Here is a 57,671-nt window from a genome sequence, read left to right as displayed (position 1 = left end):
CGCGCCGTTACGCAGGTTATGTAAACTGGAATGGTTTAGTAAAGGCAAGTGAAGAAATAGCACCACAACATCAGTGGACGACTTATGTTGCAGATGGCAAACGTGTGTCCTTAATGCCTGTTTCCGATGGGCGTTTTTATTTTTTCTTTGATGTACCACTGCCAGTAGGACTAGAAAATAATAAGCAAACGTATCGTTCAGATTTGGAAGACTATTTTGAGGGTTGGTGTCCTCAGGTTCAACGACTTATCCAAAACATTGATGTGGAAAAAACAAATCGCGTAGAAATTCATGATATTGAACCTTTTTTAAAGTTTTATAAGGGGCATGTCGTACTTATTGGAGATGCTGCACACAGTACAACCCCTGATATTGGTCAAGGCGGTTGTCAGGCGATGGAAGATGCAATTTATCTTGCACGTGCATTACAAGTTAACAGCTTAGGGATAGAAGATGCATTGAGTCGATACCAAAGCAAACGTAATGAGCGAGCGAAAGAAATGGTGTTACGTGCTAGAAAACGTTGTGATATTACGCATATGAAAGACAGTGATATAACACAAGCTTGGTACAGCGAGCTGAGAAAGGAGAAAGGAGAAAATATTATGAAAGGAATTTTAAGTAATATTATAGGAAATGTACTCGACTAACAGAATAATTGTAGTTTTATTATGAGTGTGATCTATTTTTCATTATATTTAATTTTAATGATTTATTTATCTAATATTTAAATAAATGATTAAGAATATAGAGGTAAAGTTTGAGTGACTATTGAACAATGAATGATAGTGATTGACTAAATAGAGTATTTTGAAATGAAATCTTTTTTATTGGGTAGTTTAGTTTTTGGTTTAAGTACATTTACCGTTGCATCTGAAACCATACACTGGGGTTACGATCATGAAATTTCACCTGAGCATTGGGGAGAGTTGAATGAAAATTTTAAAGAATGTAGTAGTGGTAAAAATCAAACACCAATCGATATTAGGAACACTTATAAAAGTGTAATTAAGCACAAATTAAATATTCAATATAAAGTGTCGCCTAATGACATTATATTTAACGGTCATACAGTTCAGGTCAATACTAAAAAAGATGATCAAAGCGACTACCTTATATTAGATGGTCAGAAATTCTTTTTAAAACAATTTCATTTTCATACGCCAAGTGAAAACCAAATTGAAGGAAAGAGTTATCCTTTAGAATTACATTTTGTAAATGCAAATGCTCAGGGTGATCTGACAGTATTGGCTGTGATGTTTGTTTTAGGTGAAAAAAATCCAGAATGGGATAAATTATGGATAGATTTATCAAGTAAAGAAAATGACGATCGACATTTATCGCATGAAGTCAATTTGAATAAACTTCTTCCTAAAAATTTAGACTATTATCGTTTCTCAGGGTCTTTAACGACACCTCCTTGTTCTGAAGGTGTGAACTGGGTTGTTCTGAAAAACCCATTAACCATTTCTGAGCAACAATTAAAAACATTGAAAGTTTTACTGAAAAACCAAGATAACCATCGTCCTATTCAACCCACGCATGGCAGAATAATTATAGAAGATTAATATCAGTCTGATTTCTCTTACTACAACAATGTAAGAGAAATCATTTCATGAGGCTGCTTAGTAAAAGATATAAGATAAGCGGTTACTATCTAAGCTATCTACATAATCATAATAAGATTTATTCATACAAGGAATATGAGCCAATTCTTTCCCATTTTTAATAACAGAAATTCCTGAGTCGATATCGAGTTGGCGTGAATATTCAGAATATTTAGAATATATACGGTACGTAGTATCACCATTTGGCATGTCTAGGCTATATACACTGTACTGGTTAGACGGCTTGTTACTTACACCATAGTTTACTTTGGTATTTGGAAGAGTAAATGAAAGCTCAGGATTCGTTAAGGTGTATCCGAATTTGTAAGAGACGCTTGACGAGTTCATCGTGACCAGTAACTCTTTATCATTCGCAGTGGTACATTGAAAAAGCGTGGTATCAGCAAAAAGTGGTGTGCTAATAAAAAGTGCCAGTATGGCTAGATTTACTTTCATGTTTTTCTCTAAAGTTAAGTTAAACGCTAAAATAAAAAATCCCCAAAGCAAAACTGCTTTAGGGATAATTTTACGTGCTTAAAACATAAATGTAATTGACATTTAATAATAAAATATAATGTTTATTTAGAAGTGATAGTCTACACGCACCATTGGTGTATTTGCAGTTGCACCTGCATTTCCATCAGTTGGATTTCCAAATTTGTTGTGCCAGTACTGATATTCAAAACCTGCACGTAAGGTTTTATCTTTTTTGCCCCATAATGTACTTAGATCATACATAACCATTGCATCGATATTGGTTTCTGGTGATGTCTTACCACCGTATTCATTTTTACCTTTGGAGTCGATCCATAGGGCATAACCTTCAAAAGATAAAGGTGTATTTCCAAGAGGGATGCCCCATGTAAGCTGAAATGCAGCATGTGGGTCATATGAATAACGATGACCTAAACCTTTAGGTTGGTTACTTTCAAAGAAAGCGAGTGCACTTAGACTAAGAAAACCAGATACATCGAAATTAATGGTTGGCCCAACAACCCACATACGCTTTTTAGAACCGTATGAATCGTTTTTTGTATTCCAATCTAGCCCTGCAGTTAATGCATAGCCACGAATTCCTTTAGATGAAAAATCTTTCTTAAAAACAGCACCTAGATCGATATTATTTCTATAAACCAAATATGCTTCTTGTGTTCCACGTTCAAATTGGTCAGAACCTTGTCCACCATAGATTTCTTTTGATGACTGTAAAAAGTCTACATTTAAAAAGTTAGTACCATAACGATAACCACTGCTATGTGTGAATGAATAAATCTGTTTTGTAATATCCATTCTCGAACCATCTGCATTGTTTTTATAGGGTTCTGCAAAATCACTTCCATAACGCCAGCCAACTGCATTATCACTCCATGTGAGTGCAAAGGCTGAAGAAGAGAGAAGAGCAATAGAAGAAAAAGCAATTGCTGTAACAGACTTTTTAAAGAAAGACATCATATATGACACCATGTAGAGACCTAATGGTCAGAATAAACGTATAAATTTTTTCTCTTGATTTGAGCCAAAGAGAATGCAGTGAATACGCGTATTCTGCAAAAAATGAGCCATAATGTATAAAATTTGTAATAAAAAATAAATAAAAAAATAGCTTTTTTTAATTATTTTAAATAAATTAAAAGGTTATTTATACTTTTTAACTTCCTCTATAAGTAGAATAAGCATGTGCACTAAGAAGTAATGGCACGTGATAGTGCTCATTGAGCAGATGAATGGTAAATGTAATATCAATTTTTGGAAAAAAAGACACAATATTTTCTAACTGAAAATAGGGACTAACATAATATTCGAGTGTATATACACCCTCTTCAATAGGTGTAGCTATTTGAAAGTCTGCAATACGTCCATTGCTATCAGTTATCCCTTCTCCAAGACAGGCTTGTGTTTTTGTATGAAGTAAACGGACTTTAATACCTTGAGCAGGTTTACCTGTTTGTATATTTAAAATATGTGTACTAATCATAATATTTCCTGTTCTAAGCGCAGAAGCGTAATAAGTATAAGTTGCTCATGGACACATTTTTTTTCTACATCGATGGTGTTATTTAAACGTTGCTTAATTTGTACCAAAACCTGATCAGTCGTCAGTCCTTTGGCTTTAATTAAAAAAATAAAACCAAATTTTTCTTCATAGTTTTGATTTGCTTGTTTGAGCAAGTCTAGATCTGATGCATTTTGAGAAATATCAGCTTGCTCATTGCTTGAATAATTATGGTTGGAATTTTTATCTTTTTCTCCTATTTTAGGATGTGCGTGAAGTGCAGTTAAAATGTCATCCCACGTCCAATCTAACGCAAGTATTTTTGCTGTCGTTAGAAGTTTTTGCCTATTTTCATAAGGGCGATGACATGCAATGTGTTGAGCCCAATGCGGAATATTGACACAACGGATCAATAGGTCTTGTATCTCTGCAGAAGATTTTTCATTAAACTGATGAATATTCACATCTTACCTAAAATGCTTTAAAGTCCTTGTTCTTTACAAGCAAAAAATATGCCTAATTCTTTGTATTTATAGTTTTTTTAGCTCAGAATGAATTAGAAAAACAAAATATGTAATTAAATATAATTGGTTTGTAATGAAATATAGATGTTGTGAGAGTAACACGTTGCTATTGATCTTCTTTTAATCAAATCTATAAAAATATACTTGCATATTTTTATAGATGGCTCATATTAAATTAAAAGGACACAGAATATTTTAAATAAGTTTCAAGTGTATTAAACCTTAAATTTATTTAAAAAAGTGTGAAAAAGAAGGATGTATTAATTCCGCATAGCATGCGCAAGTAGTGAGGATAAACTATGAATATTGAAATCCGTACTGATAAGAATATTAAAAATAGTGAGCGTTTAATTAATTATGTGCGAGAAGAACTTCTAGAAAAATTTCAACGCTATGGCGAAAAAATTACACACTTTTCTGTGCATTTAAGTGATGAAAATGCTGCAAAAGGCGGAGACGATGATTTACGTTGTATGATTGAAGCGCGTCCAGCAGGCCTAAAACCTGTCGCAGTTTCACATAAAGCAGCGAATATTGATGCTGCAATTCACGGAGCACTAGACCGTCTTAAACGTAGCTTAGAACATTTATTTGAGAAAAAAGACCACCCTCGTAGCCATAAAGGCTTAGAAATTATTGAAGAATAAATAAATTTTGAACCTTCATATAAAAAGCGCCATTTGGCGCTTTTTTATCGTTTAAATGAAACTTTCTTGATAAACTGCTAGGGATAGTAGAGATAGATCTAAGCAGATTATAGTGAGCACTGTATGCTAACCACCGAACAACAATCATTTATTCAATCTCTTGAAGCGCTAGACATTGAAACAACACAATCGTTATTACAACAGGGATTAGATCCTAACTTTATTGACCCTGAAAATGGCCCACCTATTTCTATTGTATGTGATGGTATTTTTCAGTGGTGGGAAGTTGTTTGTGAGGCGTATGAAAATGAAAAACCGCTTTCAGATACTGAGAAACAAACACTTCTACAGCCACATCTTACGTTGTTAGATCTATTAATAGATGCCAAAGCAAATCTTCATCTTTGGGATACAGATGAGTTTTATGGACCACTTTGGGATGCAGCAAGTGCAGCATGTGTACCAGCCATTGAGCGTCTGCTTGCACAGCAAGTTGATCCAAATACTAAAGATGATGATGATCTAACCATACTTTCATCGATCAGTCATTTATTCTTTGAATGTGATTATGACGAAATTGATTGGTCTCAAGCATTACCAGAAGAAAAAAACACATTAGACATGTTACGTGAGCATGGCGCAAAAATGTCAAAAGAGCTTATTTAATAAAATTGGATATAAATATGAAACAGCTATTCAAAATAACAATGCTGACCTCTGTCGTGTTTTCAACTGGACATGTATTTGCAGACAGTTTTTCTTTTGATCGTCCTGGTACTGGGTTTGGCACAGGAATTACCCCTGTAGGGCGTTTAGCATGGGAACAAAGTTTGCCTTCAGCAAGCTATACAAAAGCGAGTATTGCAAATGACCAACAGCAATCTGTTTCCTTACAAGAAGACATGGTATTTCGTACAGGTTTAACAAAGGATATGGAGTTACAGCTTGGTTGGGCTGGGCCTACTTGGCTAAAAACAACGCAAAATGGTAAGAAAACTACAGTTAATGGCTCAGGTGACATGAGCGTTGGTTTGAAAAAAGCCGTAGATTTACATGATGACCGAATGACGATGGCTCTTTTAGGGCAAGTTGTTATTGCTACAGGTAATCAAGAGTTTTCTAATCACGACAATATCTATGCAGTTTCATCAAGTGTCCAGTATGCACAAGATGATATTTTAACCACAGGCATTACTATGCGCTATGAAATGCAAAATAGTGACTGGGCGGTAACCGCTGTACCTACGTTAAGTTACAAATTGTCAAAAAAATGGTCTGGCTACTCTGAATTTGTTTATAGAAAACAAGAAAGTGAACATATTCAAACATCTGTAGCTACTGGTGTTATCTATGCACTGAACAATCGTATGCAATTCGATGCAAGTATTGGTGCTGGACTCAGTGGTGATGTACCTGACTATAAGGGTGGATTTGGCGTATCATTCCTGTTCTAGTGTGTTTTAAGCATTTGGACAAAACATGGGTTTTATAAAAAACAAGTTTTTTGCAGCACTGTGGATATTTACGCAGTGCTGTTTACTTTTTAGCATAGTGCATACAAGCCATGCAGAAGAGCCATTACTACCTGCATCACAAGCATTTCAATTTTCTGCAAATGCCTTGGATCATCAGCAGGCATCTTTATCTTGGAGTATTGCTCCACATTATTATCTTTATCAGCAAAAATTTACCATTCAAGAAAATGGCAAGACGGTTCAACTCAATTTTCCTCAGGCGGTTACACAACACGATGCGACCTTTGGAAAGAGTTTAGTTTATTTTAATCAAGTCGGTTTAAATATAAAAACGAGCGCCAATGCAACATACGATGTGAGTTGGCAGGGCTGTGCGAAAGATCGGCTCTGTTACCCTCCACAGCATACCCAGTTCAAAACTGACCGTGATGGTTTGGTGCTAGATCAAAATCAGTCTATTGGAAAATCGACGTTACTTGGCTTATCTGAGAAATCTGAAGAAAATAAAGTCATTACATCCCAGACAAATAGTCAGTCATTTGAAAGCAAAGTGGTGGGGGAAAAGACCAATAAGAATGCTGTTGCCGAAGATGAAATTTTATCTACACGGCTTCACGATCATTCTTTTATATATGGACTCATTTTATTTTTAGGTCTAGGTATATTATTGGCATTTACACCGTGTTCGTTGCCCATGTTGCCCATTCTAAGCTCTTTAATTATACGAGAAAAAACAGGTACAAAGGCATGGGCAATCGCACTTGTCTTTGTGTGCAGTATGGCATGTGTATATGCAATTTTGGGCATGGTTGCCTCATATGCAGGTTTAGGATTTCAGCGTTGGCTACAACAGCCTGCAACACTGATTGCTTTTAGTATTTTATTTATTGTTTTTGCACTTAATCTATTTGGATTATTTGAAATTAAACTGCCTCAGTCATGGACTTCTCGTTTAGATCAAGTACAGTCTACGCAAAAAGGGGGGTCTTTTATTGGCGCAAGTGTCATGGGGGTTATTTCTGCCTTACTTGTTGGCCCTTGTATGACAGCACCACTGGCAGGTGCACTTCTTTTTATTGCACAAACGCAGAATCAGTGGCATGGCGCTATTTTACTCTTTGTTCTTGGTTTTGGAATGGGAGTTCCACTGCTTTTAGTTAGTATTTTAGGTACAAAAATTTTACCGAAAGCTGGTGAATGGATGTCACAGATTAAAGTGGTATTTGCATTTATTATGCTAGGTCTAGCTTTATACTTTTTAAGACCCCTCCTTTCTCCTGTGACCATGCATCTGGTGGCATGGCTACTTTATGTATGCTTTGCTATTTATCTCATATATGGCATTTTAAAATATACGAAAGGGTTAAAAATATTATTTAGTCTTTTGCTTTTAGCTGTTATTGCTGGTGCTGGATATCAACAATATCAATATGCACAAAACTCACAAGTCACGACCGATGCTGAAGTGAAATGGCATGTTGCAAAAAATGCAGAAGAGTTTGAACAGCTATTGAAAAATGCACCTCATGGACAAGCAATTGTTATTGATGTATATGCAAAATGGTGTGTGGCTTGCCAGCCTATTGAGCATCATATTTTAAAGCAAGTAAATGTTCAAAATGCTTTAACACCTTTTTATTTAATCAAACTTGATTTAAGTCAATACGATACTTCTCATCAAGCTTTATTGGCAAAATGGGATATTCTAGGGCCACCAACGTACTTATTTTTAGATGCTACACATCAAGAAAAAAGAGGTTTACGTTTGGTCGGTGAGTTTGAGGCACCACAGCTAATTCAACAACTTAAATTACTTAAAGAATCATAAGTAAAAAGGAGGCATAAAAGCCTCCTTTTTTATAGTTCTTCAATAAAACTTCTAGTATTTACAAGCGCTTGTTTTCCTTCTTCAAACCACTCATTAAACATAAAAAAGTTATGCTACATCCCTGTATATAGTTGGTAGTCCACAGTAATATCTACTGCTTCGGCCATTTCTTTTAATCGTTTTGCATCATCAAGTAATAAAGATTTACTGCCTACTTGAATGAGTAGAGGTGGTAGACCTGTTAGATCACCATACAATGGCGAAATTCTAGGATCATCTGCTTCAAAGTTGGTATTAGCAGTATAGTAATGAATACTCTTTTGTAAGAATTGTAGAGAGGTGAGAGCATCGTGCTTTTGGTTGGAGCGTATAGATCTACTTGTGAGTGTAAGATCTAAAAATGGTGAAAACAACATTAATGCTCGAGGAAGGGGGACACTTTGTTTGCGTATGAATCGTTGTGTTAAAGCAAGTGCAAGGTTAGCACCGCTATCATCTCCAGCGAGAATAATATTTTGGGCATCTACACCAGACTCAAGTAATGCCAAATAAGCATTATAAATTGATTCACTTGATGTTGGGAAAGGTACTTCAGGAGCAAGCGGATACTCTAGATGAATGACCTGTGTTTGGGTCACTTGAGCAAGACGATATAACCATGCGCGGTGACTTTTTAATGAACCTATATGAAATCCACCACCGTGTAAGTATAAAATAACATATTCATTGGTTTGAATGGTGGGTGTAATTTTTTCAATATTTAGTCCTGCAAGCTGACTCTTTTCAACAGTAATATCTTGTTTATGTAATGGAAAAATAGACGTTGCATGATTAATATAAAATCGGTTAATTTGAGGCGAGAAGCGCCCTTGACTTGGGTAACGTATGGTTGTTTTTAATAAAGCTTCTGTAAGCCATTGCTTCCACATTTCTTGCATATTCATTTCCTTTATTTGTTATAAAATAAGTCATCTAAATTTAGAATACATATAATATGTATTATGTCAGGCCAACATTCGTTCGTCACATGACAAAACTGCAATATTGTTTTTAATTTAAGTGTCCGAACGATAGGTTCATGTGATTGAGGATGTATAAATGAAAAAATTATGCTTAATTTTAAGTATGCTTGGTGCAGCGGTGACCGTACATGCTGCAGACCCTTTAAACGGAACGCTGTGGAAAACGATTGATGATGAAACAAATCAGCCAAAAGCTTTAGTTCGTTTTTCCGAGCAAAAAGATGGCATGCTTTTAGGAACCATTGAAAAAATTTTAGTACCTGGTGAAGATGGGCCATGCGAAGGATGTGAAGGACCTTATCATAACAAACCTTTAAAAGGTGTAAGTATCGTACATCATTTAAAAAGTATTGGTGGCGGACAATATGCCAATGGCGAAATTACCGATCCTAAAAATGGTAAGACTTATAGCTTAAAGGGTGAAATTCTAAATCAGGGAAAGACGCTTAAATTGAGAGGTTATTTGGGTATTTCACTGTTGGGTCGTAATCAAATTTGGCAACGTGTTCAATAAATGTAAATCTTTTAAGTCTGCATATACATATGCAGACTTAAAGTCAAAGGCTTAATCTTTTAGGGCTTTGTAGGCATCTTCATTAAATCCAACAATTAATCCATTTGGTGTTTCTAGTACAGGTCTTTTAATCATACTGGTATTGGCTTGAAGAGTTTTAATTAGTTGGGTTTCGCTTTCTAATGCATGTTCTTGTGCCTGAGCATCTAGTTTTCGCCAAGTCGTCCCTTTTTTATTTAAAATAACATCTTGCCCAGCTTCTTCTAGCCACTGCTTTAAATGCTCTTCATCTATTCCTAACTTTTTGTATTCATGAAATTCATATGATATTTCGAGCTGTGCCAATAAATCGAAAGCCTTCTTCATTGAGCTACAATTTTTTATGCCATAAATCTTTAACATAGTTGTGCTATTCCTAGTGATATAAGTACAAGCCTATCTAAGAATAGAGTAGATCTCTAGAGGTGATTTGGAAAAAATATTTTTGTGATATAAAATAGAGAAAACCCGCATTATATCATCCTGATTATGCGGGTCTCATGGTTTAACGTCCAGTGTCACATCCTTGAAAATAAATTAACGAGTTAACTTATTTTTTTCCATCCTACGGCTTCCAATCCTTGTGCTGTCATCCTGACATATCCCTTTGCCGTGCCCTTATATTGCGCTTATTTGAACAGAAAGCATAGACTCAAAAACGACAAAAGTTGTAGGTGATGAACCTATTCTGAGTGAACGAGTGTTCACAAATTAAATGAATTATCGAAATATATAGGTATATCATACAGCTACGATTTTATAAAACGATTATAAATATAAAGATATCTCATAAAATGAAATAGATATTGCTGAATAAAACATCTATTTCATTTTGAAAAAAAAACTAATGATTAGACGTTATGCAATTTTATAATCGATAATGACAGGTGCATGATCGCTATACCACTGTTCTCGATAGACCCAAGCATTTACAGTACGTGCTTTCCAATCTGGTGAACAAGCTTGATAGTCAATTCGCCAACCAACATTTTTTGCTCTGGCTTGCCCGCGGTTTGACCACCAAGAATAAAGTTCTGCCTCAGGGCGTACTTCTCTAAATGTATCAACATAGCCAAGCTCATCGTACATATGATCTAGCCATGCACGCTCATGAGGCAAACAACCTGATGAGTTTTTATTGCCTGACCAGTTTTTAATATCAATGCGTTTATGAACGATATTATAGTCACCACAAATAATGAGCGATTTATCTTCATCTCGCCATTGCTTTAAAATCTTTTGATAGTGTTCTAGAAATACTTCTTTCCTAGCTTGTGCCTCATCACCAGAAGAACCTGATGGAAGGTAAAGCGAGCAGATATAAACATTTTTATCTAAGCCTAGATCAAATTCGGCAGCAGTAAAACGGCCTTGACTGTCTGCAAGTTCGAAACCAAGTCCATCTTTTACAGACACAAAAGGTAAGCGGCTATAAATTGCTGTACCTGCATAACCTGCTTTTTCAGCAGGAAATAGGTGTGTGTGCCATCCTTCAGGCTTAAATTGATCTGTCCATTGCGCATGAGTTATACGACTTTCTTGAATGCAAACAACATCTGCATCTGATTGCTCAAGCCATTCAAGAAGCCCTTTTTTCACAGATGCACGTAGACCATTGACGTTAAGAGAAACAACTCGAAGAATTTTTTCATCACTTGGATAGTGATCCTTTGGTATCATATGCCAGTTTGACCTCAGTATCTAAAAAATGGAGCACCGCATGACAACGCCGAATCAATTTAACCCACAAGCTTTTATTGAACTTGCTCTATCACGTGGTGTGCTTAAGTTTGGTGAGTTTACTTTAAAATCGGGACGTGTGAGCCCTTATTTTTTTAATGCAGGCCTTTTGAATGATGGAGAAGCACTGTCTCTATTGGCGCAAGGTTATGCAGCACAGTTAACTACATGTAACGATGTGGAGGTCATTTTTGGACCTGCATATAAAGGCATCCCTTTTGTTGCAGCAACAGCAGTTGCTTTATCTCAACAATATAACCAAAGTGTACCATGGGGTTTTAACCGTAAGGAAGCCAAAGACCATGGTGAAGGTGGTGTTTTAGTCGGCGCCTCAGTGGCAGGCAAAAAAGTATGGATCATTGATGACGTGATTACAGCAGGTACAGCCATTCGTGAAGTGGTTGAGATTCTGAAAAATGCAGGTGCTAGTATTGCAGGTGTATTGGTTGCATTAGATCGTCAAGAACGTGGTCAAGGGGAACTTTCTGCAATTCAAGAAGTACAAAAAGAATTAGAAATCCCAGTACATGCACTTATTACGATGAAAGATCTAATGGATTATTTAGAACAAAAAGGTGATCTAGAATCACTTGCTGGTATGCAAGCCTATCGTGTCAAATACGGTATTTAAAATATAAGGAGCTGAAAAGCTCCTTTTTTATGATTCGGCTTTGAGTGCTGCAATAATATCGGTATCTTCTTGATAGTCTTTGGTAACTTCTTTACATACTGCTTGTCCAACAATTATATTTTCGCCATTAAATGACATGGTTGGCGATCCATAAAGCTCCCATCCTAAATTCAATGCTTTTGTAACACGTGCACAAAATGCTGAGTCATCTACACCTGTCAGATAACGATATAGTTTCATAGTTGAATACTCAAAAATTAAATTAATTTGCCATCATGACAGATCTATATTTTAAATTTAATCAATCGTTGTAAATATTTTACAGATGAAGACGTTTGTGATGTGTTTTAAGCTCGAAATGCTAGTATCAATACTCATGGAAATAATATTTAAAGGGAATAAAAACGATGAGAATTAACAAGGATACTATTCTATGCATGTCACTTGCTGCTAAGCCAAGTAATTTTGGGACACGATTTCATAATTATTTATATGAAGCGCTTAATTTGAATTTTATGTACAAAGCTTTTGCACCGCATTGTATTGAGCAAGCGATACAAGGAGTACGTGGATTACCCGTTCGTGGCTGTGCTGTTTCCATGCCGTATAAAGAGGTTGTTATTCCTTTAGTCGATGAAATAGATTTATCTGCACAAGAGATTCATTCTGTAAATACCATTGTAAATACAGAGGGCGTATTAAAAGCATATAATACTGACTATATTGCAATACAAAAAATTATTGAAAAACATGCAATCAATCCGAGTAGTTCATTTGTTTTAAAAGGTAGTGGAGGAATGGCCAAGGCCGTAGCTTTTGCATTAAAAAATAAAGGGTTTAAAGAAGGTATCATTCTGGCAAAAAATGAAGTGTCAGGTTCTGCACTTGCTCAAGCAACCGGTTATATCTGGAAAAAAGAGTTGTCAGAGACTGACAAAATAGATCTATTAATTAATGCAACTCCAATTGGTATGCAGGGGGCAGGATATGAACAAATGCTTTCTTTTTCAGAAATGGCAATACAACGTGCCCAGATCATTTTTGACGTTGTTGCCTTGCCTGAGAATACACCTTTAATTCAGGTTGCTCAAAAATATAATAAAAAAATAATTTCTGGTTCAGAAGTGTTCGCTTTACAAGCACTGGAACAATTTTATCTATATACAGGAGTTTATCCTGAAAAAGAATTATTTGATGCAGCAGCAGCCTTTTCTCGTACGGGTGTATAGCAGTATGATGAACTAAATTTTAATTGAATGAGAAGAAAATAATGCGTGTACTTGTAGTGATGGATCCGATTGAGCAAGTCAATGTAAAAAAAGACTCGACAATGGCAATGTTATGGGCAGCCTCTCGCCGTGGTCACGAGCTTGGTTATGTACTACAGCAAGACTTATATATCAATCATGGTAAAGCATTTGGCCTTATTTCACCGCTTCAAGTTTTTGAAAAATCAGAAAAATACTATGAGTTAGGTGAGAAGCAATCGCAATCTTTGGCTGAATATGATGTGATCTTAATGAGGAAAGATCCTCCTTTCGACATGAACTTTGTATATACAACGTATATCTTAGAGCAGGCAGAAAGAGAAGGTGCGTGGGTAATCAATAGACCTCAATCGTTAAGAGATTGTAATGAAAAATTATTCGCAACGCAGTTTCCTCAATTGCAGGTTCCTACACTGGTGACTTCTCAGCAATCGCTCATTCGTGAATTTATTCAAACGCATGAAGATGTGATTGTAAAACCACTCGATGGTATGGGGGGGAGTGGAATATTTCGTTTAAGTGCACAAGGCGCAAATATTGGTTCAACATTAGAAATGCTGACTGAACTAGGTAAACAGCCAATCATGGCGCAACGTTATATTCCCGAAATTACTGCAGGTGATAAACGTATTTTAATGGTAAATGGTGAGCCTATTCCGTATTGCTTGGCACGTATTCCACAAAATGGTGAAGTTCGAGGTAATTTAGCTGCAGGTGGACGAGGGGAGGCAAGACCACTTACAGAGAAAGACAAAGAAATCGCTGCACAAATTGGTCCTTTTTTACGTGAAAAGGGTTTAATTTTTGTTGGACTAGATGTCATCGGTGATTATGTCACTGAAATTAATGTAACAAGTCCAACATGTATTCGTGAAATTGATACTCAATTTGGAACCTCTATTGCCGATACCTTGTTTGATGTCCTTGAAAAAGGTCGAACAGCTTAATCGAAAAAACAAAGATGAGTGTTCTTTAGATGATGCTCATCTTTGTGAGATTGTTTGTGTTTTTAATAAAAAAAGAGAAGCTGGCTTGTAACAAGGCTGTTATGCAGAGTAGACTAGTAAGTACATTATGTGAAAATCATCTTTTGCAAGTATTTGCTTGAAAATAGCTTGGTTTTTACATAAGGCATAAATTACTGAATGTGTGATACACAGTAATTTAGTGAATTTATTATATAGACAATAAAATTTAACTAAATTTGTTTAAACGATGTGAAAATCGTTCACGCAATAAGTAGTTTATGATTACAATAAGACCCGAAAATCTATAGTTTTATAGCTGAAGTATTATACACGTGAGCAATTCTCAAAAGCCCCAATCTAAACATATTCTTATGATGGCCGCAGGAACTGGAGGACATGTCTTTCCAGCGCTCGCCGTCGCTAAATTATTACAACAACAAGGGCATCAAATCTCATGGCTTGCAACGCCAAATGGTATGGAAAATAGGTTACTACAAAATGAAAATATTCCTATTTATCGTATAAATATTCAAGGTGTGAGAGGAAATGGCTTTATTCGAAAAATTGTTGCACCTTTTAAAGTGTTAAAAGCAACATTAGGTGTAATTAAAATTATTCAACAACAAAAAATAGACGTTGTTGCAAGCTTTGGAGGGTATGTTGCAGGGCCAGGTGGTTTAGCTGCACGTGCACTCGGTATTCCTGTATTAGTTCATGAGCAAAATGCGATTGCAGGTTTTACAAATCTTCAATTGGCACGGATGGCAAAGAAAATATGTCAGGCATTTCCAAAAACTTTTCCTGAGAGTGAAAAAGTCGTAACGACGGGTAATCCAGTACGTTGTGAAATTGCACAGACATTGAGTCCTGCTTGGCGTTATGAACAACGTGAAAAGGAAAATGCGCCGCTTAACATTTTAGTTGTTGGTGGATCTTTGGGAGCACAGGCATTAAATGAAACTTTGCCTGAAGCCTTTAAAAGGTTGACTGTGCCTTTGCATATTACACATCAGTGTGGTCAACAAAAACTAGAAGCAACACAAGCACAGTATGAAAATTTACCAAAACATATACAGGTAGATGTTGTTCCTTTTATTGAAGACATGGCTAAAGCATACAGTGATGCGGATCTAATTGTCTGTCGAGCAGGTGCCTTGACGGTTACTGAAGTTGCGACCGCTGGTGTGGCTGCTATTTTTATTCCACTACCAAGTGCTGTAGATGACCATCAGACTGCAAATGCACGCTTCTTATCTGATATAGGTGCGGCAAAGCTTTGTCCTCAAGCAACATTTACGGTGGATCATGCAGTTGAGGTACTTACACCACTCATGAGTCGTGCATCATTATCTGAAATGGCAGTAAAAGCGCGTCAACATGCGCAACCAAATGCGACAGAAAAAGTCGCTCATTTAATTGAAACACTATAGTTAGAGAGTTATATGTCTCCAGCAATCCCTGCTCAACAAGCAAAAAAATTAATTAAAGTTCCTGAAATGCGTCGTATTAAGCATATTCATTTTGTAGGTATTGGTGGTGCTGGTATGTGTGGTATAGCTGAGGTTTTGAAAAACCAAGGTTACCATGTATCAGGTTCTGATATTAAAGCTTCAAAAACCACAGCCCAACTAGAAAAAGATGGCTTAGCAGTATTTATTGGCCATGCTGCTGACAATATAAAAAATGCTGATGTGATTGTGGTTTCAACAGCAATTGATCGTGAAAATCCTGAAGTCAAAGCGGCTATAGAACAACGCATCCCTTTAGTGCGTCGTGCAGAAATGCTAGGCGAGTTAATGCGCTATCGTCATGGTATTGCGGTTGCAGGTACACATGGAAAAACGACAACGACCAGTTTACTGACTACAATGCTTGCGGAAGAGAATTTTGATCCTACATATGTGATTGGTGGACTGCTAAATAGTACTGGTGTAAATGCAGCTTTAGGAGAAAGTCGTTTCATTGTTGCGGAAGCAGATGAATCAGATGCATCTTTTCTGCATTTACAACCTATGGCAGCAATTATTACCAATATAGATGCAGATCATATGGATACCTATGAGGGTAGCTTTGATAAGCTCAAAGACACTTTTGTAGAGTTTACTCGACGTCTTCCATTTTATGGCTTGGCAGTGGTTTGTGGTGATGATGCAAACATTAGAGAAATTATGCCAAGATTGGCAAGACCTATACTGACGTATGGTTTTGGTGAAGATAACGATATTCGTGCGATTGATATATTACAAGATGGGATGCAGTCACACTTTACCGTGTTGCGTAAAGGTCACGAGCCATTACGGTTAACGATTAATCAGCCAGGATTACATAACATCTTAAATGCCTTAGCTGCAATAGGTGTTGCAACAGATGAAGGTGTATCTGATGGTGCAATCAGTCGTGCCTTAGCAGGATTTAGTGGTGTTGGGCGTAGATTCCAAATTCAAGGTGAATATCCGCTTAATGAAGGGACGGTAAAACTTGTAGATGATTATGGTCATCATCCGAAAGAAGTGGATGCAACGATTAAAGCTGCACGCCAAAGCCATCCCGATCGACGTTTAGTGATGGTATTTCAACCCCATCGTTTCTCAAGAACACGAGATTGTTTTGACGATTTTGTAGATGTTCTCTCTGAGGTTGATCAACTTATTTTATTAGAAGTATATCCAGCAGGTGAAAAACCAATTGTTGGTGCGGATAGTCGTGCATTGGCACGCAGTATTCGTCTACGTGGTCAGGTCGAGCCAATACTCATAGATCCAATTGATGAAAAGCACCTTGAAAATGTTATTAAAAGCGTATTACAGTCCAATGACTTGGTGCTCACACAAGGTGCGGGTAACGTAGGTGCTATTTCTGCAGATTTAGCACAGAAAAAATTGTTTCTGTAATTTCAAGCTATCTGGTTTTTATTCATATTGTGTAAGGAAATAAACGTGTCAAATGCTTCTAAATTCGGCAAAGTCGCGGTGTTACTTGGAGGTCGTTCTGCTGAAAGAGACGTCTCTTTAGACAGTGGAAACTCTGTGCTTGCATCTTTATTGCGTTCAGGTGTTGAGGCTGAAGCATTTGATCCTAAAGTGCGTTCTGTCACTGAACTTGTGAACTATGATCGTGCATTTATTGTACTGCATGGCCGAGGTGGTGAAGATGGTCAGATTCAAGGTGTACTTGAATGGCTGAACCTTCCCTATACAGGAACAGGTGTACAGGGCTCTGCCATTGGTATGGATAAAGTTAAAACAAAACAAATTTGGCAGGGAAGTGACTTACCGACAGCACCTTATCGTATTGTAACGAAAGATACTTTAGCTAAAGATGTGATTGATGCGCTTGGATTGCCATTGATTATTAAACCAGTACATGAAGGTTCAAGTATTGGAATGAGCAAAGTTGAAAAAGCAGAAGACTTTGCTTTAGCTATTGAAAAAGCAACGGCACTTGATGATGTTGTTATGGCTGAAAAATGGATTACAGGAAAAGAGTATACTATTGTGGTTTTAAATGGTCAGGCTTTACCTGTTATTCGACTACAGCCACCTGAAGACGTTGCTTTTTATGATTACGATGCAAAATATCAGCGTAATGATGTGCAGTATGGTATTCCAAGTGGTTTGTCTAGTGAAGATGAAGAAGTATTACAATCTTTAACCTTACGTGCTTTTCAGGCAGTCGGTGCAAGTGGGTGGGGACGTATAGACGCAATGCGCGATGAACATGGGAATTTTTGGTTACTTGAAGTGAATACTGTACCAGGAATGACCAGTCACTCTCTTGTTCCTAAAGCTGCGCAAGCTGTTGGCTACAGTTTCGATGCATTATGTTTGGCTATCTTAGAGCAAACACTTAAGGTGGCTGACTAGTTTATGGCTCAACTACCTGCAGCAATGCGCCGTAAACGTACGGCAGCAGTGACATCTATTCACGATAAGCCGCCCTCTAAAAAGGAAAAAATAGCAAATATTGGTGGATGGCTTTTACTTGTATTTGCAACTGTCATCGCATTAGTTGGTGTGTATGGGCTGTATAAGGTGATTACAGATGCACATGTTGCAGATTTGGATGTTGTAGGTGTTGATTCTTCTGTAGAAAAACGGCAGGTAGTGAGCTATGTTCAACCTGTGGTAAAAAACAATTATTTTACTGCAGATTTAGAGCAAATTCGTGATCGTGCTTTAGAAATTTCATGGATTGACCATGTGGTTGTTTCTCGTGCATGGCCAGATCAGATTCGTTTACGTATTATTCCTCAGCATCCTGTGGCTCGCTGGGGAACAGGTCGTCTTTTAAGTGATAATGGTACGGTGTTTAAAGAAGCTGTACCGCAAAATCATAATAATCTGCCATTACTGCATGGACCTGCAAGTCAGGCTCAATTAATGATGCGAAGATATAATGAGATTAATCAGTTGTTCCAACCTTTAAATTTACACTTAAAGGAGTTGTATCTTACAGAGCGGATGACGTGGTTTATGCAGTTTGATACAGGTTTAAGAATTATTGTTGACCAAGATCAAACAATGAGTAAACTGCAACGTCTAAGTCAAATGGCATCTAGAGACTTACAACCAGTATGGGCACAAATCGCGACAATTGATTTACGTTATAGAAATGGGTTATCTATTCAATGGAAAGGACGTCCACCAGTATTTCATGGACAATTTGTTGTAACGAATAATGACAGTAGCATTGCAGCTAAACAGAAGACCAAGTGATAATATGCGGTTTTTTAATATAACAGGCGGTCAATACGCCAAAACTAAATGATAAATGAATGGTATTAGGTAATGAGTGACGCTGTTTCCTCAGTTGTAGCAATAGATATTGGAACGCATAAGATTGCTGTTCTAATTGGAAAGGTACATGCACCAGACAACATTGAAGTTGTGGGTATGGCCACCGCGCGAAACCGTGGAATGAGTAAAGGTAAAATTGTAAGTTTGGATAAAGTGATTTCTGCAATAAAAAATGCAGTATCCGAGGCTGAAGATATGGCTGAATGCCGTATCCATTCAGCATGGGTCTCTATTCCAAGTACTGATTTGAAAAGCTTTTATGCGGTGGGCACAACATCTATTATTAACCCAGAAAAAATTATTACAACAAACGAAGTTGTGCGTGCATTAGAGCTCGCAAAAGAGCAATATATTATACCAGACTACTACTTATCTAGCGCCGTTCCTTTAGGTTTTGAATTAGATGGTACGGATCAGTGGGTAGTGAATCCTGTAGATATGTCTGCACAGCAAATTACTGGTCACTATCAGTTGATGATGTTACCCATTCATACGATGCAAAATTTAGATCGTGCAATGAAAGGTGCTAGTATAGGCGTCGAGAAGATGATTATTTCTTGTCTGCCAATAGCTGAAGCAAGTTTATTGCAAGATGAAAAAGATTATGGTGTTTGTCTGATTGATATCGGTGCAAGTACAACGAACGTTGCTGTATATTTAGATGGTCGACTTGCATTAACACAGACTTATACCATTGGTGGTGAAAATGTAACCCGAGATATTGCTGCTGTCCTACAGACGACGACAGAAGAAGCGGAAAGACTTAAAGTTTTACATGGTTGTATCGATTTACATGCAGTAAAGCCAGATCATATGATCCAAGTGCATGGTATTGAAGGTCCTCAGACAATTAGTCGTATAGAACTCAGTGAAATTATTATAGCGCGCTATGAAGAGATCTTAAATAAAGTTCGTTATGACTTAGAGGCGACAGGAGCCATTCATGGGTTGTATCATGGTATTGTGTTAACAGGTGATGCTTGTCAAATTGAAGGTATGATTAGCTTTACACGTAAAATCGTTGGTATTTCTGCACATCTTGGTAACGCACCAATTGCGGTAACAGCAGCAGATGAATTACTTCCTGCACTTAGACGATCTCAGTATGCAACAGCAGCTGGGTTACTTATGTACAGTCAGAGTGAAACATCAGAGGCATTTGATGTAGAAAGTGATGAAGTAGATCAAACGTTTGTAGAGCGTTTAAAAAGTGGATGGAATACATTAAACAATAAGCTGAAGTCAATTTTTTGAGTTAAATTCAGTTTAGACATTGTTGGGATGTTGTAAGTGAGAGCGTTCATGCTTGACAAAGGTAACCCTCTCGCTTCATCCTAAAAAAAATTTGTATTTTTAGTTATGAAGTGCAAGGCAGTATACGGGCTCAAGTGACTGCCAATAAACATTAGGAACACTCAAGGTCATGGCCTCATTTGAATTTTTAGACGACGAACAAGTTGATGGTAACGGTCAAGCCCGTTTCACTGTATTTGGTGTTGGGGGTGGCGGTGGTAACGCTGTTCAACACATGGTGCAATCTGACATTAAAGGTGTGAAGTTTGTTTGTGCAAATACAGATAAACAAGCACTCGATCGTATGAACGCACCTTTTAAAATCCAACTTGGTGAGCAAAGCACTCGTGGTTTGGGTGCAGGTGCAAACCCTGAAGTGGGTCAAATTGCAGCAGAAGAAAGCCGTGAGCAAATTCGTCAGCACCTAGAAGGTGCAGACATGGTATTTGTAACTGCAGGTATGGGCGGTGGTACAGGTACAGGTGCTGCGCCAGTGGTTGCAGAAGTTGCTAAAGAGATGGGGCTACTTACGGTTGGTGTGGTGACTACACCATTTAACTTTGAAGGTCGTCGCCGCCAAAAATCTGCTGAAAAAGGGATTGAAGCTTTAGAACAGTTTGTAGATTCGTTAATTATTATTCCTAACGAACGTCTACTAAATGTGTATGGCGATATTTCAATGCAAGATGCTTATCGTAAAGCAGATGATGTTTTACTTAGCGCTGTACGTAGTATTTTTGATCTTGTTGTGCGTCCTGGGCATATTAACCTTGACTTTGCTGACTTAAAAACAGCAATGAGCACACGTGGTTATGCAATGATGGGTGAGGGTAAAAGCTCAGGTCCTGAGCGTGCTGAAGAGGCAGCTCGTTTGGCTATTCGTAGCCCATTGCTAGATAACGTAAATATTATGAATGCTAAGGGTGCGCTCATTAATATTACAGGTGGTAATGACGTTACTTTACGTGAAACCCAAATCATTACTGACGTAGTCAATCAGATTGTTGACTTAGATGAAGGTGAAATTTTCTTCGGTACAGTATTTGACCCTGAAGCACGCGATGAAATTCGTGTTACTGTCATCGCAACTGGTCTGACACGTAATGCAAATAAGCAAGAATCTAGACCTTCAAAAGTTGCTGTACATCAGGCGGCTCACCAACAGGCTGCACGTCAGCAACCAGTGTCTGAAGATGAGATTCCTGCGATTCAAAGACAGCAACAGGCTGAAAATGCATCACAACATGAGCCAACGGCAGCACAGTCGAATTCAAGACCTAGTCCAATGAGTATTCAAGAATACCTTAAAAAACAACAAGGTAGGTAATATTTGTTTAGCCGATAGGTTTAATCTGAAAAAAGGTAGGTGTTTCATCTACCTTTTTTCTTTTTTATCAATGGCTAAATGTGCTAACGTATAGCGGATTTATAGGTAGAAGATGAGTACAGATGTTGAAACAGCGTACCCTCAAACGTGTTGTTAAAGCCAGCGGAATTGGTTTGCATAGCGGACAAAAAGTCATGATTAATTTTGTGCCGCATACGGTTGATTCGGGCATTGTTTTTCGTCGTATAGATGTCAATCCGCCTGTAGACATTCCTGCAGATGCAATGCTAATACAAGAAGCATTTATGTGTTCGAACCTGATTCAGGGTGACTTTAAAGTAGGTACAATTGAGCATGTGATGAGTGCGATTGCAGCACTAGGCATAGATAACTTAATTGTTGAAGTTTCAGCCTCAGAAGCACCTATTATGGACGGTAGTGCAGGGCCATTTATTTACTTGCTTATGCAAGGTGGACTTGTTGAGCAAGACGCCCCGAAAAAATTTATTAAAATTTTAAAACCTATCGATGCTCAGATTAATGATAAAACTGCAAAATTTTCACCACATGAAGGTTTTCAGCTGAACTTTACAATAGATTTTGATCATCCTGCTTTTGCGAGAGAATACCAATCGGCCACCATCGATTTTTCTACTGAAACTTTTGTGTATGAAGTAAGTGATGCGCGTACCTTTGGTTTTATGAAAGATTTAGATTTTTTAAAAGCGAATAATTTAGCTTTAGGTGCAAGTTTGGAAAATGCCATTGGAGTAGATGAAAATGGTGTCGTGAATGAAGAAGGTTTGCGTTATAACGATGAATTCGTTCGTCATAAAATTTTAGATGCTGTAGGCGATCTTTATTTGTTAGGTTATCAAGTTATTGCAAAATTTGATGCTTATAAATCGGGGCATGCGCTAAATAATCAGTTATTGCGCAATGTTAAAAATGATCCTTCTTCTTATGAAATTGTAACATTTGATGATATAAAAAACTGTCCTATTCCTTATGTTAGTGTAATTTAAGCATTTAATTTTAAAATTATGGCTATTGAAATATAGCAAGTAAAATTGATCATTTAGATAAAAACCATAATAATTGGGTGGTCTATTTTTTACGGTTTACAAAGTTAAGTAGTGCTTGGCTAAGTTTAGGGTCTGTAACAAAACTTGCTGCACTTTCAAGCATGCTTTGAGTTTCTTGAGGAAGAGGAACAGCATCTTTCTGAGTTTCTTTGGGTTTGGGCTGAAAGCGCAACCTTACATGGATTTTTTCTAAGTCTTTAAAGTCATCTAATTGAGATAACTTTTGTATATAGTTTTTTTGCAGGTAACCGAGCTGACTCACCATTGCTTGATTTTCACCAGTAATTGTTAAGATACCATGTTGATAACATGCGATTTGCCAATCTTCTGGTTGAGGCAATATGGGTTGAATAATCTTTGTAAGCTTTTGCCAGTAAGCCACTTGCTGGGTTAAGTGTTTTACGTTACTTGATTTATTTATTTTTTTATTTGCTGTTTCGAAAAACTTGGTGGGTTGTGACATTTCATAACTCTCATTTAATACCAAATGAGATGTTAATGGAATTATGCGTATTCAAACAAGGGTTCTGAAACGATTTAGGTTAAACCCACATATTGGGAACATTTATGCGCCGTATTTTTTTTGCCTTGTCCGTCCTTGCATCTACCCCTTTTGCTTATGCAGATTTGATTGAAAATTATAGTAGTCAACGAATAACTGAATCACGTGAACAGCAGAATCGTTTAAAAGATAAGACGAATGTTGTTTCAAATATTGCTGCGAAAAATAGCCGATTCTCAGAAAAAAATGCCGTCATGAATTGGCTAACACAGCATCCATTACCCAACGCACGTATGAGCTCTGATTTTGGAGAGCGTGTGATGTTTGGAAAAAGAGAAGGTCATTCAGGCGTTGATTTTGCCGCACCGACAGGTACACCTATTGTCGCTTCGGGTTCTGGATTAGTTGTACGTGCTGGATGGGTGACAGGTTACGGTCAATTTGTAGAAATTAACCATGGAAACGGTTACCTTACACGTTATGGACATGCCTCACGCCTTTTAGTGAAAGTAGGAGATCGTGTAGAGGCTGGAGAGGAAATTGCAAAAGTAGGTTGTACAGGGAGATGTACAGGTTCACATTTACATTATGAAATTGTACTTGATGGAAAGCGTAAAAACCCTGAAACTTATTTAGCAATGTTGCCATAAGTTGCATATAAAAACTGATGTATAATATGGCCAGTAAAATCTCTATAAGCTAGAAAAATAGGGCTTTATCATAAAATGACTTACATCGTAATTTTATGTTTAAAGTGGTTTAAATCCATCGGTATTTATTTACGAAATGTCGAGATATAGTTGTATTCAAATGTAACCATTACTTATAGCCATGAAAACATGGTAAAACTATAAGCGGTTATTGATAATGATTAAGGAAAGGTGAAATATGGCGTATTATGGTGATTCCGACGCTCAAGAAACCCAAGAATGGCAAGATGCCTTTGATTCTGTTTTACAACATATGGGTACAGAACGTGCCGCTTTCTTATTAGAAAAATTGTATCAGCAAGCTGTTGCTAAGCATGTCCCAATCCAGCGTCTTAATACGCCATATTTAAATACGATCTCAGTTGAAGAAGAGCCTGCTATGCCAGGTGACTCTAGTATGGAGCGTCGTATTCGTGCACTTATCCGTTGGAATGCCTTGGCGATGGTGTTACGTGCAAATAAAACAGGTGACGATTTAGGCGGTCACTTAGCAAGTTTTGCATCTTCGGCAACACTTTATGATGTTGGTTTTAACCATTTCTTCCGTGCCAATAGTGATAACTTTGGCGGTGACATGATTTACTACCAAGGCCACTGCGCACCTGGTATTTATGCACGTTCATTCTTAGAAGGTCGTTTAACAGAAGAACAACTGGGTAATTTCCGTCGTGAAGTAAACGGAAATGGCTTACCAAGCTACCCACACCCTTATTTAATGCCTGACTATTGGCAGTTCCCAACTGTTTCAATGGGACTTGGGCCAATTATGTCAATTTATCAAGCACACATTCAAAAATATTTGATGAATCGTGGTTTGATTAAAGAAGAAGACCGTAAGGTATGGGCATATCTTGGCGATGGTGAAATGGATGAACCTGAAAGCTTAGGTGCTATTTCTCTTGCTGGGCGTGAAAAGTTAGATAATCTTATTTGGGTTGTAAACTGTAACTTACAACGCCTAGATGGTCCTGTACGTGGTAATGGTAAGATTATACAAGAATTAGAGTCTTTATTCCGTGGCGCAGGTTGGCGCGTTATTAAAGTGGTATGGGGTCGTCAGTGGGATCCACTACTTGCAAAAGATCATTCAGGTGCACTAAAAGCATGTATGGATGAAACTGTAGATGGCGATTACCAGCGTTATCAAGTGAAAGGTGGTGCTTATACACGTGAGCATTTCTTTGGTAAATATCCTGAGTCTGAAGAGCTTGTAAAACACTTAAGTGATGATGATATTGACGCATTACAACGTGGTGGACATGATCCTCATAAAGTATATGCTGCCTATGCGGCGGCGACACAAAGCAATGGTCAACCAACAGTTATTCTTGCTAAAACTGTCAAAGGTTATGGTCTTTCTGACGAAATCGAAGCAGTGAACAAGACGCATCAGATTAAAAAGATGCAGTTAGAATCACTAAAATACTTCCGTAACCGCTTTAACCTGCCGTTTAATGATGAGCAATTAGAAGAATTACCATTCTATCGTCCAAGTGAAAACTCACCTGAGATGAAATATCTTAAAGCGCGCCGTGAGTCACTCGGTGGCTACTTACCTGCGCGTCGTAAAGAAAGTGCTGCTTTACCAATTCCTGAGTTGTCTGTATTTGATGCTGTGTTAAAAGGAAGTGGTGGTAAAGAACAATCGACTACCATGGTTTCTGTGCGCTTAATTTCTGCTTTACTTAAAGAAAAAGCACTGAAAAATCATGTTGTACCTATTGTTCCCGATGAAGCACGTACATTCGGTTTAGAGGGTATGTTCCGTCAGCTTGGTATTTATGCTGCACATGGTCAGAAATATACGCCTGAAGACCAAGAGCAACTGATGAACTATCGCGAAGCAAAAGATGGTCATATGTTGCAAGAAGGAATTAATGAAGCAGGTGCAATGAGTGCATGGGCTGCATTAGCAACAAGTTATTCAACCAATAACTTGCCAATGATTCCAATGTATATGTATTACTCAATGTTTGGTTTCCAACGTATTGGTGATATTGCTTGGGCAGCAGGCGATGCACAAGCACAAGGTTTCTTGTTCGGTGCAACAGCAGGTCGTACTACCTTAAATGGTGAAGGTTTACAGCACCAAGACGGTCACTCGCATATTCTTGCAGGAACAATTCCAAACTGTGTATCTTACGATCCATGTTTTGGTTATGAACTTGCTGTAATTATGCATGATGGTCTAAAACGTATGTACGCAGACCAAGAGCGTGTGTTCTATTACTTAACATTAATGAATGAGAACTACGAACACCCACCAATGCCACAAGGCGTTGAAGAGGGAATTAAACGTGGTATGTATTTATTTGAAGAAGATGAAAAAGCAACTGTTCAGCTACTCGGTTCAGGCGTTATTTTGCGTGAAGTGATTAAAGCTGCAAAAATTCTTCGTGATGAATACCAAATTCACTCAAACGTTTGGAGTGTTACAAGCTTTAATGAGCTTGCGCGTGATGGTATGGTATGTGAAGAACATAATCGCCTACATCCGATGGATGAAACAGCACAAGAATCTTGGGTGTCACAGCAATTGCGCCCGACAGATGGTATTGTTGTTTCAGCAACAGACCATATGCGTGCCTATAGTGAACAAATTCGTGCATATCTTCCAGACAACCGCCCATATGTAACATTAGGGACAGATGGTTTCGGTCGTTCAGATACACGTGCAAACCTTCGTAGCTACTTTGGTGTAGATGCTGCACATATTGTTGTTGCAACACTGAAGAAACTAGCAGACGAAGGTGAAGTAGATAACCGCTTAGTTAAAGATGCTATTTCATCATTTGAGTTAGATACGGATCGTCCTGTTGCATGGGCACCACAAGCGCATCCTGAAGTACAACCCGTTGCTGAGTATCGTGAAGATCAAGCAGGTGAGGAGAACTAAGCATGGAAATCAAAACACCTGATATTGGTGTCGATAAAGCAACTGTTGGCGAAATCCTTGTTCAAGTTGGCGATACCATTGCAGAAAATGACAGCATTATTGTTGTAGAGTCAGATAAAGCAACTGTTGAAGTACCAAGTACTTCAGCAGGTGTAGTGACCAAAATTCTTGTAAAAGAGGGCGATGAAATCGGAGAAGGTGTTCCACTTCTTGAAATATCATCTTCAGAGCAACAATCTGCCGCACCAAGTGAACCAAAAAAAGAAGAGAAAGTAGAACCATCTGCAACGCAAGTTTCTACCCAAGAAAAAGTAGAAACAGCGCCTGTTCAGACATCGACTTCTTCACAAGTGGTTGATATTCAAGTACCTGATATTGGTGTTGAAAAAGCAACTGTTGGCGAAATTCTTGTCAAAGTTGGTGACACGATTGAAGAAAATGACAGTATTGTTGTTGTAGAGTCGGATAAAGCAACCGTTGAAGTACCGTGTACCTCTGCAGGCGTTGTTGAAAGCATTGAAATTAAAGAAGGTGATTTAATCCAAGAAGGTGTTGTTCTTATTAAGTTAAAAACAACAACTACTTCAAAAGATGCTGCCCCTGTTACATCGGCACCTCAGCAAGTAGAAAAGTCTGCTGAGCCAACAGTGCAAGTACAAGAAGAACCATCTACTCAAGCATTAGGTGGTTCTGTTGAAATGACAGTACCAGACCTTGGTGTTGATCAAGCGGCTATTGCTGAAATATTAGTAAAAGTTGGTGACACGATCGAAAAAGATGACAGCATTATTGTTGTAGAGTCGGATAAAGCAACTGTTGAAGTACCAAGTACCGAGTCAGGTGTGGTTACTGCTTTACATGTTGAAGTTGGACAGACTGTTAAACAAGGTGTGAAACTTGCAACGATTGAGGTGAAGGGTAGTTCAAAAGCATCACAAGTGAATGCGCCTGTTGCACCGCAAGCGACTGCGCCTAAAGCTTCATCTGCACCACAACAAGTTGTAGAGAAAACTTCTTCTGTCGAAGCACACTCATCTACTGAAAAACTAACGAAGCAACAACAAGCAGACAATGCCAAAGTATATGCAGGCCCTGCTGTACGCAAACTTGCACGTGAGTTAGGTGTAGTACTTGCTGAAGTGAAAGCATCAGGTCCACATGCACGCTTAATGAAAGAAGATGTTTTTGCTTTTGTTAAACAGCGTTTAACAGAAAAACCTAAAACTGCTGAAGCAACGACTACAGCACCAGCTGCTGGATTACCAAAGTTACCTGATTTTACGGCATTTGGTGGTGTTGAAGAAAAGCCAATGACACGCCTACAGCAAGTTTCTGTACCGCAATTGTCATTGAATAACTTTATTCCGCAAGTTACACAGTTTGATCATGCTGATATTACTGACTTAGAAGCATGGCGCGGTGAACTTAAAGGTGGCTTTAAACAGCAAGGCATAAGCTTAACCATTCTTGCATTTATTGCAAAAGCTGTTGCACACCTTCTTAAAGAAGAGCCTTATTTTGCTGCACATTTAGCAGATGATCAGAAAAGTGTCTTACTTCGTAACGAAATTCATATGGGCATTGCAGTGGCAACACCAGATGGATTGACAGTACCAGTTATTCGTAATCCAGATCAAAAATCAATTAAAGATATTGCAATTGAATTGGGTGAACTGAGCAAAAAGGCGCGTGAGAAGAAACTTTCTCCAAAAGATTTACAAGGTGCAAACTTTACAATTACGAGTTTAGGTAGCATTGGTGGAACAGCGTTTACACCACTTGTAAATTGGCCACAAGTTGCGATTTTGGGTATTTCACCTGCAACGATACAACCTGTTTGGAATGGTAAAGATTTTGATCCACGTTTAATGTTACCGTTGTCGCTGTCTTATGACCATCGTGTAATTAACGGTGCAGATGCAGCACGATTTACAAATAAGCTGACGAAATTATTAAATGATATTCGTTCACTTTTACTGTAAATAATACATATAAAAAGGCCTCGCTTTAGCGGGGCTTTTTTATATTTAAAAACGATAAATATAAATCAATAAGAATTTATAAAACAAATAATTAAGATTATTTTAAGGTTTGTTTCAAAATAAAATTAAACCAACCATTTTAGTAGGGATTGCAATATTAAAAAAAACTTATATAATTATCAGTAACTTCATTGGGGAGTAGCCGCTATTTACAGTTATTGTAAATAGATGATGATCAACATACTTGTTCTATCGAACATGGTCATCATAGCAAAGAACCAAATTTTTCTTTTGTTGGCAAGACCTTTGATTTATCACTCTGCAACTTTTTGGCTGGCAGGAGAGATGAATCATTGGTAGCTATTGCCAGCCAAGGAAAACATATATGTATGCCTTCCTAATATCCGTTGCAGTTGTTGCTCTTGCAGAAATGGGCGACAAAACACAACTTCTTGCCTTATTACTTGCCGCACGTTTTAGAAAACCTGTTCCAATTTTAGCAGCAATTGTTATTTCAACGACAATTAATCATGGGGTGTCTGCTGTTTTGGGGCAGTGGCTCACCACTGTTGTGAGTCCAACCACGATGGTGTGGGTTTTAGCACTTGGTTTTATTGGTATGGCAATTTGGATGCTTATTCCAGATAAATTAGATGACGGTCAAGAAAGTATTAATCAATGGCAACGCTTTGGTGTGTTTGGTGCCACCTTTATTTTATTTTTTCTTGCAGAAATTGGTGACAAAACACAAATTGCTACTGTCGCGCTTTCTGCACGTTTCGATAGTATTTGGACGGTATTGCTAGGAACTACGATTGGAATGATGATTGCAAATGCACCTGCTGTATTTATTGGAGATCGTTTGGCAGGAAAATTACCAATTGCGCTCATTCATAAAATTGGAGCAGTTATTTTCTTATTGGTGGGTATAAGTACGCTGATTCAACATTATTATTTTTAGTTCTTTAGAGAACCAAAATGCAGTATTTGTTAAAAATACTGCATTTTTCTTTTATTTTAAATCAGTTAAATATGATAAAAACAAGCATCACATCAAGTATTTAAAAGAAATTAAAAGAAACGATGCAATTTAAAATAAAATTTGTTTATAATAGCTCACGGAATTAACCAGTGAGATTGTTATGCTAACCATCATTCAAGAAGCGCTAACCTTCGATGATGTCCTTTTAGTGCCTGCCTATTCTACTGTCCTCCCAAAAGATGTTTCTCTAAAATCGCGTTTAACACGTGATATCCACCTGAATGTTCCTCTTGTTTCTGCTGCAATGGATACGGTAACTGAAGCTCGTATGGCAATTGCAATGGCTCAAAATGGTGGTATTGGTATTATTCATAAAAATATGGATATTGCTGCACAAGCGGCTGAAGTTCGTCGCGTTAAGAAATTCGAAGCGGGTATGGTCAAAGACCCTATTACTGTTACACCAGAAACCACAATACGTGAACTGATTGCAATTAAACAAGCAAATAACATTAGCGGTTTGCCTGTTGTTAAAGATGGTCGTGTTGTTGGGATTATTACTGGGCGTGACACACGTTTTGAAACCAATTTAGAACAGCCTGTTAGTAATTTAATGACGACACAAGAACGTTTGGTAACTGTGCGTGAAGGCGAATCTAAAGAAAATATTCAAGCATTATTACAAAAACATCGTATTGAAAAAGTGTTAGTGGTTGACGATAACCAAGCGCTTAAAGGTTTAATTACAGTCACTGACTTTCGTAAAGCAGAGTCTTACCCAAATAGCTCAAAAGATCATTTAGGTCGTTTACGTGTGGGTGCAGCAGTAGGTACTGGTGCAGAAACACCATCTCGTGTTGAAGCTTTAGTTGAAGCCGGCGTAGATGTGATTGTGGTAGATACTGCACATGGTCATTCAGCAGGTGTAATTGATCGTGTAAACTGGGTGAAGAAAAACTTCCCACAAGTGCAAGTGATTGGTGGAAATATCGCGACTGGCGATGCTGCGCTTGCTTTACTTGATGCTGGTGCCGATGCTGTAAAAGTTGGTATTGGACCGGGTTCTATTTGTACAACACGCATTGTTGCAGGTATTGGTGTACCACAAATTTCTGCAATTGATAGTGTTGCAAATGCGCTTAAAGATCAAATTCCGCTTATTGCAGATGGTGGTATCCGTTTCTCTGGCGATATGTCTAAAGCCATTGGTGCTGGTGCAAGTACGATTATGGTAGGTTCTTTACTTGCAGGTACTGAAGAAGCACCAGGTGAGGTAGAATTTTTCCAAGGTCGCTATTATAAAGCATACCGTGGTATGGGCTCTTTAGGTGCAATGGCAGGTTCTTCAGGTTCAGCTGACCGCTATTTCCAAGATGCAAAAGCAGGTGCAGAAAAGCTTGTTCCAGAAGGTATTGAAGGTCGTGTGCCGTATAAAGGTACTATGGGTGCAATCCTACATCAAATGATGGGTGGCCTACGCTCATCTATGGGTTATACAGGTTCTGCAACAATTGATGACCTTCGTCAAAATGCAAAATTTGTGAAAATTACTTCTGCAGGCATGAAAGAGTCTCATGTGCATGATGTGACTATTACGAAAGAAGCACCAAACTATCAGCTAGGTTAATTTATACTTTAAGTAAATTAACTGTAGGAAAACCGTCATTGTGATGACGGTTTTTTTATTTTTGGTGTAAAGTATTTCAAATTGTGAATATGAATTGGGTATAAATCTATAGATTGCCCACAGTAAAAGTTTTGACTGTATGAGAGACGCATGAGTTATTTTGGCACAGATGGTATACGTGGAAAATTTGGACAGCTTCCAATTACACCAGAGTTTGCATTAAAACTAGGATTTGCTGCTGGTAAAGTATTAAAGCAACATAGTTTTAATCATAAACCTGTGGTGGTGCTTGGCAAAGATACACGTCTTTCGGGATATATTTTAGAGTCAGCATTACAGTCAGGTTTAAATGCTGCGGGTGTTTATGTACATTTGCTTGGTCCATTGCCAACACCTGCAATTGCACACTTAACACGTGCATTACATGCCGATGCGGGTATCGTGATTTCTGCATCGCATAACCCGTATTTTGATAATGGAATTAAGTTCTTTTCATCTGAAGGAAAGAAACTTCCAGATACAATTCAGGATGAAATTAATAGCGAGCTTGAAAAAGAAATTGTCATTGAAAACACAGCAGATCTTGGAAAAAGCGTCCGAGTAAAAGATGCGAATGGTCGTTATATTGAGTTTTGTAAATCGACATTTCCTTACCATTATGATTTAAGAAATCTAAAAATTGTAGTCGATTGTGCCAATGGTGCGGCTTACAACGTTGGTCCAGCCGTATTCAGAGAACTTGGGGCAAAAGTTGTTACGATTTATAATGAGCCGAATGGTTTAAACATTAATGAAGATTGTGGTTCAACACACCCACAGGCTTTACAAAAAGCAGTCCTTGAGCATCAGGCCGATTTAGGGGTTGCTTTTGATGGTGATGCAGATCGTGTTGTATTGGTAGATCATCGGGGAAATTTAGTAGATGGCGATCATATTCTTTATATTTTAGCGACAAAAGCAAAAAAGAAACCTGTAGGTATTGTGGGCACTGTCATGAGTAATATGGCATTTGAGCTTGCGCTTCGAGAAGCAGATGTTCCATTTGTACGTGCAAATGTTGGTGATCGATATGTATTGCAAGCACTTGCAGAAAAACAATGGAGTATTGGCGGAGAGCCATCAGGTCATATTCTCACGTTAGATAAAAGTACAACAGGCGATGCGATTATCGCAACATTACAAGTACTGACTGTCATGGTTTATCAGAAAAAATCATTGCATGAATTGACGGCAGAATTAAAATTATTCCCTCAGGTTTTGGTAAATGTACGGTTAGATAAAATGATTGACCCGTTTGCTATACCTCATTTGAATCAAGCATTCAAAGACGCTGAAAAACAGCTCGAAGGTCGTGGTCGCCTACTTATTCGTAAATCTGGTACAGAACCGATGATTCGCGTCATGGTTGAAGGTGAACATGCAACTGAAGTCACTGCTTTAGCCAATGATTTGGCTGATTTAATTCGTAAATATGCTGAGGAAAATGTTTGATGACTGATACGATTAAAGATTTAAGTGAGCTACGCTTAAGCTATGAGCAAGGTGAGCTAACAGAAAATCAGGTTTCTCAAGATCCACATCAGCAATTCTTAAATTGGTTTAATTTTGCATTGGAAGCTCAACTTCACGAACCTTATGCAATGTCTCTTGCAACCGCAGATCGAGAAGGGCATCCACATGTAAGAACTGTACTATTACGTGGTGCAACAGAGCGTGGATATGACTTCTATACAAACTATGATAGTCAAAAAGGATTAGATCTTGCAGAAAATGCATTTGCAGAAATTCTATTTTATTGGCCAAGTCTAGAGCGTCAAGTCCGTATTCATGGTCAAGTAATTAAAATTTCTGAGCAAGAGTCTGTAGATTATTACCATAAAAGACCAAGAGATAGTCAAATTGCTGCACATGTGAGTACACCTCAAAGTGGTACAATTGAAAGCAGGGAAAAACTTCAGCAAAAATTTGAACATTTGTCAGAAGCGCTTCAACAGCAACAGACCTTAGACAAACCAAATTTTTGGGGAGGTTATCGCCTTCAAGCGACGTCTTATGAGTTTTGGCAAGGCCGTCCTAATCGCTTGCATGACCGTCTTCAATATATTAAACAAGATACGACTTGGGTTCTCCAACGTTTAATGCCATAAATTTATGCTCCATATTCGTCAAAGACCACTTAAAACAAGCCCTGAAAAGTTTCTAGGGCTTTCGCCATTTATAGCTAACCTTTTAGCACGTCGTTCTATTCATTCAGTTTCAGAATTGGAACTTAAGTTACCTAAGCTTCTTCCTCCCACTTTAAAAGACTTGGATAAAGCGGTAGGACTGCTAAATAATGCGATAGATTTACAAGAGAAAATTGTCATCGTAGGTGACTATGATGCAGATGGTGCGACCAGTACAGCAATTATGGTGTTGATTTTGCGTGCTGTAGGCGCATATGTTGAATATGTTGTTCCTGATCGTTTTAAATACGGTTATGGGCTGACTGCTAAAATTGCAGATTTGGTCCAAGAGATGTACCAGCCAAATTTATTGGTTACGGTTGATAATGGAATTTCAAGTCATGAAGGTGTGCAAAAGGCACAGACCTATGGCATGAAGGTGATTATTACAGATCATCATTTAACTACGAAACAGCCACCAAATGCAGAGGCTGTCGTTAATCCAAATCAATTAGACTGTAATTTTCCGAGTAAATCTCTGGCAGGTGTGGGCGTTGCCTTTTATGTCTTGGCTAGCCTAATGAGACTACGTAAACAGCAAGGTAAATCAATTACATCGGTGACGCAGTATCTAGATTTAGTTGCGTTAGGTACGTATGCAGACGTCGCTACACTAGATTATAACAACCGTATTTTAATCCAAACAGGTTTAAAACAAATTCAAGCAGGGCATTGTCGTGCGGGTATTTTAGCACTACTCGATGTTGCAGGACGTGACTTTTCAGCGCTAACTGCACAAGACCTAGGTTTTGTTTTAGGGCCAAGACTAAATGCGGCAGGACGTATGGATAGCATGCGTATAGGTATTGACTGCTTGTTGTCAGAAAACTTTTCTCAAGCTTATACATTGGCAAGACAGTTACAACAACTAAATTTAGACAGGCGACAAGTTGAAACTGAAATGAAAGAGGAAGCCCTAACAGCTTTAGCTCAAATTCAGTTAGATGCTACACAGCTTCCAAGTGCTTTGGTCTTATTTGAACCACATTGGCATCAAGGCGTTATAGGAATTGTTGCTGGTCGATTAAAAGAGCAGTTCCATCGTCCAAGTATTGTGTTTGCACCAGATGAAGATGGTATTCATATTAAAGGGTCTGCACGTTCTGTCGAAGGTATTCATATTCGAGATATGATTGAGCAGGTGGCAGAAACACATCCTCATCTTGTTCGTTACTTTGGTGGTCATGCAGCAGCAGCAGGATTAACCATAGAAAAGAAATATTTTAATGAGTTTAAATCTTGTTTCGAACAATTGATAGCTCAGGTCGATCAACAGCTTTTAGAGGCAACGATTTGGACGGATGGACAGCTTGAAGATAAATACTTTAACTTGCACACCATTGAGGATATTGAAAAATTAGGACCATGGGGACAAAATTTTCCATCGCCAGTATTTGAAGGTACTTTTAAACTGATCAATTATCGATGGTTAAAAGATAAACATCTTAAGCTGACATTACAGCTTGTATCTGGACAAGAACTTGATGCGATTGTATTTAATGCAAAAGATAGATTTGAATTTAATGAGCAAAGTGATCAGGTTTATTTGGTATATACCTTGGATAAGAATGAATATAATGGCAGAGTAAGTGTACAGTTGAAAGTTACGTATTTATCTTCTGCAGCTACTTTATGAATTTGATTGAGATCATATATTCTTAAGAATTACTTATGATTAGAAATTTATCATGTTTGAGGGTAAATAGTTGGCTTAGCTCAATAACTATAGCTCAAAATTTTAGAAAGTGCCTCATTTGAGGCAATCTTTTTTTATTCTCTCAATATGGTGTTTTGCATCTAAATTATTTTGACTAGCAGCTTTACTATACCACTCAAAAGCTTTTTCGTCACTTTGAGTTACACCCTCACCATTTTCATATAATACACCAAGATTATTTTGAGCATCTGAGTCTCCTTGTATGGCTCCTTTACTAAACCATAAAAAAGCATTCTCATAACTTTTTTTTACACCAACACCTTTGTAATACATTAATGCAAGATTGTTTTGAGCACTTGGATGTCCTTGTGTGGCTGCTTTGCTCAACAGCTCAAATGCTTTTGGATAATTTTTATTTATACCCAAGCCCATAATATACATTACGCCGATATTACTTTGGGCATCTAAAACACCTTGGGCAGCAGCTTTATTATATAATTTGAATGCTTTTTTATAGTTTTGATTTATACCTAACCCATTTTGATACATCCATGCAAGTTTAGTTTGGACTACAGGGTTATTAGTTCGAGCGGCTTTACTATATAGTTTAAATGCTTTTTTATAATCCTGAGGGACTCCATAACCACCTTCATACAGTACACCAAGATTAGCTTGTGCCATAGGATTATTTTGAGTAACTAACTCAGTATATAATTTAATTGCTTGATCATAATCTTTATTTAAGCCTTTACCATTTTGATACATTGATCCCATATTTATTTTCGCGATGGTATTGCCTTGATCAGCTGCCTTTTGATACCACTTTAACGCTTTTGAATAATCTTGAGCAGTACCCTGACCATTTTCATACATTGTGCCAAGATTATTTTGAGCATCTGAGTCACCTTTCATTGCTGCACTGCTACACCATTTAAAAGCTTTTTGATAATCTTGAGCTATGATTTTTCCTTCTACATATATATGAGCTAATTCATGTTGTGCTTTTGGATCACCTTTTTTTGCTAGATCTGATACATAGCCAAGTTTAATAGATTTTGCAAATCTAGAATTAAAAAGTGATAATACAGGAAGAATAATTAGGTTAAGAATATTTTTTTTTACATTCATTTATCTATGTTCTACGTTAAATAAATTAAATTATACAGATAGCCAAATTTTCAAACTATTAATATATTCTTCTTTAACTTTGAAAATCTATTTTCTTTAATAATATTAACTCTAAAAAGATAATGGTTAAATCAAGTTTGAGGATAATAAATTTTTAATGCATATAAGATATTAATAAATATACTAAGATATAAAAAAAGCCATGCGGTTGCATGGCTTTTTGAGTAAATATAGCTTAGAAGCGGTAAGACGCACCTACAGTATAAGTATTGTAGTTGTCATCGCCGAATCCAAGACGGCCATCTACACTTAGATTTTGGTTGAAGAATTTCTTCGCAGTAATTCCCCATTGATCTTGGTCAACTGATTTATCTTTTGTATAGTCAGCACCAACACTGAGTGTTTTATCGATGTAGTAGTCACCACCAACATAGTATTGTTTGTTGTTGCCGTCACCGAATACACCGCGTGCTTCTACATTGATGTCATGCTGACCTAACTGTGTTACGTATTTTGCACGTAATGTTGGATCTGCGCCGTCATCACCATCTTTCACGTCATAGCCTTGTACACCTACCGCAACCAATAGACCTGGTGCAGGAAGGTAACCGACTTCAGCGTTATAACGTGTAGTTTTGCTATCCCAGCCATAACGTTTTACTTTGTACTCATCACGTGCTACACCGCCACCTAAGTAAAAGTCCGAGTTTGGAACGTAATATTCCGCACCGATACCGTAGCTAGAGTTTTTTGTTCCGTCATTGTCACCGTATTTTACGGCAGCATTTACGTTACTTGCACGGTCTAAGAACGCAGCTTCTGCAAGTGGCGAGTTCTTTACTTGTACTGGGTTAAAGTAGTAAGTACCATTTACCCCAAACTGACTCACACCACTGCCATGATCAGGATCTAAGTAGCTATAAGTGCCTCCCACTTCGCTTTGGTAGGCATTTGCTGTTCCCGTAAATGCAAGGCCTGCAAGGATTGCAGCTGCAATAAATGTCTTTTTCATGATGATACTCCTGTGAAACTTCACATTCATCTTTTGTTACAACTTTCAGTCTATGCGAAAAAAATATACGGTCAACTAGATACACGTAATTGAAATGTACGAACGTAAGGTTTTGTAATAATATTTTTATAAAGTTTTGAAATATATAAATAATTTATATTGTTATCTTTTATTAAAAACGTTGTAAATATGTGATGTTAGCATATTTAATTTATTTTTGTATGAAAAATACACTGAATTTTCCAGTTTCGTATTTTTTGTTTGGGTGTTTATTTGATGTATCGCAAGAGCAATATGATAAAATAAGACAAATATTGAAAGTTTGTAGAGAGAAATTTACGTGGAAATTAATCCTTATCTAAACCAATTAAAAGACTTATCTGATCGTAGTGAAACATTACGGGGGTATCTTTGACTACGATCTTAAGAAAGAACGTTTAGAAGAAGTTTTACGTGAATTAGAAGATCCTTCGATTTGGAATGACCAAAGTCGTGCACAAGCAATGGCACGAGAAAAAGGTGAGTTGGAAAACGTTTTAAATGTATTAGATCAACTTGCTGAACAACTTGAAGATGCCAAAGCAATGCTAGATCTTGCAGTTGAGGCAGAAGATGAAAGCTTGCTTGAAGATGTTGAGTCAGAGCTAAATACAGCGGAAGAAGCTTTGGCGAAACTAGAATTCCGTCGAATGTTCAGTAATCCGATGGATCCAAATCCATGTTTCTTGGATATTCAAGCAGGTTCTGGTGGTACTGAAGCACAAGATTGGGCATCAATGTTATTGCGTATGTATATGCGTTGGATTGAACGCCATGGTTTTAAAGCTGAATTGATGGAAGTTTCAGATGGTGATGTAGCAGGTATTAAATCTGCGACAATTCGTGTTGAAGGTGAATTTGCATTTGGCTGGTTAAGAACAGAGACAGGTGTACACCGTCTTGTCCGCAAATCACCATTTGATAGTGGCAATCGTCGTCATACCTCGTTTAGTGCAGTGTTTGTATCTCCTGAAGTTGATGACAATATTGAAATTGACATTAATCCAGCAGATGTACGTACAGATACATATCGTGCATCGGGTGCAGGTGGTCAGCATATTAACAAAACTGACTCGGCTGTTCGTTTAACCCATACGCCAACAGGAACAGTGGTTGCATGTCAAAATGAGCGTTCACAGCATGCGAACCGTGATCGTGCTTGGAAATTACTTCGTGCAAAATTGTATGAATTAGAAATGCAAAAACGCAACGAAGCCGCGCAAGCACTTGAAGATTCTAAATCAGACATTGGATGGGGAAGTCAGATCCGTTCGTATGTACTTGACGACTCACGTATTAAAGACTTGCGTACAGGTGTGGAAAATACAAACACCACAGCAGTACTCGATGGTGATCTAGACCGATTTATTGAAGCAAGTTTGAAAAAAGGACTTTAAAGGTTACGACAATTACAAAAAGAAACGGCATTGCGTATAAATCGAAATAATTAGATATATAAATCTATTTATTTCGATATACATATCGTGTATATTCGATATTAGTGATTGTGAAGCAATGCTAACTTCTAGTAATGTCTTTAGATGGTTTGATTATGGATATTGATTTAATTAGTAAGGCACTAGCAAACCCTTTAAGACGTCAAATTTTACTTTGGCTTAAAAATCCTCATGAACACTTTTTAGCAGGTGGTTATGCAGGTGATTTACAACAGGGTGTTTGTGCAGGACAAATTGAACAACTTGGAAAAGTTGCGCAATCGACCATGTCTAATCATTTATCTGTCTTACAGAAATCAGGTTTGGTAGATGTAAAAAAACATGGTCAGTGGTCTTATTTTTCTAGAAACGAAGCATTGATTCAGCAATATATTGAACATTTACAACAAGTACTCTAATGATCTAATCATGTGTATCGCGAAGTGAGAAATATTATGGCAGATCTAAATTCGTCACTAAAAATGGGTGACCTTACTCTAAAAAACCGTTTAGTCCTTGCACCATTAACCCGCGCACGAAGTGATGAAACACGTGTACCTACAGCTTTAATGGTTGAATATTATAAACAGCGTGCGAATGCTGGCTTAATTTTAACCGAGGCAACCGTCATTGGTGCAGATGCTGTGGGCTATGCAAATACACCAGGATTGTGGAATAAAGAACAGGCAGAAGCATGGCGTCAAATTATAGACGTTGTACATGCACAAGATTCTAAAATAGTCGCACAACTTTGGCATGTTGGTCGTATTTCAGATCCGACGTTTCTTAATGGTGAAACCCCTGTTGCACCCAGTGCAATTCAACCTGAAGGGCATGTGAGTTTAGTTCGACCAATGCGTCCATATGTAACACCTAAAGCCTTAAGCGTTGCCGAAATTAAAGATATCGTAAGTGCCTATAAACGCAGCGCTGAACTTGCAAAAGAGTCTGGCTTTGACGGTGTGGAATTGCATGCGGCAAATGGTTATTTGGTTGATCAGTTCTTACAAAGTGGTACAAATACCCGTGAAGATGAATACGGTGGTAGCTTAGAAAATCGTGCAAGATTACTTCTTGAAGTGGTCGATGAGTTGGTTAAGATCTGGGGTGCTGGACGAGTTGGTGTACATATTGCGCCGCGTGGTGACTCACACGACATGCATGATGATCATCCTTTAGAAACATTTAGTTATGTTGTTAAAGAATTAAGTAAGCGCAATATTGCTTTTATTTTCTCTCGTGAGTATGAAGCCGAAGATAGTATTGGCCCTAAATTACGTGAGCAGTTTACAGGTGCTTGGATTGCAAATGAGGGTTTAACAGCAACATCTGCTAAACGGATACTTTCAGAAAATCAAGCAGATGCAGTTGCTTTTGGTAAGCTATATATTGCCAATCCAGATCTGCTTATACGTTTAACAGATAATTTACCTTTAAATGATTTAGATACTTCAACAATGTATCCAAACCCTGAAAAATCATTAGAAGCAGGTTATACAGACTATCCTATTTTAAATAAATGAAATGGTATTAGAAACGGTATAACATTGCTTTATTCATAATTAGTATGTCTATTTTAAAATCCTTTGATATAATTTCAAAAGATTTGATGGCGAGTAACTACCATTTTTTGTAGTTACTTTGCTTTAAGTAGATAAGGATTTTTTCATTGCAACCTCCGTTTTGGTATCAGCTTTTACTTCATTGTGTACAACCGCTTTATCGTTGGCGAGTTAAAAAGAGATCAAATAGTTCATCGTTGTTAGCAGATGAGTTAACACAACGATTCGGAAGTTTAGCTCCTCCTTTAAATACAAATGTCATTTGGTTCCATGCAGTATCTGTTGGAGAAACCAATGCAGCTCAACCACTGATTGAGCATTACTTAAAGCAAGGTAAAAATGTACTTGTAACCAATACAACAAAAACAGGTCAGGCAAGAGTAAAATCATTATTCGTTGAAAAATACCCATCTTCATTTCAAGCTGTTTTTTTACCTATTGATACGCAATCTCAAATTGAGAAATTCTTAAGCCAGTATCAACCTAAAATTTTACTTCTAATGGAAACTGAGCTATGGCCTAATTTACTTGCCATGACAGCTAAAAAAGGTATTCCTCAACTCTTATTAAATGCAAGGCTCTCGGAAAAATCTGCCCGTGGCTACGCTAAATTTAAGCGTTTAACTCAACCGATGCTTGAACAGCTAAGTTGGATTGCAACGCAAGATGAAGCAACTTATAAGCGATTTGCATCTTTGGGAAAAAAGACGGATGCAATGAGCATAGTAGGTAATATTAAATTCGATATTCAACCTCCCGAGCAAGCATTGAAGCAGGCAGAAGCGTTATATCAGGACTGGCAATTGCATCATCGAAAAATTATAGTTTTGGCCAGTACACATGCAGATGAAGAAAAAAATATTTTAAATGCATTCATACCTTACTTTAAACAAGATCCTCAATTACTTTGTGTTGTTGTACCACGCCATCCTGAGCGGTTTGATGAGGTATATCAGGTGATTAAAGATTTAGGTTTAAATGTTCAACGCCGTAGCTCACAACAATCTGTAGAGAAAAATACGCAAGTTTATTTAGCAGACAGTATGGGAGAGTTATGGCTTTGGTATGCACTTAGCCAAGTGACTTATGTGGGTGGATCATTAAATGAGCCTGGGGGTGGACATAATATTCTTGAACCTATTGCAGTAAATGTAGCGACAATATTAGGTAAAAATTATTTTAATTTTCAAACGTTGGTGGATGAGTTTGTTTCACATCATGCTATACAAGTCGTTAACTCTCCAGAAGAAGCGGCAGATGTACTCTATCGGCTTCTAGAAAATACCCAACAGCGTCAGGAGATGGTTAAGCAAGCCAATAAAATATTAAAAAAGAATCAAGGCTCCGTCCTCCGTCATATTCAATTAATTGATCAATTTCTATGAATATTGTTTTATTAGAAGAATCTGAAAAAAATAAAACATGTTGGATGATCCGAGATCAAAGACAGTTGGCACATATTTGTACCCATTTGAAGGCGAAGGTTGGCGATACATTAAAAATTGGTATAAAAAATGGTCCTCGATACGTTGCTGAGATCGTGACCATAGCACCGAAAGAAATACAAATAAAAGCTTTAAAAAATGTATCTGTTCCTGAAAAACATCCAATTACACTAATTGTTGCTTTACCTCGACCGAAAGTCTTGCGTCGTTTAATTATGGATAGCGTAACACTTGGTGTGGAGAAAATTATTTTATTGCATAGCTTTCGAGTAGATAAAAGTTATTGGCAGAGCCCATTTTTAAAGCAAATAAATGATTATGTTACGCTAGGGCTCGAACAGGCGGGGGATACCTACGTACCTCAGGTTGAGTGTTATCAAAGGTTCAAACCATTTGTAGAGGATATACTTCCTCAGCTTATTCAGCAAAAAGATTGGGCCTATGTGGCACATCCTTATGTGGAAAATACTTTGCCCAAAGAGATTGTCTCTAAGAACGGTATAATTATAATTGGGCCTGAAGGTGGATTTATCCCTTATGAAGTTGATTTACTTATAAAAAACGGTTGCCAAGCGATTCAATTTGGCAACCGTATACTTAGAACAGAAACAGCAGTTTCTTATTTACTTGGACGCTTGTCTGTTTAAGATTGACCTTCTATAGCTTTAATAGGCGCTTGAGTAATTTGTTCTTGAATTGGATATGGAATGCTAATATTGTTTTTCGCAAACGCAGCAACTACCAACTCCTGAATTTCACTAATTGAATTATTAATCGCAACTTTATTGGTATCGATCCACCAACGAATATTGATATTAATTGCAAAGTCACCTAATGCAGTTACGTTAACGATACTCGCAGGCTGATTAAGTACCCCTTTGTTTTCTTCTAAAATTTTAAGAATAACGTCTTTTGCTTTTTGAATATCATCTGTATAACCGATACCAACATTAAATTCACAGCGGCGTTGTGTATACGCAGTGACGACGGTAATTGAGCTGGTATAAACAGTTGCATTTGGAATAACAAGACGGCGACCATCATATGAGCGTAACGTTGTTGCACGAATTTGAATATCTTCAACAGTCCCTTCTAAACCATTACATACAATCGCATCACCAATACGGAAAGGTTCACTCAGTAAAATAAGAATTCCTGAGAGTAGGTTTTGAAAAATATCTTTAAATGCAAAACCGATAGCGACCGAACCAATCCCTAAAGCGCTCATAAGTTGGCCAGGAGTAAAGCCAGGAATAGCAATAACGAGGGCGATGAGGAAGCCAAAGAAAATAATAAATGTGCTACCAACACGGTTAAGTACCAGTACTAAATTTTGTTTTGCATAAGGACGATTTGAGAGTGCCTTTGCCACAAAAATCTTAAATACTTTAGAAAGTAACCAAAATATAATAAAGACAATTATAGCGATACAAAGGTAGGGAACACGCTCCCAAAAGCTATTAACGATACGGTCGATGGTCAGATACGCATCATGATATTGACCACTTTGACTGAACATATTTGCAGCTTTATTGCCTGCATTTGTTATGACGTTTTGTTCTGCCACAATTTTTCTCAAAAATGATAAAGTTAAATATATTGTGCCTTAATCCATAAATAAATTTAACTCTTTAATTACATAAACCATATGAAAATGAGTAAAGATTTTTAATTTGAATAAAAAGTGTATTTTGGTTTACTTATTAGACAATAAGTCCTAGATTTTACTGCTATATGGTTCACGTAGTAATTGAATAATCGCTCGCTTTATATAATAAACTATATAAAAAACATAACCTTGCGTAAATACTTGAGAATTTAAAGAAAAACTATGATAAAAAATAAGGGTTTTTTATGATGAAACTAGATACAAACCGTAAAAAATCTGTAATATTAACAGGGCTACTTTTATAGTAATGCTCACGTTTTTGCACACATTCAACAGACATGGCCAAACGTATTATGAATATACTAATCGTTGATGACCACCCCTTATTTCGCCATGCTTTAATTCAAGCTGTGCGTCATGGTCTACCACAAGCTCAGATTCAAGAAAAAGCAACTGTTAAAGAATTCTACGAATATCTTGAAAGTGGCGCAGAACCAGATTTAGTTTTACTAGATTTAAACTTACCAGGTGCTTCTGGGTTTTCAGCACTGGTGCATGTACGTGCACAATTTCCTGCTATTCCAATAGTTGTTGTTTCTGCACATGAAGAAACTTCAATTATTCGTCGTGCTATTGCGCATGGTGCAATGGGTTATATTCCAAAGTCTGCAAATCCAAGTCATATTAGTGAAGCAATTGTTGAAGTCCTTGAAGGTGAGATATGGCTACCTGCCAACTTACCAACCCAAGATATGAATGATGCTTGTAGTAACGACGAGGCCATACTTGCTGAACGTATTCAATCTCTCACACCACAACAATTTCGCGTATTAATGATGGTGGCAGAAGGTCTATTAAATAAACAAATTGCTTATGAGCTAGATGTTTCTGAAGCAACCATTAAAGCCCATGTAACTGCTATTTTTAGAAAATTGAACGTACAAAATCGAACACAAGCAGTACTTGCGATCGGTGCATTAAAAATTACAGAAAAGACCATATAACAAGAAAAAAGCGAGGTGAGTCCTCGCTTTTCTTATTCAATTTTTAATCTAGAAATCCATGCACGCATTGATGCAGGTTTAAGCGGTTTCTTTAATAGTGTAATGTCTAAGGTCTTCAGGCGCTGTGGTAACTCTGGATCAGAGTCAGCTGTAATCAGAGCAACTGGAACATTATATTTTTTCCTATTTTTTTCAATAAAATCTAGGCCTCTTTTGTGGTTATTTAAATGTTGGTCGACCAACCAAATCTGAATATTTTCTTTTTCAATAATTGCTTCTGCTTCTTCTGGCTCTCTGGCTTTAAATACCTGATACCCCCATTTCGTTAATAGTGTAACCATTCCTTCTAAGATGGCTTCGTCATTATCTAAACATAAAATAGTATAATGATGATGATTGGTCGTTACAGTTGGAACACTCGCCGATGCTTGTTTTGGTGCAGATGTGATCGGCACTTCAATCATAAAGCATGAGCCTTGATTAAGTTCACTATATACATATACTGGGTAATCAAGCATATGTGTCATACGTTGAACGATGGCCAAGCCAAGTCCAAGTCCTTGTTCGCCCCATGGTGATGTATGTCCACAGCGTTCGAACTCTTGAAAAAGCTTTTGTCTTTGCACTTCGGAAATACCAGGTCCTGTATCCCAAACACCAATACGAATATGTTTAGGTTGAGAAGCACTTCTTAGTACCCCTACGACAATTTTGCCTTTTGCAGTATAGCGTAATGCATTACTGACAAAATTTTGAATAATGCGACGGATCCATTGTTGGTCGGTATCAATCCAAAATTTGGCATCGTGAACATGAAACGTAATTCCACGCTGTGCAGCAATAGATTGGAATTGCATTTTTAAATCGCTGAGTAGGTCGTGCAGAGGGTAGGCTTGACGTTTCGGTTGAATGGTTCCACCTTCTAATCTCGCAATATCGAGTAGGGCAGAAAGCATACTTTCAGCACCGTAGAGAGCACGGTCGAGTTGCTGCAATGTTTTGCGATCTTCTTCTTGATGAATGCTTTGCTCGAGCGCCGTACTGAATAAACGTGCTGCATGCATAGGTTGGAGAAGATCATGGCTAGCAGCAGCGATAAATCGGCTTTTCGACATATTAGCCGTGTCTGCCTGTTTACGTGCTAGTTGTTGCTCAGTAAGTGCATTTTTTAATTGTTGTGTTCGTTCATTCACACGTGCTTCTAATATCGCTTCTGCTTCTTTAAATGGCGTGATATCTGCAAATGTAGTCACAAATCCTCCGCCAGTAATTGGGTTACCTCTAATCTGAATCACTTTGCCATCTTTACGCACTCTTTCATATTCATGTGGACTACCCACCTGCATCCAATGAATACGTTTACGTACGTGTTCTTCGACAGGTCCAGGGCCACATTCACCACGCTCTGCGTTATAACGGATGAGATCTGCTACAGGACATCCCACATAAACCAGTTCTTGGGGGTAGCCAAATAAAGTTAAGTATTGTGTATTCCATGCAACAAGGCACATATTCGCATCCACAACACTGACGCCTTGTGCCATGTGGTCAATCATGGTCATGAGTAAGTTTTGGCTAAAACGTTGCCATTGTGAAGCTTGATCCAGAATATTGGCGACTTGAGCAACGCCCAACCCATTATTAACCAATGCTGTCTTGAGTAATGTCCGTGCAGATGCAGCGCCAATGGTACTTGCGAGGTATTGTTCTGTAAAACGCCACCAAATACCATTAGCAATATGGTTTAAATTGAGAACCAAATGATAGCGTTTGGCAAATTTTTCAAAAGCTTGTTTGGCTTGTTTTTCACCTGTGACACGGCCTGCCAATGCCAATAAGTCTGCAACTTTTAAACGATGGCTGTCTGTATTGAAATAGTTTGCATCTTCTGATTGTTGCTTAGATGGTAAAACTTTTGATTCGTAATAAAAAAAACTTTCTGCTTGAATTTGTTCAGCTAAACTTGGACGGTATATACGAGAAATCCAGACATAGAATAGAACATTGAGTCCTAAAGACCACAAAACACCATGTGTAAGTGGTGCAAGTGAAGAAAAACCGAATAAGGCCTCTGGGCGAAGGATATAAAGACCAAATAGCCCATCTGTTAAAATACGGTGATCTAATGAAAATTGTGCAGGTGAAACATGCTTTAAAATTGTTGGTAATAAGAGTGTATACCCCCACATTATAAAGCCAACAATTAGCCCGACATAGACGCCTTGTTTACTGCCTCCTCTCCAATATAATCCGCCAATGAGAGCAGGTGCAAATTGTGCGACTGCTGTAAAAGCAAGAAGGCCTAATATAGACAATTGATCGACGCTATCAAATACGTGATAGAACAGAAAACCTAAAACCATTACAAAGACAATAGAGATACGTCTTGCAAATTTAAGGACTTTTGGCAGTCTCTCATCGTGTCTAGATATAATCCCTAAACGCCACATCGCAGGCATAATCAGATCGTTGGTCAGCATGGTTGAAATAGCTACAGAGGAAACAAGAAGCATGCCTGTAGATGCTGAAAACCCACCTAAGAAAGCAAGAAGTGCCAGCCATTCATGTTGATAATTGAGAGGGAGTGTGAGAACAGCAATATCTGGAATACCAAATAAACTAATGTCAGAGTGTAGTGCCCAACTCGCAATTGGAAAAATCGCAATCGCTGTTAAAATAAGGTAAAGAGAAAACCATTTTCTAGCACCTTTAATATGTTGTTCATCTCTAAGTTCGACAACAGCCACATGAAACTGACGTGGTAAGCAAATCATGGCCAATGCCGCTAAAATGGTCTGTGTCCAAAAAGTTTCAGGCACTCCTGAAACTTGCATATTGTTATATTGTTGTTTTAAATCATGTGCGATCAGATGGAGGCTGTTTGGGTGTGCAAAAATAAAAAATAAGGCGACACAAAGTAAGGCAAATATTTTTACAAATGATTCAATTGCAACAGCTAGCATTAGGCCCGCATGTTGTTCTGTATTTGAAACTTGCCGTGTACTAAAAATCATGGAAAGCATGACCATGATTGTTGTTAAAAAAAGAACGATATTGGTAGTTAAATGCACAGAGCCAGTTTCTGGTAAAATTGCAACAGTACTTAAGGAAATTGCCCGAAGTTGTAAAGCTAGATAGGGCACTGTACCGACAACAGATAAAATAGTGACCATTGCAGCCAATGCACCACTTTTACCATAGCGTGCAGAAATAAAATCAGAAATAGAGGCAATAGAATGGTGTTGCCTTATTCTACCGATACGTCGCCAGACGTAATAACCAAAACTAATAAAAAATAGTGGTCCCAAGTAAATCGGGAGATAGTTTAGACCATGGCGAACGGCTTCTCCTACACCTCCATAGAATGTCCAAGAGGAGCAATAGACACCAAGTGTTAAGCTAAATAGTAGCATTCTACGCTTTGCACTCAAATGCATGGCATACTTTTCACCAAAGATTGCACAGATAAAAAGAATGGAGATATAGAGAATGAGTGTGCCAATAATCAGTAAACTATTCATGGTAACCTAAAGGATCCAGATATATTTGCATCATAAATGCTGAATATAAATAAGAGTGGATTTAGAAAATAATTAATTTTTTAATACCAGTACAGTATAGCAACTGGTATTTTTATTGGCTTGCAATATTTATACATGCTTAATTTTGTGGACTAAGCCGACGCCAATGATGCTATAAATTAACATTACAATACACACTGAAACTTCGATATTAAATGGAATAAAAGACAATAATACCCCAGAAATTAAACCGAATAAAAATTGCAAAGAGCCAAGTAAAGCACTTGCTTGACCCGCCTGATGGCCTTGCTCTGCCAATGCGAGAACAGTAGCGTTGGGGCCTACAAAACCAACAGCAGCAACGATCGGAAATAAACCTAACATAATTGTTACAGTTGAAAGTGCATGAGAAAAAATAACAGCTGTAAGTATGAGTGCGCCTAATAGTTGCAAAGAAGATCCAAGTTTAAGCAGTTGCAATGGGCGATACCGTTTAAGTAGGACTCGGTTTAGATTTGATGCAAAAATAATACCGCAAGAATTAATACCAAATAAAATAGAAAATAAGATTGTAGATGCATGAAGCTGATCCATAATTACTTCAGATGCACTATTAATATACGTAAACATCATGCCCATTAAGATTCCACTTGCAACAGATGGAATAATAAATGTGCGATTCTTAAATAGCTGTATATAAGTGGATGTTGCTGAAACAAAAGTATGTTTTTTTCTTTTTTCTACAGGTAATGTTTCTGGCAGTTTAAACCATGCAAGAATAAAACTTATACCACCAAGGATAAATAAAAAAAGAAAAATAATACGCCAATGTAGGAAATATAAAATAAGGCTGCCGAAAAGAGGAGCAAGTATGGGAGCTAGTCCCTGTACAATCATAAGTGCAGAAAATGCTTGTGCAGCATCGGTGCCACTTAAAGTATCACGTATTGCAGAACGAGCAACCACTACACCTACACATCCACCCAGTGCTTGAGCAATACGTGCAAGCAGGAGAATATCAAGTTGCGTTGCGAAAATACAGAGCAAACTGGCAATAAGATAAAGGCCTAATCCAAAAAATAAAGGTCTTCTTCTTCCAAAGTGATCTGTAATAGGGCCATAGATCAGTTGCCCGAAAGCAAGTCCCATAAAATAAGCAGGAAGTGTACTGGCTACTTGACCACTTGTTACAGATAAATCTTTTGCCATGAGTGGTAAAGCTGACAAGTACATATCTATTGAAAATGGGCCAAGAGCAGTAAGTGTTGCAAGAACAAAAATCCAAGTAAGCTGGTAGGGTCGACTGTGCATAAGCGGTAATATAAAGATAAAGATTTTTATCATGATAATACATTTAAGTTATTAAAATAATTCTTGTATATCAATATATTAAGTGATTAATTGTTTTTTTATATTTTTTAAAATTAGATACTTTAATCACTTTAAATAACATAAAATTGCATAAATACAACAAATTAGATAATATTGATAACTGGTTATCTATATTTATAGATTTCCTATTCTTTTTTGAATTAATGGAATTTTAAAGTGAAAAAGCTACTTTTATTATCTTTATTAGGGGCAATGGGTTTAACTGGCGCAAATGCTGCAAACCTTATGGACTTTTCAAACATGAAGCCATATGTAGGTGCAGGCTATACATATCAAACACAAGATGACGTTAACCTCCACTTTTTAGGTTTAAATGGTGGTGTACAGCTGAATGATTTTCTTGGTTTAGAAGCTTTTTGGAATAAATCTACAAATGAGCCATTAAAAGGTGAAAAGCTTGATGTTCAATACTACGGTGCTGGTATTACTGGTCAGTATCCTTTAGTAGATCAAGTATATGCAAAGGGTCTAGTTGGCGTTTCAGTAATGAAAGCAGATTATGGTTATGACGAAAGAACAGAGTCTGGTGTGATTGCCCAGTTAGGTCTTGGCTATAACTTCAACAAAAATGTTGCAGCGGAAGTTTCTTATACACACCAAAGTCCATTCTCTGGCGTAGACGGTGTAAATGTACAAGTAAAATATAAATTCTAAAATAAAAAAGAAACGCATGTTTAAAATACATGCGTTTCTTGTTTAAAAATCTTTAGGAATTGCTTCGAGTAATTTCTGAGTATAAGGGTGCTGAGGATGTTTGTATAAGTCGTCTGAGTTTGCAATTTCTACAATATCTCCATGATGCATGACCATCACTTGATCAGAAATATATTTTACAACAGATAAATCGTGAGATATAAAAATATAGCTTAATCCATACTCATCTTGTAATTCTTGGAGTAAGTTTAGAACTTGTGCTTGAACAGAGACATCTAGTGCAGAAACAGATTCATCGTAAGTCATCATTTAAAATTCATATAACAAATGGTTTTGGCATATTCATTGCTTTTTTAACCACTCATTCTTTGAGTTGGGTTGAAGAGGCATGGAAAAATATGAGTATGTAGAGGAACGGCCAAATAAAGCAGCCAATGAAACATTAGAAGATTATACCTTAAGGTATGCACCTTATAGCTTCCGCCGTTGGAGTCCGAAAGTTGTTGCAATTACTGCACTTGGAGGAATTGCATATTTAGCAGACTTTTCAATTGGTGCAAGCATTGGCATGACTTATGGCACAACCAATGCAATCTATTCTATTTTGTTTGCTGCAATCATTATATTTATCACAGGCATTCCACTGTCCTATTATGCAGCGCGTTATAACATCGATTTAGATTTAATTACACGTGGTGCAGGTTTTGGCTACTTTGGATCTGTAATTACAAGTATCATTTTTGCGAGTTTTACATTTATTTTCTTTGCGCTTGAAGGCTCTATTATGGCGCAAGGTTTATTGTTAGGGCTGGGAGTTCCCTTATGGTTGGGCTATTTAATTTCAACTATTATGGTTATCCCCTTAGTCATTTATGGTATGAAAGCCCTTAGTAAGTTACAGGTATGGACAACACCGATTTGGCTTATTTTAATGATTGGTCCTGTAGCTTATTTAATTTATCAAGAACCGACTTTAGTTCAATCATTTACTATATTTGCAGGTCAAAAAGGTTATGCACCAGGCGATCTTGCGGCAATTATGCTAGGTGCAGGTATTTGTTTGTCTTTAATTATGCAAATTGGTGAACAAATTGATTACTTACGATTTATGCCTGCAAAAACAAAAGAAAATAGTAAATCTTGGTGGATGGCAGTCATTTCTGCAGGTCCGGGTTGGGTAATATTAGGTGCAATCAAGCAAATTATTGGTGCATTTTTAGGTTTTTATTTATTTACAAAGATTCCGGGTGTTGATGCCACTGAACCTGTACAACAGTTCAATGCAGCATTTCATGATATGTTGCCGGGTTGGCTCGCACTTGCGCTGGCGGTTATTTTAGTTGTCATTTCACAAATTAAAATTAATGTGACGAATGCCTATTCAGGCTCTCTTGCATGGACCAGTGCATATACACGCGTAAGTAAAAAGTATCCAGGCAGAATCATCTTTGTTTTATTTAATTTAGTGGTTGCCTTGGTCTTGATGGAAGGCAATATGTTTGCAGTATTAGGAAAGATTTTAGGATTTTATTCTAACTTTGCAATTGCTTGGGTTGTGGTCGTCGCAACAGATATTGCAGTAAATAAATATTTACTTAAGTTATCTCCAAAAGAGCCTGAATATAGACGTGAAATGTTATACGACTTTAATCCTGTGGGATTAGTTTCCTTTCTGATGGCTGCTGGTTTGTCTTTATTGGCATTTTTCGGGTTTCTTGGCAGTTTTTTATCTTCATATTCACCTTTAATTGCTTTGGTTGTAGGTTTTGTTCTTACACCAGTCATTGGGGTATTAACAAAAGGAAAATACTATATTAAACACGAACACGATGGTATTCATGAGCCAAGATTTGATGAAGAGGGATCACCAACAGCAACATCGTATATGTGTTTAGCGTGTGATCAAGAATATGAAAGACCAGATGTCATGTATTCACATAAACATCATGGCGTGATTTGTTCTCTTTGTAAAACGATGGAAAAGTAACTTAATTTTTTCATACTCAACTTGTATACGGTTATTCATTAATTATTTGGCACATATTGTGCTTATTAAAAATATAACTTGTATACAAGATGGGATTCAATCATGACATTAGATCAGATTTGCGGATGGACAATCCAAGATTGGCAACATGCCTATAAGACTAAAGAAATAAAAATAGAAGATTTAATTCAAATTATTCAACAGATTAATTTAGAAGATACAGCATGGATTTCAATTGCATCGGATGAGCAAATACAAGCTCAGATTCAAGATATTAAAAACTCTGACATAGACGATTCTGAAAACATATATACACATTTTCCACTGTATGGCATTCCTTTTGCAGTAAAAGATAACATTGATGTAGAAGGTTTTGTATCTACGGCTGCATGTCGTGCACTTAAAGAGGTCGCTTTAGAAGATGCAACTGTGGTTAGAGCATTAAAGAAAGCGGGTGCCATTGTTGTGGGAAAAACTAATTTAGACCAGTTTGCAACAGGTTTAGTTGGTACACGGTCTCCTTATGGTGCAGTTCCTAATACATTTAAGAAAGATTATGTCAGTGGTGGCTCAAGTTCGGGTTCGGCAAGTGTTGTTGCAAGAGGGGTAGTCCCATTTGCTTTAGGCACAGATACCGCAGGCTCTGGTCGGGTTCCTGCAGGATTTAATAATATTGTGGGTTTAAAACCTACAAAAGGTCGTTTCTCTAATTTTGGTTTACTACCTGCATGTAAAACTATCGATTGTATTTCTATATTTGCTTTGACTGTCCAAGATGCAGCATACGTTGCAGATTTTATGGAAGCATATGATATGAAGGACAGTTACTCGAGAGAAAACCCAAATACAGCACCTGCGAGCTTTTCATCAAATCTAACATTTGCCATTCCTCGTGTTTTAGAGTTTTTTGGTGACCAATATGCGGAAGAAGCCTTTAGTACATCTATTGAAACATTAAAAGCTTTGGGTGTATCTATTGTTGAAATAGATTTTTCACCTTTTGAAAAATTAGCAAAACAGCTTTATCAGGGTGCTTGGGTTGCAGAAAGAACAACGGCTGTAGAGCACATTTTAGAAAATCATAAGCATGACTTTGATGCAGTTGTTCTAGAAATTGTTGAAAAAGGCTATGACTATACCGCAGTAGATGCTTACAAAGCGGAGTATTTAAAGCAAGACTTAACTCGTCAAATTCAAGAGATATTGGCGACAGTAGATGCACTCTGTGTGCCGACTTCACCCACAATTTATACCATTGAGCAAATGAAAAATAATCCGATTAAGTTAAATGCTCAGTTTGGTACATATACCAATTTTACCAATTTGGCAGACTTGAGTGCTTTGGCTTTGCCTTCTCATTTTAGAGAAGATGGTTTGCCCTTTGGTATTACATTTATTGCACCTGCTTGGTATGACACTGCATTGGCAGACTTTGGTATACGTTGGCAGAATCATCTTGCACTTCAACTTGGAGCGACCAGTAAATCCTATGATGTGATCGCAAAGGATTTACCTCTTTCTAAACATCATATTCGTGTTGCAGTAGTTGGCGCTCATTTAACAGGAATGCCTTTAAATTTCCAATTAACATCACGTCAAGCTGTACGCCGTGAGGTGACTAAAACAGCTTCAAATTATTCACTCTACGCATTAAATGGCACTGTACCACCAAAACCAGGACTGGCTAGAGATATTGAAGGTGGAAGTTCTATTGTTGTCGAGCTTTGGGATATCCCTATGGCGAGATTTGGTGAATTTGTTGCAGAAGTTCCAACACCTTTGGGTATTGGAAATGTAGAGCTTGAAGATGGTCGATGGGTAAAAGGATTTATTTGTGAGCCCTACGGCTTGGAAAATGCAGAAAACATTACTCAGTTTGGTGGCTGGCGTGCCTATATTCAACACATCAATTCATCACATCAGGCATAAAAAGGGGTTCCAAATGTTTCATACAGTTCTTGTTGCAAACCGTGGTGAAATTGCTGTTAGAGCAATTCGTACATTAAAAAAATTGGGGATTCGAAGTGTTGCTGTTTATTCAGATACAGATCGCTATACACAACATGTTTTAGATGCCGATATTGCAATTTCTTTAGACGGAATAAAACCTTCTGATACTTATTTAAACATTGAAAAACTGATTCATATTGCACATAAAACAGGTGCACAAGCAATTTTTCCGGGTTATGGATTTTTATCTGAAAGTGCTGATTTCTCTCGTGCATGTGAAGAAAATAATATTGCATTTATGGGGCCGACAGCTTATCAAATTTTAGAGTTTGGATTAAAGCATCGTGCGCGTGAGTTGGCTGCCCTTGCCAATGTGCCAATGACACCAGGAACAGGGCTATTAAGTAGTCTAGATGAAGCAAAGACAGCTGCTGAAGAAATTGGTTATCCAATTATGCTTAAAAGTACAGCAGGAGGTGGAGGAATTGGATTAACACGCTGTGATAATGAACAAGAGCTAATCGATGCCTATGAAAGTGTTAAGCGCTTAGGTGAGCAATTTTTTAAAGATGCAGGTGTCTTTCTAGAGCGTTTTATAGATAAAGCAAGACATGTTGAAGTTCAAATTTTTGGAGATGGTCAAGGGCAAGTCGTCGCACTTGGAGAAAGAGATTGTTCACTGCAACGCCGTAACCAAAAAATTGTCGAAGAAACGCCAGCTGCAAATTTACCAGAAGATACGCGCCAAAAACTACATCAAGCAGCCATACAACTTGGCCAGTCTGTAAACTACCGAAGCGCAGGTACTGTAGAGTTTATTTATGATGCCATTCGAGATGAGTTTTACTTTCTAGAGGTAAATACACGGTTGCAAGTTGAGCATCCTGTGACAGAAATGGTGACAGGCTTAGATCTTATTGAATATATGCTTAAAGTCGCTTCACATGATGACATTGATTGGGAGTATTTGGCACAGCTTAAACCACAAGGGGCTGCCATTGAGGTACGTATTTATGCAGAAGATCCAGTAAGAAACTTTCAACCGAGTCCGGGTGTACTCACAGAGGTGTATTTTCCAGAAGATGTTCGAGTAGACACTTGGGTAAAAACGGGTACTGAAATCTCTCAATATTTTGATCCAATGATTGCAAAAATTATTGTTCATGGGAAAGACAGAGCAGAAGCCATTGCAAAACTTAAGCAGACACTTACAGAAACTCGTCTAAATGGAATCAGTACCAATTTAGATTATGCACGAGAAATTATTTCAGACCATCGTTTTAAAGACATGAGCATATGGACAAGGATGCTCGATAGTTTTGTGTATACACCTAGGGCTATTGAAGTAATTGATGCGGGTACGTTAAGTTCTATACAAGATTATCCAGGACGTGTTGGTTATTGGGATATAGGTGTACCACCTTCCGGACCTATGGATGATTTTGCATTTCGACTTGCCAATCAAATTGTTGGTAACTCTGAAAGCGCAGCAGGTTTTGAGTTTACACTTAAAGGTCCAATACTTAAGTTTCATGCCGATACAGTAATTGCTTTAACAGGTGCTCCTTGTGAAGCAACACTAGATGGACATAAAATTAATTTTTGGCAACCTATAAGTATAAAATCTGGGCAAACTCTTGAATTGGGTTATGTTTCTTCAGGTTGTCGCACGTATTTATCTGTGCGTCATGGTTTAGATATTCCATTGTATTTGGGAAGCCGTTCAACCTTTGCACTTGGAAACTTTGGAGGTCATGCAGGTCGTACACTCCGCATGGGAGATACGATTAAAATGGTACACCCAGAGTTACTCACTCATGATGTAGATCTGACGTATCAAGCACCTCAAGCAATGTCTGAAATACTTATTCCTGATTATGGTAATGAGTGGCGAATTGGTGTGTTATATGGGCCACATGGTGCGCCGGACTTTTTTAAACAAGAATATATTGAAGAATTTTTTGCATCGGAATGGACCGTTCATTTTAACTCAAATCGTTTAGGCATTCGTTTAACAGGACCAACACCGAGTTGGGCACGAGAAAATGGTGGAGAAGCAGGGCTTCATCCATCGAATGTGCATGACTGTGAGTATGCAATTGGAGCAATTAATTTTACTGGAGATTTTCCTGTAATCTTGGCAAAAGATGGACCAAGCTTAGGAGGATTCGTTTGTCCAGTAACCATTGCAAAAGCAGAACTATGGAAGGTTGGACAGTTAAAGGCAGACGATAAAATTTCTTTTTATCCTCTAACGGTAAATCAAGCAAATCAACTTGAAAGAGATCAATTAACAGTTATTCAAAATTTCTCAGACAGTCAAGTGCGAGTAGGCTTAAAGGATGTTCTTGAGAAAAGTTTGGGAACAACAATATTGGCAAAGAGGGAGGCTACATCTGTTTCTCCAAAAGCAATTTATCGTCAGGCAGGAGACAGTTATATATTGCTCGAATACGGAGAAAATGTTCTTGATTTATCACTTCGTTTGCGTGTGCATCAACTCATTCAAATGATTCGTGAATTAGATCTCACTGGTGTATTAGAGTTATCACCTGGGGTTCGATCTCTCCAAATTAAATATGATGGTTTAATCATTTCACAAGCTAAGTTAATTCAGGAGCTCATCTCTTTAGAAGATAAAATGGGAGATTTAAGCCAGATTAAAATCCCTTCTCGTATAGTGCATTTACCAATGGCATTTGAAGATAGTGCCACTTTAGGTGCTGTAGAACGCTATCAAGAAAGTGTATGTGCAAAAGCACCTTGGTTGCCTAATAATGTAGATTTTATACAGAGAATTAATGGTTTAGAACATAGAGATCAAGTTAAAGATATTTTATTTGAAGCAAACTATTTAATTCTTGGTTTGGGGGATGTTTATTTGACAGCACCTTGCGCTGTGCCTATTGATCCTCGCCATCGTTTACTCAGTTCGAAGTATAATCCTGCACGCACATTTACAGCTGAAGGCACTGTGGGAATAGGTGGAATGTACATGTGTATTTATGGCATGGATTCGCCTGGTGGCTATCAGTTGGTTGGTCGTACTTTACCAATTTGGAATAAATTTAAGAAAAATAAGCAATTTGAAAATAAAGAATGGTTTTTACAGTTTTTTGATCAAATCAAGTTCTTTGAAGTGTCTGAAACTGAATTAGATCAATGGTGTTCCGATTTTGAAAATGGTCTTATACACATTGATATTGAGGAGACAACATTTGATTATGCGGAGTATTGCCAGTTTTTAAAGGACGAAGAAGACAGCATTGATATATTTCAGAGGCAACAAAAAGTAGCATTTCATGCTGAAGTAGAGCGTTTGAAAGATGAGGTTGTTTCCTCAAATGAAATCATTCAAGATAAATATATTGCTCAAGACTTTAGTCAATATACAGCAGTGAATGCTTCTATGACGGGAAATATTTGGAAAGTATTGGTTCATGAAGGTCAATATGTGAAGAAGAATGACACTATTGCAATTATTGAAGCCATGAAGATGGAATTGCCAGTATATGCATCGGAAGATGGTCAGGTCAAAGCAATTGTTTGTCATGCTGGTCAAACGGTACATGGTGGAGAACCACTGATTTATAT

Annotated in this window: 49 protein-coding genes, 1 pseudogene and 1 riboswitch (1 of these 51 running past the window's edge); of the genes and pseudogenes, 35 read left to right on the top strand and 15 right to left on the bottom strand. The window is 37.6% G+C overall.

Going from position 1 to position 57,671, the window contains the following annotated elements:
* A protein-coding gene (hpxO, locus tag I2F23_RS07610) for an FAD-dependent urate hydroxylase HpxO (RefSeq protein ID WP_195771995.1) crosses the window boundary here: on the top strand, window positions 1-650 show its 3' portion. It extends 508 nt beyond the left edge of the window; only the last 650 of its 1,158 coding nucleotides appear in the window; its start codon lies beyond the left edge, outside the window; it ends in the stop codon at window positions 648-650.
* Window positions 651-815: 165 nt separating this feature from the next.
* Complete coding sequence (locus tag I2F23_RS07605; RefSeq protein WP_195771994.1) at window positions 816-1,568, top strand: carbonic anhydrase; 753 nt, start codon at window positions 816-818, stop codon at window positions 1,566-1,568.
* Window positions 1,569-1,625: 57 nt separating this feature from the next.
* Here I2F23_RS07605 and I2F23_RS07600 read toward each other — a convergent pair whose 3' ends face one another.
* From I2F23_RS07600 to uraD, 4 genes are all read right to left on the bottom strand, one after another.
* Complete coding sequence (locus I2F23_RS07600) at window positions 1,626-2,063, bottom strand: hypothetical protein (RefSeq protein WP_195771993.1); 438 nt, start codon at window positions 2,061-2,063, stop codon at window positions 1,626-1,628.
* Between the two features lie 126 nt (window positions 2,064-2,189).
* Window positions 2,190-3,059 carry an outer envelope protein gene (locus I2F23_RS07595; protein WP_228284797.1) on the bottom strand — a complete coding sequence of 290 codons (870 nt, stop codon included), beginning with the start codon at window positions 3,057-3,059 and terminating at the stop codon, window positions 2,190-2,192.
* Between the two features lie 196 nt (window positions 3,060-3,255).
* Entirely contained in the window at window positions 3,256-3,582 is a 327-nt protein-coding gene (uraH, locus tag I2F23_RS07590; protein ID WP_195771992.1) for a hydroxyisourate hydrolase, read from the bottom strand.
* The gene (gene uraD, locus I2F23_RS07585; protein ID WP_195771991.1) at window positions 3,579-4,064 is read right to left on the bottom strand and encodes a 2-oxo-4-hydroxy-4-carboxy-5-ureidoimidazoline decarboxylase; all 486 of its coding nucleotides are present in this window, start codon (window positions 4,062-4,064) and stop codon (window positions 3,579-3,581) included. The genes uraH and uraD overlap by 4 nt, the downstream gene beginning before the upstream one ends.
* A gap of 359 nt (window positions 4,065-4,423) precedes the next feature.
* Here uraD and I2F23_RS07580 point away from each other — a divergent pair, with 359 nt between their 5' ends.
* From I2F23_RS07580 to dsbD, 4 genes are all read left to right on the top strand, one after another.
* Window positions 4,424-4,771, top strand: coding sequence for an HPF/RaiA family ribosome-associated protein (locus I2F23_RS07580; protein ID WP_195771990.1), 348 nt, complete (start codon window positions 4,424-4,426; stop codon window positions 4,769-4,771).
* 123 nt (window positions 4,772-4,894) lie between these two features.
* Window positions 4,895-5,437 carry an ankyrin repeat domain-containing protein gene (locus I2F23_RS07575; RefSeq protein ID WP_195771989.1) on the top strand — a complete coding sequence of 181 codons (543 nt, stop codon included), beginning with the start codon at window positions 4,895-4,897 and terminating at the stop codon, window positions 5,435-5,437.
* 17 nt (window positions 5,438-5,454) lie between these two features.
* The gene (locus I2F23_RS07570) at window positions 5,455-6,225 is read left to right on the top strand and encodes a transporter (RefSeq protein ID WP_195771988.1); all 771 of its coding nucleotides are present in this window, start codon (window positions 5,455-5,457) and stop codon (window positions 6,223-6,225) included.
* A 25-nt stretch (window positions 6,226-6,250) separates the two neighbouring features.
* Window positions 6,251-8,074, top strand: coding sequence for a protein-disulfide reductase DsbD (gene dsbD / locus I2F23_RS07565; RefSeq protein ID WP_195771987.1), 1,824 nt, complete (start codon window positions 6,251-6,253; stop codon window positions 8,072-8,074).
* A 113-nt stretch (window positions 8,075-8,187) separates the two neighbouring features.
* Here the strand turns inward: dsbD and I2F23_RS07560 are convergent, their stop codons facing one another.
* Entirely contained in the window at window positions 8,188-9,012 is an 825-nt protein-coding gene (locus I2F23_RS07560) for an alpha/beta hydrolase (protein WP_407648007.1), read from the bottom strand.
* Between the two features lie 160 nt (window positions 9,013-9,172).
* Between I2F23_RS07560 and I2F23_RS07555 the strand changes: the two genes are divergently transcribed.
* Window positions 9,173-9,610 carry a DUF2147 domain-containing protein gene (locus tag I2F23_RS07555; RefSeq protein ID WP_195771985.1) on the top strand — a complete coding sequence of 146 codons (438 nt, stop codon included), beginning with the start codon at window positions 9,173-9,175 and terminating at the stop codon, window positions 9,608-9,610.
* A gap of 51 nt (window positions 9,611-9,661) precedes the next feature.
* On the opposite strand, the gene I2F23_RS07550 is transcribed toward I2F23_RS07555, so the two are convergent.
* Both I2F23_RS07550 and I2F23_RS07545 read right to left on the bottom strand, forming a co-directional pair.
* On the bottom strand, window positions 9,662-10,012 hold the full coding sequence (locus I2F23_RS07550) for a Spx/MgsR family RNA polymerase-binding regulatory protein (protein WP_195771984.1): 351 nt from the start codon (window positions 10,010-10,012) through the stop codon (window positions 9,662-9,664).
* Window positions 10,013-10,507: 495 nt separating this feature from the next.
* Window positions 10,508-11,329 (bottom strand): exodeoxyribonuclease III, encoded by an 822-nt coding sequence (locus tag I2F23_RS07545; protein WP_195771983.1) that lies wholly within the window; start codon window positions 11,327-11,329, stop codon window positions 10,508-10,510.
* Between the two features lie 40 nt (window positions 11,330-11,369).
* Here I2F23_RS07545 and pyrE point away from each other — a divergent pair, with 40 nt between their 5' ends.
* A complete protein-coding gene (gene pyrE / locus I2F23_RS07540) occupies window positions 11,370-12,020 on the top strand; it encodes an orotate phosphoribosyltransferase (RefSeq protein ID WP_195771982.1) in 651 nt (216 codons plus the stop codon).
* A gap of 27 nt (window positions 12,021-12,047) precedes the next feature.
* Here pyrE and I2F23_RS07535 read toward each other — a convergent pair whose 3' ends face one another.
* Window positions 12,048-12,260: a DUF1737 domain-containing protein gene (locus I2F23_RS07535; protein WP_195771981.1), complete on the bottom strand. Its 213-nt coding sequence runs from the start codon at window positions 12,258-12,260 to the stop codon at window positions 12,048-12,050.
* A 167-nt stretch (window positions 12,261-12,427) separates the two neighbouring features.
* On the opposite strand from I2F23_RS07535, the gene I2F23_RS07530 reads away from it, so the two are divergent.
* The 9 genes from I2F23_RS07530 to lpxC all read left to right on the top strand — a co-directional run bounded on the left by I2F23_RS07530 (window position 12,428) and on the right by lpxC (window position 22,697).
* On the top strand, window positions 12,428-13,249 hold the full coding sequence (locus I2F23_RS07530; RefSeq protein ID WP_195771980.1) for a shikimate 5-dehydrogenase: 822 nt from the start codon (window positions 12,428-12,430) through the stop codon (window positions 13,247-13,249).
* A gap of 41 nt (window positions 13,250-13,290) precedes the next feature.
* Entirely contained in the window at window positions 13,291-14,235 is a 945-nt protein-coding gene (gene gshB / locus I2F23_RS07525; protein WP_195771973.1) for a glutathione synthase, read from the top strand.
* A 353-nt stretch (window positions 14,236-14,588) separates the two neighbouring features.
* On the top strand, window positions 14,589-15,686 hold the full coding sequence (murG, locus tag I2F23_RS07520) for an undecaprenyldiphospho-muramoylpentapeptide beta-N-acetylglucosaminyltransferase (protein ID WP_195771972.1): 1,098 nt from the start codon (window positions 14,589-14,591) through the stop codon (window positions 15,684-15,686).
* A 12-nt stretch (window positions 15,687-15,698) separates the two neighbouring features.
* Entirely contained in the window at window positions 15,699-17,147 is a 1,449-nt protein-coding gene (gene murC / locus I2F23_RS07515) for a UDP-N-acetylmuramate--L-alanine ligase (RefSeq protein ID WP_195771970.1), read from the top strand.
* Window positions 17,148-17,192: 45 nt separating this feature from the next.
* Entirely contained in the window at window positions 17,193-18,119 is a 927-nt protein-coding gene (locus I2F23_RS07510) for a D-alanine--D-alanine ligase (protein ID WP_195771968.1), read from the top strand.
* A gap of 3 nt (window positions 18,120-18,122) precedes the next feature.
* Window positions 18,123-18,971: a cell division protein FtsQ/DivIB gene (locus I2F23_RS07505; protein WP_195771966.1), complete on the top strand. Its 849-nt coding sequence runs from the start codon at window positions 18,123-18,125 to the stop codon at window positions 18,969-18,971.
* A gap of 72 nt (window positions 18,972-19,043) precedes the next feature.
* Entirely contained in the window at window positions 19,044-20,306 is a 1,263-nt protein-coding gene (gene ftsA / locus I2F23_RS07500; protein ID WP_195771965.1) for a cell division protein FtsA, read from the top strand.
* Window positions 20,307-20,475: 169 nt separating this feature from the next.
* Window positions 20,476-21,672: a cell division protein FtsZ gene (gene ftsZ / locus I2F23_RS07495; protein ID WP_195771963.1), complete on the top strand. Its 1,197-nt coding sequence runs from the start codon at window positions 20,476-20,478 to the stop codon at window positions 21,670-21,672.
* 122 nt (window positions 21,673-21,794) lie between these two features.
* Window positions 21,795-22,697, top strand: coding sequence for a UDP-3-O-acyl-N-acetylglucosamine deacetylase (lpxC, locus tag I2F23_RS07490; protein WP_195771961.1), 903 nt, complete (start codon window positions 21,795-21,797; stop codon window positions 22,695-22,697).
* A gap of 82 nt (window positions 22,698-22,779) precedes the next feature.
* On the opposite strand, the gene I2F23_RS07485 is transcribed toward lpxC, so the two are convergent.
* Window positions 22,780-23,220 (bottom strand): DUF721 domain-containing protein, encoded by a 441-nt coding sequence (locus tag I2F23_RS07485; RefSeq protein ID WP_195771959.1) that lies wholly within the window; start codon window positions 23,218-23,220, stop codon window positions 22,780-22,782.
* Between the two features lie 104 nt (window positions 23,221-23,324).
* Here I2F23_RS07485 and I2F23_RS07480 point away from each other — a divergent pair, with 104 nt between their 5' ends.
* From I2F23_RS07480 to recJ, 8 genes are all read left to right on the top strand, one after another.
* Window positions 23,325-23,909: a M23 family metallopeptidase gene (locus I2F23_RS07480; RefSeq protein WP_195771958.1), complete on the top strand. Its 585-nt coding sequence runs from the start codon at window positions 23,325-23,327 to the stop codon at window positions 23,907-23,909.
* A 238-nt stretch (window positions 23,910-24,147) separates the two neighbouring features.
* Window positions 24,148-26,865 carry a pyruvate dehydrogenase (acetyl-transferring), homodimeric type gene (aceE, locus tag I2F23_RS07475; protein ID WP_195771956.1) on the top strand — a complete coding sequence of 906 codons (2,718 nt, stop codon included), beginning with the start codon at window positions 24,148-24,150 and terminating at the stop codon, window positions 26,863-26,865.
* Window positions 26,866-26,867: 2 nt separating this feature from the next.
* Window positions 26,868-28,847, top strand: a complete 1,980-nt coding sequence (locus I2F23_RS07470) for a 2-oxo acid dehydrogenase subunit E2 (RefSeq protein WP_195771955.1) — start codon at window positions 26,868-26,870, stop codon at window positions 28,845-28,847.
* Window positions 28,848-29,028: 181 nt separating this feature from the next.
* A riboswitch (yybP-ykoY riboswitch) is annotated at window positions 29,029-29,159 on the top strand.
* A 73-nt stretch (window positions 29,160-29,232) separates the two neighbouring features.
* On the top strand, window positions 29,233-29,808 hold the full coding sequence (locus tag I2F23_RS07465) for a TMEM165/GDT1 family protein (protein ID WP_195771953.1): 576 nt from the start codon (window positions 29,233-29,235) through the stop codon (window positions 29,806-29,808).
* 181 nt (window positions 29,809-29,989) lie between these two features.
* A complete protein-coding gene (guaB, locus tag I2F23_RS07460) occupies window positions 29,990-31,456 on the top strand; it encodes an IMP dehydrogenase (protein ID WP_195771952.1) in 1,467 nt (488 codons plus the stop codon).
* A 150-nt stretch (window positions 31,457-31,606) separates the two neighbouring features.
* Window positions 31,607-32,947 (top strand): phosphoglucosamine mutase, encoded by a 1,341-nt coding sequence (glmM, locus tag I2F23_RS07455; RefSeq protein ID WP_195771950.1) that lies wholly within the window; start codon window positions 31,607-31,609, stop codon window positions 32,945-32,947.
* Window positions 32,947-33,603: a pyridoxamine 5'-phosphate oxidase gene (pdxH, locus tag I2F23_RS07450; RefSeq protein ID WP_195771949.1), complete on the top strand. Its 657-nt coding sequence runs from the start codon at window positions 32,947-32,949 to the stop codon at window positions 33,601-33,603. Before glmM ends, pdxH begins: the two co-directional genes overlap by 1 nt.
* Window positions 33,604-33,607: 4 nt before the next feature.
* On the top strand, window positions 33,608-35,317 hold the full coding sequence (gene recJ / locus I2F23_RS07445) for a single-stranded-DNA-specific exonuclease RecJ (protein WP_195771947.1): 1,710 nt from the start codon (window positions 33,608-33,610) through the stop codon (window positions 35,315-35,317).
* Window positions 35,318-35,431: 114 nt separating this feature from the next.
* Here the strand turns inward: recJ and I2F23_RS07440 are convergent, their stop codons facing one another.
* Both I2F23_RS07440 and I2F23_RS07435 read right to left on the bottom strand, forming a co-directional pair.
* A complete protein-coding gene (locus I2F23_RS07440; RefSeq protein ID WP_195771946.1) occupies window positions 35,432-36,466 on the bottom strand; it encodes an SEL1-like repeat protein in 1,035 nt (344 codons plus the stop codon).
* Between the two features lie 235 nt (window positions 36,467-36,701).
* Window positions 36,702-37,478, bottom strand: coding sequence for a putative porin (locus I2F23_RS07435; RefSeq protein ID WP_195771945.1), 777 nt, complete (start codon window positions 37,476-37,478; stop codon window positions 36,702-36,704).
* Between the two features lie 340 nt (window positions 37,479-37,818).
* On the opposite strand from I2F23_RS07435, the gene prfB reads away from it, so the two are divergent.
* The 5 genes from prfB to I2F23_RS07410 all read left to right on the top strand — a co-directional run bounded on the left by prfB (window position 37,819) and on the right by I2F23_RS07410 (window position 42,607).
* A protein-coding gene (prfB, locus tag I2F23_RS07430; RefSeq protein WP_195771944.1) for a peptide chain release factor 2 occupies window positions 37,819-38,914 on the top strand; the annotation gives its coding sequence in 2 pieces (ribosomal slippage) (window positions 37,819-37,890 and window positions 37,892-38,914; 1,095 coding nt in all).
* A 155-nt stretch (window positions 38,915-39,069) separates the two neighbouring features.
* Window positions 39,070-39,372, top strand: coding sequence for an ArsR/SmtB family transcription factor (locus I2F23_RS07425; protein ID WP_195771943.1), 303 nt, complete (start codon window positions 39,070-39,072; stop codon window positions 39,370-39,372).
* 36 nt (window positions 39,373-39,408) lie between these two features.
* Entirely contained in the window at window positions 39,409-40,476 is a 1,068-nt protein-coding gene (locus I2F23_RS07420; RefSeq protein ID WP_195771942.1) for an alkene reductase, read from the top strand.
* Window positions 40,477-40,622: 146 nt separating this feature from the next.
* A complete protein-coding gene (locus I2F23_RS07415) occupies window positions 40,623-41,900 on the top strand; it encodes a 3-deoxy-D-manno-octulosonic acid transferase (protein ID WP_213014686.1) in 1,278 nt (425 codons plus the stop codon).
* On the top strand, window positions 41,897-42,607 hold the full coding sequence (locus tag I2F23_RS07410) for a 16S rRNA (uracil(1498)-N(3))-methyltransferase (RefSeq protein WP_195771941.1): 711 nt from the start codon (window positions 41,897-41,899) through the stop codon (window positions 42,605-42,607). Before I2F23_RS07415 ends, I2F23_RS07410 begins: the two co-directional genes overlap by 4 nt.
* Here the strand turns inward: I2F23_RS07410 and I2F23_RS07405 are convergent.
* The gene (locus I2F23_RS07405) at window positions 42,604-43,509 is read right to left on the bottom strand and encodes a mechanosensitive ion channel family protein (RefSeq protein WP_323127194.1); all 906 of its coding nucleotides are present in this window, start codon (window positions 43,507-43,509) and stop codon (window positions 42,604-42,606) included. The genes I2F23_RS07410 and I2F23_RS07405 overlap by 4 nt on opposite strands.
* A 413-nt stretch (window positions 43,510-43,922) precedes the next feature.
* On the opposite strand from I2F23_RS07405, the gene I2F23_RS07400 reads away from it, so the two are divergent.
* Entirely contained in the window at window positions 43,923-44,573 is a 651-nt protein-coding gene (locus I2F23_RS07400; protein ID WP_195771939.1) for a response regulator, read from the top strand.
* Window positions 44,574-44,605: 32 nt separating this feature from the next.
* On the opposite strand, the gene I2F23_RS07395 is transcribed toward I2F23_RS07400, so the two are convergent.
* On the bottom strand, window positions 44,606-48,094 hold the full coding sequence (locus tag I2F23_RS07395) for a hybrid sensor histidine kinase/response regulator (RefSeq protein ID WP_195771938.1): 3,489 nt from the start codon (window positions 48,092-48,094) through the stop codon (window positions 44,606-44,608).
* Between the two features lie 129 nt (window positions 48,095-48,223).
* On the bottom strand, window positions 48,224-49,438 hold the full coding sequence (locus tag I2F23_RS07390) for a multidrug effflux MFS transporter (protein ID WP_228284795.1): 1,215 nt from the start codon (window positions 49,436-49,438) through the stop codon (window positions 48,224-48,226).
* Between the two features lie 204 nt (window positions 49,439-49,642).
* On the opposite strand from I2F23_RS07390, the gene I2F23_RS07385 reads away from it, so the two are divergent.
* Window positions 49,643-50,140: an outer membrane beta-barrel protein gene (locus I2F23_RS07385; protein ID WP_195771937.1), complete on the top strand. Its 498-nt coding sequence runs from the start codon at window positions 49,643-49,645 to the stop codon at window positions 50,138-50,140.
* Window positions 50,141-50,182: 42 nt separating this feature from the next.
* Here I2F23_RS07385 and I2F23_RS07380 read toward each other — a convergent pair.
* Window positions 50,183-50,437, bottom strand: a pseudogene (locus I2F23_RS07380) (ABC transporter ATP-binding protein); the annotation flags it as partial.
* 91 nt (window positions 50,438-50,528) lie between these two features.
* Here I2F23_RS07380 and I2F23_RS07375 point away from each other — a divergent pair.
* The 3 genes from I2F23_RS07375 to uca all read left to right on the top strand — a co-directional run.
* Complete coding sequence (locus tag I2F23_RS07375) at window positions 50,529-52,127, top strand: purine-cytosine permease family protein (protein ID WP_195771935.1); 1,599 nt, start codon at window positions 50,529-50,531, stop codon at window positions 52,125-52,127.
* 102 nt (window positions 52,128-52,229) lie between these two features.
* On the top strand, window positions 52,230-54,056 hold the full coding sequence (gene atzF / locus I2F23_RS07370) for an allophanate hydrolase (RefSeq protein WP_195771933.1): 1,827 nt from the start codon (window positions 52,230-52,232) through the stop codon (window positions 54,054-54,056).
* 13 nt (window positions 54,057-54,069) lie between these two features.
* The coding region (gene uca / locus I2F23_RS07365; protein ID WP_195771932.1) for an urea carboxylase at window positions 54,070-57,671 on the top strand (3,602 nt) is incomplete at its 3' end.

The sequence above is a fragment of the Acinetobacter pollinis genome (assembly GCF_015627175.1).
In the GTDB taxonomy this organism is placed as follows: domain Bacteria; phylum Pseudomonadota; class Gammaproteobacteria; order Pseudomonadales; family Moraxellaceae; genus Acinetobacter; species Acinetobacter pollinis.
This window is presented reverse-complemented; position numbering and strand designations above follow the sequence as displayed.

Excerpts from the sequence above, each read along its gene's own strand:
- pdxH (WP_195771949.1), top strand. The coding sequence starts at position 32,947 with ATGACTGATACGATTAAAGATTTAAGTGAGCTACGCTTAAGCTATGAG.
- I2F23_RS07545 (WP_195771983.1), bottom strand. The coding sequence starts at position 11,329 with ATGATACCAAAGGATCACTATCCAAGTGATGAAAAAATTCTTCGAGTT.
- I2F23_RS07375 (WP_195771935.1), top strand. The coding sequence starts at position 50,529 with ATGGAAAAATATGAGTATGTAGAGGAACGGCCAAATAAAGCAGCCAAT.
- I2F23_RS07600 (WP_195771993.1), bottom strand. The coding sequence starts at position 2,063 with ATGAAAGTAAATCTAGCCATACTGGCACTTTTTATTAGCACACCACTT.
- I2F23_RS07420 (WP_195771942.1), top strand. The coding sequence starts at position 39,409 with ATGGCAGATCTAAATTCGTCACTAAAAATGGGTGACCTTACTCTAAAA.
- I2F23_RS07485 (WP_195771959.1), bottom strand. The coding sequence starts at position 23,220 with ATGTCACAACCCACCAAGTTTTTCGAAACAGCAAATAAAAAAATAAAT.
- I2F23_RS07400 (WP_195771939.1), top strand. The coding sequence starts at position 43,923 with ATGAATATACTAATCGTTGATGACCACCCCTTATTTCGCCATGCTTTA.
- dsbD (WP_195771987.1), top strand. The coding sequence starts at position 6,251 with ATGGGTTTTATAAAAAACAAGTTTTTTGCAGCACTGTGGATATTTACG.
- I2F23_RS07570 (WP_195771988.1), top strand. The coding sequence starts at position 5,455 with ATGAAACAGCTATTCAAAATAACAATGCTGACCTCTGTCGTGTTTTCA.
- I2F23_RS07580 (WP_195771990.1), top strand. The coding sequence starts at position 4,424 with ATGAATATTGAAATCCGTACTGATAAGAATATTAAAAATAGTGAGCGT.
- I2F23_RS07555 (WP_195771985.1), top strand. The coding sequence starts at position 9,173 with ATGAAAAAATTATGCTTAATTTTAAGTATGCTTGGTGCAGCGGTGACC.
- ftsA (WP_195771965.1), top strand. The coding sequence starts at position 19,044 with ATGAGTGACGCTGTTTCCTCAGTTGTAGCAATAGATATTGGAACGCAT.
- I2F23_RS07595 (WP_228284797.1), bottom strand. The coding sequence starts at position 3,059 with ATGATGTCTTTCTTTAAAAAGTCTGTTACAGCAATTGCTTTTTCTTCT.
- I2F23_RS07425 (WP_195771943.1), top strand. The coding sequence starts at position 39,070 with ATGGATATTGATTTAATTAGTAAGGCACTAGCAAACCCTTTAAGACGT.
- recJ (WP_195771947.1), top strand. The coding sequence starts at position 33,608 with ATGCTCCATATTCGTCAAAGACCACTTAAAACAAGCCCTGAAAAGTTT.
- murC (WP_195771970.1), top strand. The coding sequence starts at position 15,699 with ATGTCTCCAGCAATCCCTGCTCAACAAGCAAAAAAATTAATTAAAGTT.
- I2F23_RS07550 (WP_195771984.1), bottom strand. The coding sequence starts at position 10,012 with ATGTTAAAGATTTATGGCATAAAAAATTGTAGCTCAATGAAGAAGGCT.
- glmM (WP_195771950.1), top strand. The coding sequence starts at position 31,607 with ATGAGTTATTTTGGCACAGATGGTATACGTGGAAAATTTGGACAGCTT.
- I2F23_RS07435 (WP_195771945.1), bottom strand. The coding sequence starts at position 37,478 with ATGAAAAAGACATTTATTGCAGCTGCAATCCTTGCAGGCCTTGCATTT.
- I2F23_RS07575 (WP_195771989.1), top strand. The coding sequence starts at position 4,895 with ATGCTAACCACCGAACAACAATCATTTATTCAATCTCTTGAAGCGCTA.
- aceE (WP_195771956.1), top strand. The coding sequence starts at position 24,148 with ATGGCGTATTATGGTGATTCCGACGCTCAAGAAACCCAAGAATGGCAA.
- guaB (WP_195771952.1), top strand. The coding sequence starts at position 29,990 with ATGCTAACCATCATTCAAGAAGCGCTAACCTTCGATGATGTCCTTTTA.
- lpxC (WP_195771961.1), top strand. The coding sequence starts at position 21,795 with ATGTTGAAACAGCGTACCCTCAAACGTGTTGTTAAAGCCAGCGGAATT.
- I2F23_RS07470 (WP_195771955.1), top strand. The coding sequence starts at position 26,868 with ATGGAAATCAAAACACCTGATATTGGTGTCGATAAAGCAACTGTTGGC.
- I2F23_RS07480 (WP_195771958.1), top strand. The coding sequence starts at position 23,325 with ATGCGCCGTATTTTTTTTGCCTTGTCCGTCCTTGCATCTACCCCTTTT.
- I2F23_RS07530 (WP_195771980.1), top strand. The coding sequence starts at position 12,428 with ATGAGAATTAACAAGGATACTATTCTATGCATGTCACTTGCTGCTAAG.
- atzF (WP_195771933.1), top strand. The coding sequence starts at position 52,230 with ATGACATTAGATCAGATTTGCGGATGGACAATCCAAGATTGGCAACAT.
- I2F23_RS07605 (WP_195771994.1), top strand. The coding sequence starts at position 816 with ATGAAATCTTTTTTATTGGGTAGTTTAGTTTTTGGTTTAAGTACATTT.
- I2F23_RS07390 (WP_228284795.1), bottom strand. The coding sequence starts at position 49,438 with ATGATAAAAATCTTTATCTTTATATTACCGCTTATGCACAGTCGACCC.
- I2F23_RS07535 (WP_195771981.1), bottom strand. The coding sequence starts at position 12,260 with ATGAAACTATATCGTTATCTGACAGGTGTAGATGACTCAGCATTTTGT.
- I2F23_RS07465 (WP_195771953.1), top strand. The coding sequence starts at position 29,233 with ATGTATGCCTTCCTAATATCCGTTGCAGTTGTTGCTCTTGCAGAAATG.
- I2F23_RS07505 (WP_195771966.1), top strand. The coding sequence starts at position 18,123 with ATGGCTCAACTACCTGCAGCAATGCGCCGTAAACGTACGGCAGCAGTG.
- ftsZ (WP_195771963.1), top strand. The coding sequence starts at position 20,476 with ATGGCCTCATTTGAATTTTTAGACGACGAACAAGTTGATGGTAACGGT.
- gshB (WP_195771973.1), top strand. The coding sequence starts at position 13,291 with ATGCGTGTACTTGTAGTGATGGATCCGATTGAGCAAGTCAATGTAAAA.
- uraH (WP_195771992.1), bottom strand. The coding sequence starts at position 3,582 with ATGATTAGTACACATATTTTAAATATACAAACAGGTAAACCTGCTCAA.
- I2F23_RS07440 (WP_195771946.1), bottom strand. The coding sequence starts at position 36,466 with ATGAATGTAAAAAAAAATATTCTTAACCTAATTATTCTTCCTGTATTA.
- I2F23_RS07410 (WP_195771941.1), top strand. The coding sequence starts at position 41,897 with ATGAATATTGTTTTATTAGAAGAATCTGAAAAAAATAAAACATGTTGG.
- I2F23_RS07560 (WP_407648007.1), bottom strand. The coding sequence starts at position 9,012 with ATGCAAGAAATGTGGAAGCAATGGCTTACAGAAGCTTTATTAAAAACA.
- pyrE (WP_195771982.1), top strand. The coding sequence starts at position 11,370 with ATGACAACGCCGAATCAATTTAACCCACAAGCTTTTATTGAACTTGCT.
- I2F23_RS07395 (WP_195771938.1), bottom strand. The coding sequence starts at position 48,094 with ATGAATAGTTTACTGATTATTGGCACACTCATTCTCTATATCTCCATT.